Origin of the sequence: Sphaerotilus sulfidivorans (assembly GCF_013426975.1) — a bacterium.
GTDB lineage: Bacteria > Pseudomonadota > Gammaproteobacteria > Burkholderiales > Burkholderiaceae_C > Sphaerotilus > Sphaerotilus sulfidivorans.
In genome coordinates this window covers 1-54,442 of record NZ_JACCPY010000022.1, presented here as the reverse complement: position 1 = coordinate 54,442, position 54,442 = coordinate 1, and the positions used below count along the sequence as shown (strand labels likewise).

Below are 54,442 nucleotides of genomic sequence, written 5' to 3'. Positions count from 1 at the left end.
ACGCTGGCGATGATCTTCGAGAAGGCCAGCACCCGCACCCGCGTCAGCTTCGAGGCCGGCATGTACCAGATGGGCGGCTCGGTGGTGCACCTGACCACCGGTGACAGCCAGCTCGGCCGCTCCGAGCCGATCGAGGACTCGGCGCGCGTCATCAGCCGCATGACCGACCTGGTCATGATCCGTACCTTCGAGCACACCAAGATCGAGGCCTTCGCCGCGCACAGCCGCGTGCCGGTCATCAACGGGCTGACCAACGAGTTCCACCCGTGCCAGATCATGGCCGACCTGTTCACCTACCTGGAGCACCGCGCGCCGGTCGGGGCGAACGGCTACGACCTGGGCTGCCTGAAGGGCAAGGTGGTGGCCTGGGTCGGCGACGGCAACAACATGGCCAACACCTGGCTGCAGGCGGCCGAGACGCTGGGCTTCACGGTGCATGTCAGCACGCCCAGCGGCTACGAGGTCGATCCGAAGGTGGCCGGCGTGCGATCGAGCGACTGCTACAAGGTCTTCACCGATCCGCGCGAGGCCTGCCGCGGCGCCGATCTGGTCACGACCGATGTCTGGACCAGCATGGGCTATGAGGCCGAAAACGAGGCCCGCAAGGCCGCCTTCGCCGACTGGTGCGTCGATGCCGAGATGATGGCGGTGGCCCGGCCGGACGCGCTCTTCATGCACTGCCTGCCCGCGCACCGCGGCGAGGAGGTCACCGCCGAGGTGATCGACGGCCCGCAGTCGGTGGTCTGGGACGAGGCCGAGAACCGCATGCACGTCCAGAAGGCGCTGATGGAGTATCTGCTGCTGGGCCGCATCGGCTGACCTTGGCGCTGGCGCTGGCGCTGACGCAGGCCGCGCCTGTTCGGCCGGCTCAGGCCGACGCCGAGCCGAACAGGCGCTGCAGGTCCAGGCCGTCGGCGCCCGGCGTGAAGCCGTGGCGCACCATGGCGGCCTCGACATCGATCAGCATCTCGCCGGCGGTCACCGGGCCGAACTCGTCGACGCAGCGCTTCTCGAGTTCGCCGCGCAGCAGCAGCAGGCCGCGCAGTTCGGTGCGCGCATCGGCCTCATGGCGTTCGCTGGGGCGGTCATGGCCGTCCGGGCGCGCCACCGGCGCCAGCAGCCGGGCCAGCTGCGCCTCGTCGTCGAGCGACACACCCAGCATCAGGGCCAGCCGGGCGATGCGCAGGTTCAGCTCCTCGCAGAGCTTCTCGATCTGGGCGACCCAGAGCGCGTCGGGTCGATGGTGCAGATGGGGCGACATGGGCGACGGACTGTCCGGGAAGTGCGTGACCCGTCCATCATAGGCCGATCGCCTCAGTCATGCTGCGATGCAGCATGGTCGCGTGGCGGCATTTCAGGTCGTGGGCGTCGCCGCGCCGGGCAGTGCCCGCGCCGCGCCCCGCGCCATGCCCGAGAAGCGGCCGCCGCCGAGATCCTCGGCCTTCATGCCGCGATTGATGTCCAGGCCGGTGAGCTGCCAGTCGCGCACCGGCAGGTGCGGGACCGGCCGGCGCATGCGCTCGTGGAAGCGGGTCGGCCACTCGATGCCGTGAATGTTCTGGAAATCGCGGGTGTCCAGCTCGAGCAGCGTGCCGCGGGCCGAGGCCAGGCCGTCGATCGTGAAGCGCACGCGGCGCATCAGCCGGGTGCGCCGGTCGATGCACAGCACCAGCTGGTCCACCGGCGACAGGCCCAGGCCCGGGCTCAGTCGCACCATCAGCCGCTCGCAGGCATGTTCGCCGACCTGCTCCAGGCCGGCCAGGCGCAGGGTGTGCGCGCCGTCCACCAGCGCCAGCGGGCCGAGCAGGCCCAGCCGGCTGCTGTCGGCCGCCAGCGCGCTGGCCTGCAGCAGCGCGGCATCGCGGGTGTTCAGGCTGTTGTAGGCCACCTCGACGCTGCCGGTGTCGCGTTCGCCGCGGCCCTGGCGGCGCAGCACATGCTTGTGACCGCCGGGCCCGGTGTGGATCTGGGCGATCAGGCCCTCCGCCGGCATCAGCCGCTCTTCGGACGAGACCCGAAAGCGTGCATCCGCCAGCTCCGGCTGCAGTCGGTCCACCAGCGTGCGCCACTCGCCTCGGCAGGAAAAGCTGAGATCGCGCACCCGGCGCCAGGCGCTCAGACCGTGGGCTGCGGCCGATTCGGCCAGCAGCGCCGCGGCGGCCGGCTGGGTGCTCTCGGTCGGGGGAATCGGCGACAGCGGCGGCGTGGTGGTGCAGCCGCCCAGCAGCGGTGCCGCGGCCAGCGGGGACAGCGCCAGCACGCCCAGCAGCAGACGCCGCCGGGCTTCGGGATGCGAAAGATTCGATCGGTCGTGACTCATTCGTTTTTCCTTCGCCCGGTCTGGCGGTCTTTCATGATTTCAATCCGGCCAGTGTGCCCAGGGTTGCGTGGAACCGCCAGTCACCCGGGTGAACGCACCCGATTCGGGGGCCGCGCGCTCAGCACCGCGCATGGCCCTGGGCCTCCATCTCGACCAGCAGGTCGGCGCGGCAGACATCGGCATGCAGCCACAGCGCGTTGCGCAGGCCGGGCGCCGCGGCGCCGAGCGCCTGCGCCAGCACCGCCTCGACCGTCGCGCGATCGCCCGGATCGCGCAGGTAGACCGTCAGGTCCATCTGGCGCAGGTCGAAGCGGGCCGAGGTCTGCCGGTGCGCCGAGGCCAGCACCGCCTCCAGATTGCGCAGCGTCTCGGCGGTCTGTGCGGCCACGTCGCCGACATGGCAGGTCTCGTGGCCGACGATGCTGGCGGTGCCAGAGACCAGCAGCGTCTCCTCGTCGGGGGCCAGCGAGACCAGCGCCGCACGCGAGAAGGTCGGGCTGCGCGGGCCGTAGGCCGATGGATAGTGGTAAGCGCTGACCTGACGCGGATTCTCGACCGGGCGCGGCACCTCGGGGCCGGCCAGCACATGCACCGTCAGCGGCCCGTCATGGTGGCCGAGCGCGCAGGCGGCCGGTGCGCCCTCGAAGGCGCTCAGGCCGGCCTCGAGAAAGGCCTGCTGGCGCCCGATGTTGAAGTGCCGGTAGACCTCCAGCCCGTCGAGATCGGCCGTGATGTGCGGCAGATAGTTCCAGATCTTTAGCGCATGCAGGCGAATGCCGCCTTCGGGGCCGCCCTGCAGCCGCAGCACCTCGAACAGGTCGGCGTAGAGCGCGCGGGTGTGCTCGCGCAGCTGGGCGCCGCTCTGCACCTCGATGCGCGCGCTGGCGTGCAGCCAGCGGCCGTCGCTGCGCCAGCTCACCCGGCCGGTGCAGCCCTGTCGCAGCCGGGCCGGCGACACCGGGCTCAGCCAGCGCTCGGCGCAGGGCGGCTCGCCCGCGAGCAGCCGGGGCAGACCGGCTGCGCGGGCCAGTGCCGCGTCGCTGTCATGGCAGCGCTCGCCGAGCACGATGGCCGCAGGCGGTGCGCCGGTGGCGCAGGGGGCAGGGCAGGCCGCAGCGGGCGGCTGTCGCTCGAATCTCAGGGTCACGGGTCGCGGCGATCTCGGGAACGCGCCGATTCTAGGCGAGCGACATGACGGCCAGACTGCTGCGGATCCGCAGCGGCCGCTGGCCGGCGCGGGTGCGGTCTACACTCGATTCCATGCCGGGGCACGCCAGCGTGTCCGACCGGGGAGACATCGACATGAAGATTGCACTGATCACCGACATTCACGCCAACCGCGAGGCCTTCGAGGCCTGTCTCGAGCAGGCCCATCTGCATGGCGCCGACCGCATCGCGCTGCTGGGCGACTTCGTCGGCTATGGCGCCGATCCGGCCTGGGTGGTGACGATGGTGCAGGACCTGGTCGCGCAGGGCGCGATCGCGGTGCGCGGCAACCATGACGACGCGGTGGCCGGCGAGCCCAATCCGAACCTGGTCGAGGACGCGCGCCGCGCCATCGAGTGGACCCGCGCCCAGCTCTCGGCCGAGCAGCTCGACTTCCTGGGCCGGCTGCCGATGCGCCGCGAGGAGTTCGGCTGCCTGTTCGTGCATGCCAATGCCTGGGCGCCGGCCGGCTGGGAGTACATCCTGGGCCGCAACGAGGCGGTGCGCAGCATGATGGCCACCGACTGCCGCCACACCTTCTGCGGCCATGTGCACCAGCCGGCGCTCTATCACCTGTCGAGCGTCGGCAAGATCGCCAACTTCTCGCCGGTGCCGGGCGTGGCGGTGCCGGTGCCGGGCCATCGCCAGTGGCTGGCGATCGCCGGTTCGGCCGGCCAGCCGCGCGACGGCAATCCGGCCGCGGCCTGGGCGATGTTCGATCTGGGCCGCCAGACGCTGACCTTCCACCGTGTGCCCTACGACCACGAGGCCACCGCCGCGAAGATCATCGCCGCCGGCCTGCCCCGCGCGCTGGGCGAGCGGCTGCTGGTCGGCGCCTGAGCGGGGGAGGGCGGCGATGGACAGCGACGCGTTCGGCATGCACTTCGGCGTGGGCGACCTGGTCGACGGCTTCCTGCTCGAGGAGCGGCTGCACCAGGGCGGCATGGCCAGCCTGTGGCGGGTGACGCATCCCGATCATCGGCTGCCGATGCTGATGAAGGTGCCGCGCATCAAGGGCGGCGAGGATCCGGCCACCATCGTCGGCTTCGAGGTCGAGATGATGATCCTGCCGATGCTGCGCGGCGTGCATGTGCCGCGCTTCATCGCCAAGGGCGACTTCGCGACCCGGCCCTACATCGTCATGGAGCACATCGCCGGCGACTCGCTGCGCCCGAAGCTGGATGCGGCGCCGCTGCCGGTCGACGAGATCGCCTCGATCGGCGCGCGGGTGGCCGCGGCGCTGCACGACCTGCATCGCCAGAACGTCATCCATCTCGACATCAAGCCGAGCAACATCCTGTTCCGTCCGGGCGGCGAGGCGGTGCTGGTCGACTATGGCCTGAGTCGCCATGACCACCTGCCCGACCTGCTCGACGAGGAGTTCAACCTGCCGATGGGCACCGGGCCCTACATGTCGCCCGAGCAGGTGCAGTTCCTGCGCAGCGAGCCGCGCTCGGACCTGTTCGCGCTGGGCGTGATGCTCTACCACCTGACCACCGGCGAGCGGCCCTTCGGCGCGCCCACCAGCGTGCGCGGCCTGCGCGAGCGGCTCTACCAGGCGCCGGTGCCGCCGCGTCGGCTGCGGCCGGACTGCCCGCCGTGGCTGCAGGAGATCATCCTGCGCTGCCTGGAGGTGAAGGCCGAGGACCGCCATCCCAGCGCCGCGCACCTGATGCACGATCTCAGCCATCCCGACCAGATGGCGCTGACCGAGCGCGCCGGCCGCGACACCACGCCAGGGCGGCTGCAGACCTGGCGGCGCTGGCTGGGCTCGCTCGGCGCCGAGCCGACCGCGCGGGCCTCGGTGGGCGAGCAGCTCAAGCGCGCGCCGATCATCCTGGCCGCGGTCGATGTCAGCAACGCCACCGAGCCGCTGCTCGACCTGCAGCGCGAGACGGTGCGGCGCATCGTCGCGGCCGAGCCGGGCGCGCGCCTGGCCTGCGTGGGCGTCATGAAGACCAACCGCATCGGCATGGACGAGCTGACCGACCGCTCCGGCAACAGCCTGCATGTCAAGCAGCTGGTCGGCCTGAAGCACTGGGCCCGGCCGATCGCGCAGTCGCTGGCGCTGGGCACCGGGCGGCTGACCTTCCATGTCCTGGAGGCGCCGGACGTGGCCGAGGCGCTGCTCGAGTTCTCGCGTCGCACCCAGGTCGACCACATCATCATGGGCGCGCGCGCGCGCTCGACGCTCAGGCGCTATCTGGGCACCGTCTCGTCGAAGGTGGTGGCCGATGCCGACTGCACCGTCACCGTGGTGCGCCGGCCGGCCGCCCAGGGCGACGAGGAATCCTGAACCCTCGACGACGCATGCTGAAGATCCTCTTTCACGGCCTGGCCATCCTGCACCTCGGCCCCGGCATCGCCTTTGCGCTGCTGGCCTTCGGCTGCGAGCCCGGCCAGGCCTGGCTCGGCCGCCACTGCGAGATCGACGGGCTGCGCGCCTTCGCCGAGCTGACGCTGGCAGGCTGGCTGGCCTGCCTGCTGCTGTGGGGCGCGGGCTGGGCGCTGCTGCGCCGCCGGCCCGGCTGACAAGTTCAGGCGCGCTCGCGTCCGCCTTCGCCTTCGCCTTCGCGGGCGCGCTGGTGGTCCTGCAGCAGCCGCCACATCACCTTGCCGGTGCCGGACTTGGGCAGCGTCTCGACGAACTCGACCTGGCGCGGCGCCTTGTAGGCGGCCATGTGCTCGTGCGCCCAGGCGATGATGTCCGCCTCGCCCACCTGGCCGCGGGCCTCGGCGCGCAGCACGATCACCGCCTTGACCGTCTCGCCGCGGTAGGCGTCGCGCGCGCCGATCACGCAGGCCTCGGCCACCGCCGGATGGCGGTAGAGCAGCAGCTCCACCTCCGACGGCCAGACCTTGAAGCCGCTGGCGTTGATCATGCGCTTGAGCCGGTCGGTGAGGAAGAAGTAGCCCTCCTCGTCCATGCGGCCGAGATCGCCGGTGCGGAAGAAGCGCCGGCCCGGCATGCCGGGCAGCTCGACGAAGGCCGCTTCGGTCGCGGCCCGGTGCTTCCAGTAGCCGGTGAACAGCATCGGCCCGCAGGTGACGATCTCGCCGACCTCGCCGGCGGGCAGCTCGGCCAGCGTGACCGGATCGACCACCCGCGCGTCGGTGCCGAACAGCGGCAGGCCGAGGCATTGCAGCTTGGCCCGCTCGGGCGGATTGGCGTGGCTGGGCGCGGCGGTCTCGGTCAGGCCGTAGCCCTCGGCGAAGGTCAGGCCGAAGTCGCGCTGCAGCCGCTCGGCCACCGCCTGTGGCATCGCCGCGCCGCCGCCGCTGAGAAAGCGCAGGCTCGAGAGGTCCAGGCTCGCCGCCTCCGGGCTGGCGAGCAGGTCGATGATCATCGTCGGGATGCAGGTCCAGTGGCTGACGCGGTGGCGCGCGATCAGCCGCCCGGCCAGCACGCGGTCCCAGCGCGGCATCACCACCACCGTCGCGCCGCTCCAGGCCGGCGCCAGCACGCCGTAGACCATGCCGGTGATGTGGAAGAAGGGCACCACGCCCAGCGTGACCGACTCGGCGCCGACATGGCTCCACAGCGAGCCGCCGACGATGTTGGGCATCAGCGTGCGGTGGGTGTGCATGCAGCCCTTGGGCAGGCCGGTGGTGCCGGAGGTGTAGGGCAGCAGCACCAGGTCGTCGGGCCGGGCGAGGTGCGGTCCCGGCGCCAGGCCGGCGGCCAGCGCGTCGGCCCAGCGGGTGGCGCCCTCGGGCAGGGGCGGCTCGGCCTGCAGCAGCGCCTGCATCGCCGGCGGCACCGCCAGGTCCGGATCGATCCGGCGCTCCGGGCCGAGCACGTCGTCCCAGCCGGTCACCAGCAGCGCGCGCAGGCGCTGCGCTTCGGGCAGGCGCGCGTCGGCCTGGCGCACCACCTCGGCCAGCTCGGCCCCGCAGATGACCGCCTTCGTGTCCGGATCGGTGATGTAGTGGCCGAACTCGTCGGCGCGGTTCATCGGGTTGACCGGCACCACCACCGCGTCGGCACGCACCACCGCGTACAGCGCGACGACGAACTGCGGGCAGTTCTGCATGAACAGCGCCACCCGGTCGCCGCGGCCCACGCCCTGCGCCTGCAGCCAGCCGGCCAGCGCCTCGGCCTGGCGCCGCACCTCGCGCCAGCGCCAGTCGTGGCCCAGGCAGCTCCAGGCGGGCTTGTCCGGCCAGCGCTGCGCGGCGACCTCGAGGTTGAACCACAGCGTGGTGTCGGGCACCGCCAGCTCGCGCGGCAGGCGGGCGGGCCAGTGCTTCAGGTGCGGACGGTCGGCGGGAATCGGCATCGTGAACCTCGCGCTCGGTCGGGTCGTTCCAGGGGGAGCAGGGCTGCAGCGTAGGCGCGGGCGCGGGCGGCCGGCATCGGGGCGTCCCGGAGGCGCTGTCGCGGTCGGGACAGGCCTGTGCCCGCCTAGAATCGGCGGCTGCAATCCCGCAACGCTTTCCCCTTGCTGTCCGCCCTCCGGCGGCTTTCACGATGAGCATCACCGCACAGCTCGACGGCGTCGCCGTCTCGACCCAGGCCAATGTCTACTTCGACGGCCGCTGCGTCTCCCACACCGTCACTTTCGCCGACGGTACCCGCAAGAGCGTGGGCGTGATCCTGCCGGCGCAGCTGACGTTCGGCACCGGCGCGCCGGAGATCATGGAGACGGTGGCGGGCTCGTGCAGCGTGCTGCTGCCCGGCGCGAGCGAGTGGCAGACCTTCGGCCCTGGCGAGAAGTTCAGCGTGCCGGGCAACGCCCGCTTCGAGATCCGCGTCGAGGGCGAGCCCTACCACTACATCTGCCACTTCGGTTGATCGTCTTGCGGCCGATCGACCCCGTGTCATCGGCACGTGATACCTGAGGGTTCCTCGGGCATCATCCGCGCCGCACGTGCGTGTCGTGCGACTGCCCTGGAGATCGCTCTCATGATGCATCGTCGTCGTCTTCTGGCTGCGGCGGCTGCCGCCACCACACTGCCCCTGCTGCCGGGCGTCGTCCGCGCCGCGCTGCCGGCCCCCAAGGGCCGGGTCGTGCTGACGATCTCCGGCCGCATCGGCATCCGCAATGCCGGCGAGACCGCCCAGTTCGACATGGACATGCTGGCGGCGATGCCCCAGCACAGCTTCTCGACCAAGACGCCCTGGTACCCGACGGCTCGCAAGTTCACCGGCCCGCTGCTGCGCGATGTGCTGGCCGCCGCCGGCGCGCAGGGCCGCACGCTGCGGGCGATCGCGCTCAACGACTACAAGGTCGAGCTGCCGGTCGAGGACGCCTCGCGTTACCCGGTGGTGCTGGCCCGGCTGCTCGACGACAAGCCGATGCCGGTGCGCGACAAGGGCCCGCTGTTCATCATCTATCCCTTCGATGCCGACGAGACGCTGCGCAGCGAGCGCTACTACAGCCGTTCGGCCTGGCAGCTGAAGGTGATCGAGGTCGAGTGAGCGGGACGGCCGCCTCGGTGACTTCCCCGGCCGGATCGCGGCGGGTCGGCCGCCTGCTGGCGGTCATGGCGCTGCTGCTGGCGCTGGTCTTCGGCGGCATCGCCTGGCTGCAGGCGCAGTCGCTGCGCCTGCTCAGCGCCAATGTCGTCTATCAGGGCGACAACATCGTCTGGAGCTTCTTCCAGCTCGAGACCGAATACCTGCGCCTGGGTCAGCAGCTGCGCGACTTCGCGCGCGACGGCGCCGCCCTGCCGCCTGCGCAGCGCGATCTGGCCGAGACGGATCTTCGCGAGCGCTACGACATCTTCGTCAGCCGCATCAGCCTGGTCGATCCGCAGCGCACCCGCGAGGTCATGCCCGACCTGCCCGAGCATCACCGGGTGATGGGCCTGCTGCACGGCATGGTCGAGCGGGTCGATACCGTGCTGGGCCCGGAGGCGCCCCAGCCGCTGGACCCGGCCGCGCTGAAGGCGGTGATCGCCGACTACGAGGCGCTGGCGCCGGCGGTGCGCGATCTGTCGCTGCTGTCGAACCAGGCGGTGGGCGCGGGCATCGTCAGCCGCAACGAGGGCGTGCGCCAGCAGAACCGCATCGGCATCGCGCTGACCCTGTTCCAGTGCCTGCTGATCCTGCTGTTCGCCGGCATCGTCGTGCGGCAGATGCGTGCGCTCGAGCGCCGCCGCGAGGCGCTGCAGCAGCTCGCCACCCGGCTGGAGGAGGCCAAGACCGAGGCCGAGCAGGCCAACCGGGCCAAGAGCGCCTTCCTGGCCAACATGAGCCATGAACTGCGCACGCCCTTCAACGGCCTGCTGGGCATGATGTCGCTGCTCGACCGCTCCGCGCTCGATGCGCAGCAGCGCGAGCATCTGCAGATCGCGCGCCAGTCCGGCGAGCACCTGCTGGCCATCCTCAACGATGTGCTGGACCTGTCCAAGCTGGAGTCGGGCCGGCTCGAGCTGTCGCCCCATCCGGTCGACCTGTCGCGCCTGCTGGCCGAGGTCGAGGCCCTGATGCGACCGCAGGCGCGGGCCAAGGGGCTGCAGTTCGAGACGGTGCTCGATCCGGCGCTGCACCAGCGCGTCGAGGTCGACGGCAAGCGGCTCAAGCAGGTGATCTTCAATCTGGTCGGCAACGCGATCAAGTTCACCGACCGGGGCCAGGTGCGGCTGCTGATCGACGCGCTGCCACCCGCCGCACCGGGCGGCATGGCACTGACGCGGCTGCGCATCATCGACACCGGCATCGGCATGGACGCCGCCACGCTGGGCCGGCTGTTCCAGCGCTTCAGCCAGGGCGACGACAGCATCAGCCGGCGCTTCGGCGGCACCGGTCTTGGCCTGGAGATCTCGCGCGAGCTGGTGCGCATGATGGGCGGTGACATCCGGGTCGACAGCCAGCCCGGGCAGGGCAGCACCTTCAGCGTGCTGCTGCCGCTGCTGCCGCTGGAGTCGCCGGTGGCCGAGGCGGCTGCGCCGGCCGTCGGCGGCGCCCGGATCGATGCGGCTGCGCCCGCTCCGGGGGCAGACACCGGCACGGGCGCGCTGGAGGTGCTGGTGGCCGACGATCATCCGGTCAACCGCAAGTACATGCAGGTGCTGATGGAGCGGCTCGGGCACCGGGTCAGCCTGGCGCTCGATGGTCGGGAGGCGCTCGAGCAGGTGCGCCAGCGTGAAGCTTCGCCCTTCGACCTGGTGCTGATGGATGTGCACATGCCCAACATGGACGGCCTGGCCTCGACCCGGGCGATTCGCCAGCTGCCCCAGCCCGCCGGCGCCACCCGCATCATCGCGCTGACGGCGGACGCCTTCGCGGAGTCGCGGGATCGCGCGCGTTCGGCGGGCATGGACGATTTCCTGGCCAAGCCGGTCCAGGTCCACGATGTCGAGGAAATGCTGCGTCGCCACTTCGGTGCCCGCTCGGTGGGCAGCGCAGCGGTGGCCGCAGTGCGTCCGCCGCCGGTGTCCGCCGCCGTGGTGGAGGCGCGCCCCGCGACGAAGTCGAGGCCCCGGCGTGGCGATGCCGGCCGGGTGCTGGATCTGGAGCTGATCACCGACACCTGCGCGATGCTGGGCGTCGAGCGGCTGCGCTCGCTGCTGCAGTCCTTCTTCGCCGACGAGAGCCGCACGCTGGCCGACCTGCTCGACCGGATCGATCACGAGCAGATCGAGGGCCTCGGCGCCGCGGCGCACCGTGTCAAGGGCACGGCCGCGACGCTGGGGCTGCGCCAGCTGGCCGAATCAGCCCGCCAGATCGAGGAGCGCGGTCTGCCGGACGAGGCCGCGCAGCGTCAGGAGCTAGCGCGACTGCTGCGCCAGCAGATCGACCAGGCGCGAGAGGTGTGCATCAAGCTCGGCTGGGTCGTGCCGAGCTGAATCGCGATCGCCAGGCGGTCAGGCGGCTGCGGCGCTGGGCTGGCGGGGGCTGCCGGTGGCCGTGGCCGCATCCGGCGTGGCCTGCTGCGCATTGCCGCCATCGGTGCGGGTAGCGGCCCAGCGTTCGACGCCGCCGCGGCGGAAGGTCACGACGATCTGGTTGCCGTAGCTGTCACGCCACATCCAGTCGCCATGGGTGCCCTGGACCCGCTGACCCAGGCTGTTGGTGATGGACAGCACGTCGGCCATGCTCATGCCGTGGCCGAGCTTCGACTGCAGCGTGACCACGCTGTCGACCATGCCCTTGGGCCGGTCGGCGACATTGCGCATCTGCCGGGTGGCGCGGTTGAACTGCAGCACCATCCAGAAGCCGATCACCGTGATGGCCAGCACCACACCCTGCCAGCCAAGCATGGTCCAGCCTGCGATCAGGGCAGCCGCCACCAGGGTCGCGTTCAGCAAGCGTTGATTGGAAACTTTCATGTACCAGATCTTATCGCCGGAGGAATGGGCCGCCCCCTTGTCGGGATCCGGTCGATCGACCTGCCCCGTGAATCGGGGGGCGAGGCGCCGGCAGGAGGCGGAACAACCGGAAAGTGTAGTAGCAGCGGTCCTGCTGCGAGCCTTGTGAAACAACTGGTAATGTCAATAAGGATCCGGCAACAGCCCAGCCCGACCCCACCACCGGTCCGCTTCAGTCGAGGCCGCGCAGCACCTCGATCGCCTGCTCGATGCGGTCGACCGGATGCACCGTCAGCCCCTCGATCGCCTTCTTCGGCGCATTGGCGCGCGGCACCAGCGCGACCGAGAAGCCGAGCTTGGCGGCCTCCTTCAGGCGGTCCTGGCCGCGCGGGGCCGGGCGCACCTCGCCGGCCAGGCCGACCTCGCCGAAGGCGATGAAGCCCTTGGGCAGCGCCCGCCCGCGCAAGGAGCTCTGGATCGCCAGCAGCACCGCCAGGTCGGCCGCCGGCTCGCCGATGCGCACGCCACCGACCGCATTGACGAACACGTCCTGGTCGGCGCACGACACCCCGGCGTGGCGGTGCAGCACCGCCAGCAGCATCGCCAGCCGGTCGCGGTCCAGGCCGACGCTGAGCCGGCGCGGGCTCGGGCCGCCCGCATCGACCAGCGCCTGGATCTCCACCAGCATCGGCCGCGTGCCCTCCAGTGTCACCAGCACGCAGGCGCCGGGCACCGGTTCGCCCTGGGTCGACAGGAAGATCGCGCTCGGGTTGGTGACGCCCTTCAGGCCCTTGTCGGTCATCGCGAAGACGCCGATCTCGTTGACCGCGCCGAAGCGGTTCTTGATCGCGCGCACCAGCCGGAAGCTCGAATGGGTGTCGCCCTCGAAATAGAGCACCGTGTCGACGATGTGCTCCAGCACCCGGGGACCGGCCAGCGCGCCTTCCTTGGTGACATGGCCGACCAGCACGATGGTGCAGCCGCTCGACTTGGCCACCCGGGTGAGCTGCGCGGCGCACTCGCGCACCTGCGCGACCGAGCCCGGCGCCGAGCTGAGCTGCTCGGAGAACAGCGTCTGGATCGAGTCGATGACGCAGAAGGCCGGCTGCTCGGCCGCCAGCGTCGCCAGGATGCGCTCCAGGCCGATCTCGGCCAGCAGGCGCAGCTGCAGCCCCTCCAGGCCGAGGCGGCGCGCACGCAGCGCCACCTGCGCGCCGGACTCCTCGCCGGTCACGTAGAGCACGCCCATCTGCCGCGACAGCGCCTCGGCCGCCTGCAGCAGCAGCGTGCTCTTGCCGATGCCGGGGTCGCCGCCGATCAGCACCACGCCGCCCTCGACGATGCCGCCGCCGAGCACCCGGTCGAGTTCCTCCAGCCCGGTCGGCGTGCGCGCGATCTCTGCCGCCTCGATGTCGGCCAGCGTGGCCACCGGCTGGCTCCTGGCCAGCGCCTGGAAGCGGGTGTTGCGCCCGGCCGCACCGGCGGCGGCCGCCGGCTCAGGGACGGTCTCGTCGAGGGTGTTCCACGCATTGCAGTGCGGGCACTTGCCCAGCCACTTCGGGCTGGTGCCGCCGCACTCGCGGCAGGTGTAGAGCGTCTTGTCACGGGCCATGGGGGGATTGTCGCTGCGCGGGTTGCCGCGGGGGCTGTGCTACAACGCCGCGATGGAATTCTCGACCTGGATCACCTTCTTCGCGGCCTGCTGGGCCATCAGCCTGTCTCCCGGACCCGGCGCGGTGGCGTCGATGAGCGCCGGCGTGCGTCATGGCTTCTGGCGTGGCTATGCCATCGTCATCGGACTGGTGCTGGGCATCTGGACCCAGGTGCTTGTCGTCTCGGTCGGCCTGGGCGCGCTGATGGCGACCTCGGCCTGGGCCTTCTCGATGCTGAAATGGCTGGGCGTGGCCTATCTGGTCTGGCTGGGCATCCAGCAGTGGCGCGCCGCCGAGGCACCGCTGGTGTCGGCCGAGGACACCGGCGCCGGCACCTCGCGCCTGGCCCTGGTGCTGCGCGGCTGGATGATCAACACGGTCAATCCGAAGGGCACCGTCTTCCTGCTGGCGGTGATGCCGCAGTTCATCGATCAGGCGCAGCCGCTGGTGCCGCAGTACCTGACGATCGCGCTGACGCTGGCCTTCACCGATCTGGTGGTGATGGCCGGCTATGTGGGTCTGGCCTCGCGGGTGCTGGGCGCACTGCGCACGCCGGGCCAGCTGCGCTGGATGAACCGCAGCTTCGGCGGCCTGTTCGTGGCTGCGGGCCTTTTCCTGGCGATGTTCCGGCGCGCAGCCTGAACGCGGCCGGGCGGCGGGTCTGCCCGGGCTCAAGGCGCGCGCCGCGCTGCCGATGGGCCGGTGCCGGGGCTGTTCTTCTCCGGCATGAAAGGCCGTCCATGAAGCGCTCCCGTCCTGCTCCGTCCTTCTCTCCGGTCGTTTCGGCCCTGGCTGCGGCTCTGCTGCTGTCGGCCTGCGCCGGCATGCCGCCCCGGCCGCGTGCGCCGGAGGCGATCACCGCCGAGGGCCTCTCGCCCCAGGCCCGCGAACACCGCGTCTGGCTCGTCAGCGCCGATCACCAGCTGCAGCTGGTGCGCGCAGGCCGCCCCGACCGCATCGAGCAGCAGGTCGCGCTGCGCGGTCTGGCCGCCGGGGACGAGGTGGTCGGCATCGACTTCCGGGTCGCGCGGGGCGTGCTGTACCTGCTGACCCGCCAGGGCCGGCTCTACACCGTCGACACCGGCAGCGGTCAGCTCACCCCGGTGGGGTCCGGTGCGCCACTGGCGCTGGCGCTGCCGTCCGGGCCGATCGGCTTCGATTTCAATCCGGCCGCCGACCGCATCCGCATCGTCGGCGCCGCGGTGAATCTGCGGGCCCATCCCGACACCGGCGCGCTGGTCGACGGCGACCCGAAGGCCGAGGGCCTGCAGCCCGACGGCGCGCTGCGCTATGCCGAGGGCGATCCGGCCCGCGGCCGCACGCCGCGCATCGATGCCGCCGGCTACACCTACAACAAGACCAGCGACAAGCTGACCACCAACTACGCGATCGACCAGGCGGCCGGCACGCTGGTGATGCAGGGCTCGCTGGAAGGCGCCACGCCGGCGGTCTCGCCCAACACCGGGCTGCTGAGCACCGTCGGGCCGCTCGGGGTGAAGGACGTCTCGGATGCGGCCTTCGACATCGCCGACATCGACAACACCGCGCTGGCGGCGCTGCGCACCGACCGCACCCGGCTCTACCGGGTCGACCTGAAGAGCGGCCAGGCCCGGCGCATCGGCCCGGTCGCAACCGGTGCGCCGATCCGCGGCCTGGCGATCGAGCCCTGAGGCTGCCGCTCAGCCTGCGCTGGCCGGAGCGGGCGGCTGGGTGCGCACCGCACGCAGCCGCTGCTCCATCTCGGTGCGCAGCTCGCGCCGGGCCTGGGCATTGGCCCAGCGGCGCTTCTCCTCGGCGTTGAACGGGCGCAGCGGCGGCACCGGCACCGGCTTGCCGTCGTCGCCGACCGCCACCATCGTGAAGAAGCACGAGTTGGCATGGCGCACGACCTGGGTGCGGATGTTCTCGGCCACCACCTTCACGCCGATCTCCATCGACGAGGTGCCGGTGTAGTTGACGCTGGCCAGGAAGGTGACCAGCTCGCCGACGTGGATCGGCTGGCGGAACATCACCTGGTCGACGCTGAGCGTGACGGTGTAGCGGCCGGCATAGCGGCTGGCGCAGGCGTAGGCGACCTGGTCGAGCAGCTTCAGGATGGTGCCGCCGTGCACATTGCCGGAGAAGTTGGCCATGTCCGGCGTCATCAGCACCGTCATCGTCAGCTGGTGGGAGGGGAGATCCATGGAGGGTGCAGACCGTGAGGTCGGTGGTGGAGTCTCCGCCATCTTGCACCAGTCGTGCCTGGTGCCGTCAGCCTGGTGTCAGCGCGCTGACTGTTGCGGCCGCGGCCCGGCCATGCGACGCAGCGAACTGCGGCCGTGGCGCAACGCACCCGCCACATGCAGCGCCAGCAGCGCCAGCATCAGCTTCGAGCCCAGCTCGTGCAGCCGGCCGCTGTAGTAGTGCAGCGCCGCGTTCGCCTCGATCGGCGAGGGCACCGAGAACCAGCCCAGCACATGGACCGGCTCGCCTTCGCTCCAGTACATCAGCGGGCCGCTGAAGGCCATCACCAGCATGACGGCCAGCAGGCCCGCATGCACGCCGTGCTCGAGCCAGCGCAGCGGGCCCGGGGCCGACAGCGGTGCCGGACGGCGCCCGGCCAGCAGCGCCAGCACGCTCCACTGCGCCCGCAGCAGCAGCGGCAGCAGCGCCAGCATGCCCAGTCCGACATGCCAGGCCCAGAGCTTCCTGCGCAGCGCACCGTCAGGCAGCAGCTCCTCGGCGATCAGGCCGAGTGCCAGCAGCGCGATCGTCAGCAGGGCGCCGCCCCAGTGGGCCAGGCGGGAGATCGGTCCGTAGAGCGTCGGACGGGCGGCGGCGGGCGCCGGAGAGGCAGTGTGGAGGGCGGGCATCGGCGGAGTTCAGTCTTCATCTTCGAGGGGGGAATCAGTCCTGCGGCGCCAGATCGACCACGCGCACCGGCACACGCTGCGCCAGCGCGCACATCAGCTCGTAGCCGATGGTGCCGGCGCCGTGCGCGATCTCGTCGATCGACAGCTGCGTGCCGCGCGGGCCATGGCCCCACAGCGTGACCTCGCTGCCGAAGCCGGCCGCCGGCACCGGCGTCAGGTCGACCGCCAGCATGTCCATCGACACCCGGCCGACGGTGCCGGTGCGCACGCCATCGACCAGCACCGGCGTGCCGCTGTCGGCCAGGCGCGGATAGCCGTCGGCATAGCCGCAGGCAACGATGCCGATGCGCATCGCGCGCTCGGCGACGAAGCGGCTGCCGTAGCCGACGCTGTCGCCGGGCTGCAGCTGCTGCACCGCGATCAGGCGCGAGCGCAGCGTCATCGCCGGCACCAGGCCCCAGTGGTGGATGTCGTGCTCGGGAAAGTCGGGCGCGCTGCCGTAGCTCAGGATGCCGCTGCGCACCCAGTCGGCGCGCACGTCGGCGGCGGCCGCATGGCGCAGGATGGCCGCGCTGTTGCTCAGCGAGCGTTCGCCCGGCAGGTCGCGGGTGGCCTGGACGAAGGCCTCGACCTGATGCTTGACGCCGCGCGGGCCGTCGGCGTCGGAGAAGTGCGTCACCAGCGAGATCTCGTCGACCTGGGGCAGCGCGTCCAGCCGTGCCCAGGCGCTGCGCAGGTGCGCTGCGGTGAAGCCCAGGCGGTTCATGCCGCTGTTCATCTTCAGGAAGACGCGGTGCGGCTGGTGCGTCTTGTGCGCGGCCAGCCAGTCGATCTGCTCGTCGCAGTGCACGACATGCCAGAGGTTCAGCCGCGAGCACAGCTCGAGGTCGCGCGGCTCGAAGCAGCCTTCCAGCAGCAGCACCGGGCCGCGCCAGCCCAGGTCGCGCACCCGCTGCGCCTCGTCGAGGTCGAGCATCGCCAGGCCGTCGGCACCGAGCAGGCCCGGCCAGATGCGCTCGATGCCGTGCCCGTAGGCATTGGCCTTGATGACCGCCCACAGCCGGGCGTCGGGTGCGCGCCGGCGTGCGCTGGCCAGGTTGCGGGCGAGGGCGTCGGGATGGACGAGGGCTTCGATCGGACGGGGCATGATCGCGAGATTGTGCCAGCCCGCTCCGCCCGATTCCGCAGATCCGGCCGTCTCGGGGAATCGCCTCGGCAGGCGGCTTGGGCCTGCATGCTATAACCGCGCCGCGCCGAAGCGGCGCCGTGGCCGCACCGTGGTCGCGCCCTTGCAGAACCCTCAGAACCTCGAGCGCAGCGCCATCTTTCCGGATGAAAAAAGGTTTCCACACCATCATGTCGGCGCAGTTCTTCAGCTCGCTGGCCGACAACGCCCTGTTCGTCGCTGCGGTCGAGCTGCTGAGAACCTCCGGTGCGCCCGAGTGGCAGCGCGCCGCGCTGGTGCCGATGTTCGCGCTGTTCTATGTCATCCTCGCGCCCTTCGTCGGCGCCTTCGCCGACGCGGTGCCCAAGGGCAGGGTGATGTTCGTCTCCAACACCATCAAGGTGTTGGGCTGCCTGATGATGCTGTTCGGCACCCACCCGCTGGCCGCCTATGCGATCGTCGGCCTGGGCGCGGCGGCCTACTCGCCGGCCAAGTACGGCATCCTCACCGAGCTGCTGCCGCCCTCGCAGCTGGTCAAGGCCAATGGCTGGATCGAGGGGCTGACCATCGGCTCGATCATCCTGGGCGTGCTGCTGGGCGGCCAGCTGGTCGGTCCGCACATCGCGCCGCACCTGCTGGCGCTGGAGCTGCCGGGCCTGTCGCTGGGCATCGACACGCCGGCCCAGGCCGCGATCGCCTCGCTGGTGCTGCTCTACATCATCGCGGCGGTGTTCAATCTCTACATCCCGCGCACCGACGCGCCGCTGCAGCCGCTGCCGGCGCAGCCGCTGGCGCTGGTGCGCGACTTCTCCGAGTGCAACTCCCGGCTGTGGGCCGACAAGCTCGGCCAGATCTCGCTGGCGACGACGACGCTGTTCTGGGGCGTGTCGGGCAATCTGCGCTACATCGTGCTGGCCTGGGCGGCCGCGGCGCTGGGCTACGGCACCACGCAGGCCTCCTCGCTGGTCGGCGTGGTGGCCATCGGCACCGCGGTCGGCGCGGTGGTGGCCTCGGTGATGATGAAGCTCGACCAGGCCACCCGGGTCATTCCGCTGGGCGTGGCCATGGGCCTGCTGGTGGTGCTGATGAACCTGATCGACAACGTCTGGCTGGCCGCGCCCTTCCTGATGGTCCTGGGTGGCCTGGGCGGCTTCCTGGTGGTGCCGATGAACGCGCTGCTGCAGCACCGCGGCCACAACCTGATGGGCGCCGGCCGCTCGATCGCGGTGCAGAACTTCAACGAGCAGGCCTGCATCCTGGCGCTGGGCGCCTTCTACACCGGCATGACCCGCGGCGGCCTGTCGGCCTTCGGCGCGATCACCATCTTCGGCCTGCTGGTGGCCGGAACGATGGGGCTGATCGGGCGCTGGCACCAGCGCAACACGGTGCAGCACCGCGACGAGGTGGATCGCCTGCTGACGATCGCCCGCAGCGACGGCCACCACTGACGCGCAGGGCGCGCCGGGTACGCGCCCTGTGAGCCGCCCGTCAGGCGCGCATCTCGAGCGGCACCATCAGCTCGGTCGGCTGGAAGACCCGCTCGAAGGTGCGGTCATGGCGTGCCAGCAGGTGCAGCAGCTCGCGCTCGTCGAGCGGCGTGGTCAGGAAGGCGTCGCAGCCGGCAAAGGTGGCGCGAATGCGCTCGATCGCCGCGCCGCGCGGTGCCAGCGCCACCACCACCGGCGCCGGTCCGCCGTCGGCCATCTCGCGGCGGATGCGCCGGCTGACCTGGAAGCCGGCGCTGCCGCCCTGGCCCACGCCCAGGAACACGAAGCCGTAGCCCAGGCGCTCGGTCATCTGCTGGGCCTCGCCGGCGCTGCGGGTCAGATGCACCCGGTAGCCCAGCGGCGCCAGGGTGTCGCGCAGCAGCCTGCACTCGGCCGGGCTGCTGCTGACGACAAGAATGCGGTCGAGCCGCTGCTCGCCCTCGGCCAGCACGGTGTTGCTGAAGCCGCTGCTGGCCCGGAAGTCATGGATCTGCTGGTCCGCCAGCGCCGCGATCCGCTCCCGGTGCGGTCCGGGCGGCAGCTGCAGCAGGGCGCCCGGCCGTGCCGCCCGGGCCGCGCGACGCTCGCCGAGCAGGTCGAGCTGGCGGCGCAGCTGGTGCGCGTCGATCGGGCGTGGCAGCTGCGCGCCGCTGCACCGCGGCACGGTGCCCGCGCCGACGAACACCGTCTCGCGCATCCGGTCGAGCCGCTCGATGCGCAGCACCGCCTCGGGCCGGTCGGCATCGGCGATCAGCCAGTCGGCCTCGTCGATCGCGTCGGTGCAGGCGTAGCGGCGCCGGCCGGCATCGAGCCGGAAGAAGCTCTCCAGCGTCCGGCGCTCGAAGGCGCCGAGGCCGACAAAGGCGACGCTCTGGCAATCGGACATCCGGTACTCCTCGGGCTATGCGGTTCGGGACGGTCCGATTCTTCGAGCCCGCGGCCTGCAGCGTCAAGGCGCCGAGCCCCCCTCAATACGGCGTGGTACCTCTGCGCTGTCGCGGGGGGTGCGCAGGATTGCACGCTTCGCGCGCCCGGATTTTCCTGATCGGGGCAGCGCCATAATCCGGTTTTCCGACCTCTCTTCCGCGCCGTTCCGGCAGGAGCCAACGTCCATGTTCGAACACGTCGACGCCTACGCGGGCGATCCGATCCTCACGCTCAACGAGAACTTCCAGAAGGACCCGCGCCCGGGGCGCATCAACCTGTCGATCGGCATCTACTTCGACGACGCCGGCCGGCTGCCGGTGATGCAGGCGGTGCGCGAGGCCGAGACGGCGCTGCTGCAGTCGATCGGGCCGCGCGGCTACCTGCCGATGACCGGCCTGGCCGAGTACCGTGCCCAGATCCAGCACCTGCTGTTCGGCGCCGACCATGAGGCGGTGACCAGCGGGCGCACGGTGACGATCCAGTCGCTGGGCGGCTCGGGCGCGCTGAAGGTCGGCGCGGACTTCCTGCGCAAGTACTTCCCGGCCTCGCAGGTCTGGATCAGCGACCCGACCTGGGACAACCACCGCGCGATCTTCGAGGGCGCGGGCTTCCCGGTGAACACCTACCCGTACTACGACGCGGCCACCGGCGGCCTGCGCTTCGACGCGATGCTGGAGGCCATCCGCGCGCTGCCCTCGCGCTCGGTGGTGCTGCTGCACGCCTGCTGCCACAACCCGACCGGCGTGGACCTGAGCGCGGCGCAGTGGGCCGAGCTGATCCCGGTGATGGTCGAGCGCGGCCTGATCCCCTTCGTCGACATCGCCTACCAGGGCTTCGGCGACGGCGTGCGCGAGGATGCCTTCGCGCTGCGCATGCTGGCCGACGCGGGCCTGGCCTTCTTCGTCGCCAACAGCTTCTCGAAGAGCTTCTCGCTCTACGGCGAGCGCGTCGGCGGCCTGAGCGTGGTCTGCCCGACCGTGGCCGAGGCCGCGCTGGTGGCCGGCCAGCTGCAGGTGGCGGTGCGCAAGAACTACTCCAGCCCGCCGACGCACGGCGCGCGCATCGTCGCGCGGGTGCTGGCCGAGCCGGCGCTCCACGCCGCCTGGGTCGCCGAGCTCGACGCGATGCGCGATCGCATCCGCCAGATGCGCCAGCGCCTGCACGAGGTGCTGTCGGCGCGTGTGCCCGGCCGCGACTTCAGCTATTTCCTGACCCAGCGCGGCATGTTCAGCTACACCGGCCTGAGCGCCGAGCAGGTCGACGTGCTGCGCGAGCAGCATGGCGTGTATCTGGTGCGCTCGGGCCGGATGTGCGTGGCCGGCCTGAACTCCGGCAACGTCGAGCCGACCGCCGAGGCGATCGCCGCGGTGCTGGGCGGCTGACCGGCCGGGCCGCTTCCCGGTTCCCGGCTCAGGCCGGGCCGGCCATCGTCAGCATCTGCCGCTCGAACTGGTCGGCCGGCAGCGCCGGGCTGCAGAGGTGGCCCTGGTACTCGTCGCAGTCCTGGGTGCGCAGCCAGTCGAGCTGCGCCTCGGTCTCGACGCCCTCGGCCACCGTCTCGATGCCCAGCATCCGGCACATCGTGATCACCAGCCGCGCCAGCGGACTGACCCCGTCGCTGCCTGCGATGAAGGAGCGGTCGATCTTCAGCGTGCTGATCGGGCAGCGCTGCAGATAGGCGAGGTTGGAGTAGCCGGTGCCGAAGTCGTCGATCGCCAGCCGGAAGCCCATGTCGGCGAGCTGGTGCAGCGCCCGGTTGGTGGACTCGTCCTGGCCGAGCATCACCGACTCGGTGATCTCCAGCTCGATCTGCTGTGGGTCGCAGCCGGTGTCGCGCACGATGCGCGCGATGGTGTCGACCAGGCCCGGATCGCCGAACTGGCGCGGCGACAGGTTCACCGAGATGCGCAGCCGCCGTCCCAGCAACTGCCACAGCACCTGCTGGCGCGCGGCCTTCTCCAGCACCATCGCGCCGATCGAGCGGATCAGGCCGGTCTCCTCGCTCAGGCCGATGAACACATCCGGCGCGACCAGGCCGCGGCGCGGATGGCGCCAGCGCACCAGCGCCTCGGCGCCCACCAGATGGCCGCTGCCGACCTGCACCCGCGGCTGGTAGTGCACCTCGAACTGGTGGCGCTCGACGGCCACCCGCAGATCCTGCTCGAGCTGGATGCGCTCGCGGGCCAGACGCACCAGCTCCGGGGTGAACCAGCCCACGCCGTTGCCGCCGGCCTCCTTGGCGCGGTAGAGCGCCAGGTCGGCATTGCGCAGCAGCGCGTCGATGTCATGGCCGTCGCGCGGGAAGCGGCAGATGCCCATCGAGGGCGTGACCTGCATCTGCAGCCGACCGATCATCACGGTGCGGCCCAGCTCGACCTGCAGCCGGCGCACCAGCTGGCGGGTGCGCCGCTCGATGTCGCCGTCGCGGTTCGACACCAGCACCAGGAACTCGTCGCCGCCCAGCCGTGCGACCAGGTCGTCGGTGTCCAGCGTGGCATACAGGCGCTGCGCGATCTCCACCAGCAGCCGGTCGCCGATGTCATGGCCGAGCGAGTCGTTGACCGCCTTGAAGCGGTCCAGGTCGATGAAGATCAGCGCCGCCTCGCCGCCGCTGGCGTGCAGGCCGTCGAGGCGCTGCTGGAAGTCGCGCGAGACGAAGCTGCGGTTGGGCAGGCCGGTGAGGGTGTCGCGCATCGCCAGCCAGTGCGCACGCGCCTCGGCCTGCTTGAGCTCGGTGATGTCGATCTCGCTGACCAGGAAGACCTGGCGGCCCTCGACCGGATCGCGGCACAGCCGCACCGAGATGTCGTGCCAGCGCGGCCCCAGGCTGGTGCTGACCTGCGTGGTGGCGCGGGCCTGGCCGCTGCGGTGCAGCTGCTCGACGATCTGGCGCAGCTCGCGCCGGTCGAGCACCCGGCTGCGCGCGCCGGCATCCGGATGATCGACAGTGGAGCGCGCGGCCGGATTGCGGTAGAGCGCCCGGCCGCGCACGCTGTAGAGCGTGACCATGACGGGCGTGTGCACCATCGCCTCGGCACTGCGCAGCGTGACCGCGTCGGTCATCGATTCGCCGATGGCCTCGCACAGCATGCCCATGCGGCCGTCGTCCAGCACCCAGCCGGTGCAGACGATGTCGACGGTGCGCGGCATGCCGCGCGGATAGAGCGTCCACAGCTCGGTGCTGCTGCGGTCATGCAGCCGGAAGTCCTGCTGCAGCTGGCGCAGCCGCTGCGCGATGGTCGGCGACATCTCCTGCGCCATGTCGCGCTGGCGCAGCTCCTCGAGGCTGTCGCTGCACCACAGGCCCAGCGCGGCTTCGTTGGCCCAGAGCACGCGGCCCTGGTCGATGTCGTAGAGCCAGACCGGCGTGCGCAGCCGCTGCAGCGGCGTGACATGGGCGCTGGCGTGGTCTGTGGCTGGACTGTCACTCGCGGCATTCCCGTCTTGACGGTGTGCGGCCAGTGCGTGAAGGCTGAAATGCTGTTGAGCGGGAAGGAATGCCGCTTCCATGCCGACGATCTCCCCAAGTGGCGTGACAAATTACCGGGCAAGTTACGCCAACATAATGGGGACAGACTTCAAATGCAAAAAATTGCCACGGTAATTTTGAGTGCCTGTCGCGGGCAGGCCACAAGAAGAACGGCGCGCCCCGAACCGGGGCGCGCCGTCATGTGTCACCGCGTTGCGGCTGGGCCGCGTGTGCTCAGCGCTTCTTCAGCGCGTCGCGGATCTCGCGCAGCAGCACCACGTCTTCGGGCGTCGGTGCCGGCGGGGCGGGCGGCGCCGGCGGCTCGGCCTTCTTCAGGCGGTTCATGCCCTTGACCATCAGGAAGATGATCCAGGCCAGGATGATGAAGTTGATCGCGATGGTGATGAAGTTGCCGTAGGCCAGCACCGCGCCGGCCTTCTTGGCTTCGACCAGCGTCGTGGCGGTCTGGCCGGCCAGCGGGATGAAGGCGTTGCTGAAGTCCAGCCCGCCGAAGATCTTGCCGACGATCGGCATGATCACGTCGCCGACCGCCGAGTCGACGATCTTGCCGAACGCGCCGCCGATGATCACGCCGACGGCGAGGTCCATCACATTGCCCTTGAGGGCGAAATCCTTGAATTCGCTCATCATGCCCATGGTTGTTGCTCCTGTGGTGTCGGGCGCTGGCGCCCGTGGTTTCCCGCGGAAATGAATCTTGGTGAAGCTCGGGGTCTGGAAGTCGGCGTGCCTCTTTGTCACGCCTCGTGAAGTATTGCCGCTGTCAGCGCCACGTCAACCATCATTAGGTCGGGGCTGGAGGCTGGCATGAAGGCGACATGAGCAGGGCCACAGCCGGGACAGGCCGTGCTCCTGAGCGTGTTGTTTTTGCCTCAGCTTGGCGATGCCACAGACAGGGCCGGGTGTTGCCGAATGTGGAGAAGCCCCTTCGGGCTGGGCTAGAATTAGGGGTTGCCCCCCTCTCAGAGACCGGATCTTTTCCCGAGGAATAACATGAGTGACCAGCAAGTCGACCAGGCCAAGCGGACGTGGCTGATCGCGTCGGGCTGCGCAGGCGCCGTAGGCGGCCTGGCAACCGCCGTGCCTTTCGTCAGCACTTTCACGCCGTCGGAGCGGGCCAAGGCGGCCGGCGCCTCCGTCGAGGTCGACATCAGCGCACTCAAGCCGGGTGAGAAGATCACGGTCGAATGGCGTGGCAAGCCGGTCTGGGTGGTGCGTCGCACGCCCGAGCAGCTCGAGGCCCTGAAGGCGCTGAGCGCCGAGATGGCCGATCCGGACTCGGTGCGCACCGCCTATCCGACGCCCGAATACGCGCGCAACACCCCGCGCTCGATCAAGCCCGAATATCTGGTCGTCATCGGCATCTGCACCCACCTGGGCTGCTCGCCGTCCGACAAGTTCCAGGCCGGCCCGCAGCCCTCGCTGCCGGACGACTGGAAGGGCGGCTTCCTCTGCCCCTGCCACGGCTCCACCTTCGACCTGGCGGGCCGGGTGTTCAAGAACAAGCCGGCGCCGGACAACCTCGAGGTGCCGCCGCACATGTACCTGTCGGACACCTCGATCCTGATCGGTGAAGACAAGAAGGCTTGAAGGAACTGAGGTCCAACATGGCTGAATTCAAAGTCGCTCCCCCGGACGCCTCCGCAGGCGAGAAGCTGCTGACCTGGGTGGACAACCGCTTCCCCGCGTCCAAGCTGTACAAGGAACACCTGTCCGAGTACTACGCCCCGAAGAACTTCAACTTCTGGTATTTCTTCGGCTCGCTGGCGCTGCTGGTGCTGGTGATCCAGATCGTGACCGGCATCTTCCTGGTCATGCACTACAAGCCGGACGCGGCCCTCGCGTTCGCCTCGGTCGAGTACATCATGCGCGATGTGCCCTGGGGCTGGCTGATCCGCTACATGCACTCCACCGGCGCCTCGGCGTTCTTCGTGGTGGTCTACCTGCACATGTACCGCGGCCTGATCTACGGCTCCTACCGCTCGCCGCGCGAGCTGGTGTGGGTGTTCGGCTGCGCGATCTTCCTGGCGCTGATGGCCGAGGCCTTCATGGGCTATCTGCTGCCCTGGGGCCAGATGTCCTTCTGGGGCGCGCAGGTGATCGTGAACCTGTTCGCCGCCGTGCCCTTCGTCGGTCCGGACCTGGCCCTGCTGATCCGCGGCGACTTCGTGGTGTCGGACGCGACGCTGAACCGCTTCTTCAGCTTCCACGTCATCGCCGTGCCGCTGATCCTGATCGGTCTGGTGGCCGCTCACATCATCGCGCTGCATGAAGTGGGCTCGAACAACCCGGACGGCGTCGAGATCAAGGCCAAGAAGGACCCGAAGACCGGCATCCCGCTCGACGGCATTCCCTTCCACCCGTACTACTCGGTGCATGACCTGCTGGGCGTGACCGTCTTCCTGATGGCCTTCACCGGCGTGGTGTTCTTCGCGCCCGAGTTCGGCGGCTATTTCCTCGAGTACAACAACTTCATCCCGGCCGACCCGTTCAAGACCCCGCCGCACATCGCGCCGGTCTGGTACTTCACGCCGTTCTACTCGATGCTGCGTGCCACCACCGACGTGATGATCAACGTGCTGGTGGTCATCATCGGCCTGGCTGCGGTGATGGCGGTGCTCAAGGGCAATCTGCCGAGCAAGGCCAAGGTCGGCGTGCTGGTCGGTGCGGTGGTCGTCTGCGGCCTGCTCAAGACCTTCGACGCGAAGTTCTGGGGCGTGGTCGTGATGGGCGGCGCGGTCGTCATCCTGTTCTTCCTGCCCTGGCTGGACCGCAGCCCGGTCAAGTCGATCCGCTACCGTCCGACCTGGAACAAGACGCTCTACGGTGTCTTCGTCGTGTTCTTCCTGGTCCTGGGCTATCTGGGCATCCAGCCGCCGTCCGACATCGGCACGCTGATCGCCCAGGTCGGCACGCTGTTCTACTTCGGCTTCTTCCTGCTGATGCCGTGGTGGAGCCAGATCGGCGAGTTCAAGCCGGTCCCCGACCGCGTGACCTTCCAGCCGCACTGATGCCTGCCCACGACACGGAGCCCAGACAACCATGAAAAAGTTCATCGCTTCCCTGCTCGTGGCGGCGTCGGCCTGCCTGACCGCGCTGACGCCGGCTCATGCCGCCGGTGGCGCCGCGGTGCAGCTGGACAAGTTCCCGACCGAGAAGCTGCACGACACCGCCGCGCTGCAGCGTGGCGCCCAGCTGTTCGTCAACTACTGCCTGAACTGCCATGCCGCCGCGTTCATGCGCTTCAACCGGCTGCAGGACATCGGCCTGACCGAACAGCAGATCAAGGACAACCTGCTGTTCACCACCGACAAGGTCGGTGACCTGATGAACGTCTCGCTGAACGCGCGCCAGGCCAAGGACTGGCTGGGCGCGACGCCGCCGGACCTGACGGTCATCGCCCGCTCGCGCGCCAGCCATGCCGGCAGCGGTGCGGACTACCTCTACACCTACCTGCGCACCTACTACCGCGACGAGACCAAGGCGACCGGCTGGAACAACCTGGCCTTCCCGAGCGTCGGCATGCCGCATGTGCTCTGGGAGCTGCAAGGCGAGCGCCGCGCGATCTTCGAGGAGGTCAAGGATCCGCATGACCCGAGCAAGGTCACGCACGCCTTCAAGAGCTTCGAGCAGATCAAGCCGGGCAAGATGTCGGCGCAGGAGTTCGACTCGGCGGTCGGCGATCTGGTCGCCTATCTGCAGTGGATGGGCGAGCCCAACCAGGGCCTGCGCACCAAGCTGGGTGTCTGGGTGCTGCTGTTCCTGGCCGTGTTCACCGTCATCGCCTGGCGTCTGAATGCAGCCTTCTGGAAGGACGTCAAGTAAGCTGACGTTCCCGGTGTCCGGCGCCGGATCCGGGCGGCCGCCTCGTGCGGCGCCTCGGGCCGGTGTCACCGCGCAGAGTGCCCATCGAGGCTCTCTGCGCGCTTTTGTTTTTCAGAGTTCGGTTCCAGAGCTCTGTCTTCTCTTCGAGGAGCGATCTCCGCCATGATGGTGCTTTACTCCGGCACGACCTGCCCCTACTCGCATCGCTGCCGTTTCGTGCTGTTCGAGAAGGGCATGGATTTCGAGATCCGTGACGTCGATCTCTACGCCAAGCCCGAGGACATCGCGCTGATGAATCCGTACAACGAGGTGCCGATCCTCGTCGAACGCGAACTCATCCTGTACGAATCGCACATCATCAACGAGTACATCGACGAGCGTTTCCCGCATCCGCAGCTGATGCCGGGCGACCCGGTGGCTCGTGCACGCGTGCGCCTGTTCCTGTTCAACTTCGAGAAGGAACTGTTCACGCATGTCAACCTGCTCGAGGGCCGCGGCGGCGTCAAGGCCACCGAGAAGGACCTGGAGCGTGCGCGTTCGCAGATCCGCGACCGGCTGACGCAGCTCGCGCCGATCTTCCAGAAGAACCGCTACATGCTGGGCGAGGACTTCTCGATGCTCGACGTGGCGATCGCGCCGCTGCTGTGGCGCCTGGACTACTACGGCATCGAGCTGTCGAAGAATGCCGCACCGCTGCTGAAGTACGCCGAGCGCATCTTCTCGCGTCCGGCCTACATCGAGGCGCTGACGCCGTCCGAGAAGGTGATGCGCAAGTAAGCCGCGCTGCCGTTCCCGCCGCCGACCCGGATCCACTTCTGCCTGAGCGCACCGCTGCATGTCCGTCGATCACGATTCCCAGGGCACCTCGACCCGTCCCTACCTGATCCGTGCGCTGCACGACTGGTGCATCGACAACGGCTTCACGCCGCTGCTCGCCGTTCATGTCGACTCCTCGGTGCGCGTGCCGATGGAGTTCGTCAAGAACAACGAGATCGTGCTGAACGTCAGCTTCGATGCCACCAGCGGCCTGCGCCTGGGCAACGACGTGATCGACTTCAAGGCCCGCTTTGGCGGCGTCGCGCGCGACATCGTCGTGCCGATCGACCATGTGATCGCGATCTACGCGCGCGAGAACGGCCAGGGCATGGCTTTCCCGATGCCCGAGGGCCCGACCGATCTCGAGCCTCAGGCCCCGGCCGAGACGCCCGAGCCACCGGCGCCCAGCGCCGGGCTGCGACTGGCGCCGGCTCCTGCCTCCGCCGCAGAGATGCCCGCCGACGCGGATGCGGGTGGCGACGAGCCGCCGCCGGCCGCACCGCCTGCGGGCGCACGGCCGTCGCTCAAGCGCATCAAGTGAGGCTGGAAGTGGGGCGAGCGCAGGTGCAGCAGGCTCGGGCCTGACACCTCGGAGCGCTTTTTCACTACAATCCGGCTCCCCGCCGACTTAGCTCAGCTGGTAGAGCAACTGTCTTGTAAACAGTAGGTCATCCGTTCGATTCGGATAGTCGGCACCAGGGTTACGATGAAGCCCGCGTCTCCTCCCGGAGGCGCGGGCTTCTTTCTTGCGGAGAGCGTTCGCGGTGAATCTGAGAACACATGCAAGCGCAGCCGAGCTGCCGCGTCGGCCCGTCTGGTGGCGGGCGCTGTGGCTGTCGGCCGGGCTGGTCGCGCTGCTGCTGGGCGTGGTCGGCATCTTCCTGCCGCTGCTGCCGACCACGCCCTTCGTGCTGCTGGCCGCAGCCTGCTTCTCGCGCGGCAGCACCCGCTGCGAGCGCTGGCTGCTGTCCCACCGCACCTTCGGGCCGATGGTGCGCGACTGGCGTCGCCACCGTGCCATTCCGCGTCGGGCGCGCTGGCTGGCCTTCGCGATGATGGCGATCGGATCGGTCGTGGCGGCCTGGTCGCTGCCGCGGCTGCAGTGGCTGCCGGCGCTCTGCTGCGCGCTGGTGGCGCTGTGGATGGCGCGGCTGCCTGCGCGCGAGGATCTGCCGCTTCAGGACTCGTCCGGAAACAGCGGCAGCGTCTGAGTCAGCGGCGCGTCCGCTGGAGCGGTCTGCGGCATCGGGGGCGGGCGCTTAGGCCGCGGCCGCGGCGGCTGCGCATCGGCGCGCGACAGCGTGCCCACCCGCACCCCGAGCAGGCGCAGGCGCCGGTTCAGGCTGACCCGCTTCAGGCACAGGCCGCCGGCGCGGCGGATCAGCGCGGCGTCGGCCGTCGGCAGCTCGATCGTCAGGTCGCGGGTGACGGTGCGGAAATCGTCGAAGCGCAGCTTGATGCCGATGGTGCGCCCGACCCAGCCCTTGCGCTGCAGGTCGGCCGCCACCTGCTCGCACAGCCGGGTGAAGAGGGCGCCGAGCTGCTCGCGGTCATGGCGCGGGTGCAGGTCGCGATCGAAGGTGGTCTCGCGGCTCATCGACACCGGATCGCTGTGCGTCACCACCGGGCGGTCGTCCAGGCCGTGGGCGCTGCGGTGCATCCACAGCCCCTGCGTGCGGCCGAAGTGCTCGACCAGCCAGTCGGGCGTGCAGGCCGCCAGCTCGCCGATGGTCTGGATGCCGAGCTGCTCGAGCCGCGTGCCGGCCTTCGGGCCGATGCCGTTGATGCGGCGCACCGGCAGCGGCCAGATCCGCAGCGGCAGGTCGGCGGCGGTCAGCACCGTCAGGCCGCCGGGCTTGTCGAGATCGCTGCCGATCTTGGCCAGCAGCTTGTTCGGCGCCAGGCCGATCGAGCAGCTCAGGCCGGTGGCGGTGCGCACGTTGTTGCGGATGTCCTGGGCCAGCGCCCGTGCGCCGCCCAGCGGGTCGTGGCCGAGCGGCTCGTGCGCGCGCGCCACCGCGCTCAGGTCGATGTAGATCTCGTCGATGCCGCGGTCCTCGATCGCCGGGGCCAGCTCGGCCACCGCCTCCTTGAAGGCGCGCGACAGGCGCCGGTACTCGTCGAAGTCGGCCGGCAGCAGCACCGCGTCGGGCGCCAGCGCGGCGGCCTTCATCAGGCCCATGCCGGAATGGATGCCGCGGGCGCGCGCCTCGTAGGTCGCGGTGGTGACCACGCCGCGGCCGGCGTAGTCGCCCAGGCGCGGCCAGTGGCCGTCCTCGAAGCGCGCGGCGCGGGCGCGGCTGCCGCCGACCACCACCGCGCGGCCGCGCAGCTCGGGCCGGCGCAGCAGCTCGACCGAGGCGTAGAAGGCGTCCATGTCGAGGTGCGCGATCAGACGGGCGGGCGCAGGCGAGGGCGCCAGCGCCTGCGCTTCGCGGTCATCGTGAGATTTCCGGGTCGGGTCGCCATCCGCATCATGCATGGGCCGATTGTGGCGGACCTAGAATGCATCGCATGATCTCTCGCGAACCCACCCTGGAGCGGCTGGCCACCGCCCGCCGGCTGCTGCTGGACCCGTTCGGCCTGACCGAGGCCACGCTGACGCGGGCGCTCAACACCCTGTCGGCGCACCGCGTCGACGATGCGGACCTGTACTTCCAGTACACCCGCAGCGAGGGGTGGAGCCTCGAGGAGGGCATCGTCAAGAGCGGCAGCTTCTCGATCGACCAGGGCGTGGGCGTGCGCGCGGTCGCCGGCGAGAAGACCGCCTTCGCCTATTCGGACGACATCTCGGAGGCGGCGCTGCTGGATGCGGCACGCACCGTGCGCACCATCGCCGCGGCCGGCCAGAGCCGGCGCGTCAAGGTCGACACGCCGCAGGTGGTGGCGCCGAGCCGCCGGCTCTACCCGGACCTGGATCCGATCTCCACGCTCGACAGCACACAGAAGGTGGCGCTGCTCGAGCGCATCGAGCGCATGGCGCGTGCCAAGGATCCGCGCGTGGTGCAGGTCATGGCCGGCCTGGCGGGCGAGTACGACGTGGTGCTGGTGGCGCGCGCCGACGGCACGCTGGCAGCCGACGTGCGCCCGCTGGTGCGCCTGTCGGTCACGGTGATCGCCGAGCAGAACGGCCGGCGCGAGGTCGGCTCGGCCGGCGGCGGCGGGCGCTTCGGCTTCGGCTACTTCCAGGACTCGCTGCTGCAGGACTATGTCGACCGTGCGGTGAGCTCGGCGCTGACCAACCTCGAGAGCCGTCCGGCGCCGGCCGGCGAGATGACGGTGGTGCTCGGCCCCGGCTGGCCGGGCGTGCTGCTGCACGAGGCGGTCGGCCACGGCCTGGAGGGCGACTTCAACCGCAAGGGCTCGAGCACCTTCTCGGGCCGCATCGGCGAGCGCGTCGCCGCCAAGGGCGTGACCGTGCTCGACGACGGCACCATCGCCGACCGCCGCGGCTCGCTCAACATCGACGACGAGGGCCATGTCAGCCAGAAGAACGTGCTGATCGAGGACGGCATCCTCAAGGGCTACATCCAGGACGCGATGAACGCGCGGCTGATGAAGGTCAAGCCCACCGGCAACGGCCGCCGCGAGAGCTACGCCCATGTGCCGATGCCGCGCATGACCAATACCTACATGCTGGCCGGCGACCGGTCGCGCGAGGAGATCATCGCCTCGATCGACCGTGGCCTCTACGCCACCAACTTCGGCGGCGGCCAGGTCGACATCACCAGCGGCAAGTTCGTCTTCTCGGCCAGCGAGGCCTACTGGGTCGAGAAGGGCAAGATCCTCTACCCGGTCAAGGGCGCGACGCTGATTGGCAACGGCCCGGAGGCGATGACGCGCGTGTCGATGATCGGCAACGACCTCGAGCTCGATTCGGGCGTGGGCACCTGCGGCAAGGACGGCCAGAGCGTGCCGGTGGGCGTGGGGCAGCCGACGCTGCGCATCGACGGCCTGACCGTCGGCGGCACCGCCTGAGCCGGGCCTGACGGCAGGCTTGCGCCTGCGTCGCCCGGAGCCGACATCGCCCCTGCTCCAGAGATTTCCGGTTGACGCGGCCACGCGGCCTCTCTACATTCGACCCCCATGAAGCGTTTTGCCTTCTTTTTTGGCTACTTTTGGTTCTCGCACCGCACCGGCGGAGGAGAGGCCCACGCGTAGCTGAAAAGCCCGCAAGCGCTCCAAGGAAACCGCCGGATCCCCGGCGGTTTTTTTTTGGCCGCCGCCCGGATCCCCCGGTCTTCCGCATCCCGAATCTGCATCCGACACCCGACACACGACTCTCCCAGGAACACGAAGATGAACGCCAAGACCGCTTCCGGCACCGATGCCTGGTATCCGCCCGTCGACAAGACCTCGCAGACCGACGACGAAAGGATCCAGGACGTGACCCCGCTGCCCCCGCCCGAGCACCTCATCCGCTTCTTCCCGATCCGCGGCACCGCGATCGAGAGCCTGATCGGCGAGACCCGCCAGTCGATCCGCAACATCATGCAGGGCCGTGACGACCGCCTGCTGGTGATCATCGGCCCGTGCTCCATCCACGATCCGGCCGCCGCTCTGGAGTACGCCCGCCGCCTGAAGCCGCTGCGCGAGAAGTACAAGGGCACGCTGGAGGTGGTCATGCGCGTCTACTTCGAGAAGCCGCGCACCACGGTGGGCTGGAAGGGCCTGATCAACGACCCGTACCTGGACGAGAGCTACCGCATCGACGAGGGCCTGCGCATCGCGCGCCAGCTGCTGATCGACATCAACCGCCTCGGCATGCCCGCCGGCAGCGAGTTCCTCGACGTGATCTCGCCGCAGTACATCGGCGACCTGATCGCCTGGGGCGCGATCGGCGCGCGCACCACCGAGAGCCAGGTCCACCGCGAGCTGGCCTCAGGGCTGTCGGCGCCGATCGGCTTCAAGAACGGCACCGACGGCAACATCCGCATCGCCACCGACGCCATCCAGGCGGCAGCCCGCCCGCACCACTTCCTGTCGGTGCACAAGAACGGCCAGGTCGCGATCGTCGAGACCCGCGGCAACACCGACTGCCACGTCATCCTGCGCGGCGGCAAGGCGCCGAACTACGACGCCGCCAGCGTCGCGGCCGCCTGCAAGGACCTGGAGGCCGCCAAGCTGCCGGCCACGCTGATGGTCGACTGCAGCCACGCCAACAGCAGCAAGCAGCACGAGCGTCAGATCGACGTGGCGCGCGACATCGCCGACCAGATCGCCGCGGGCGGCCGCAGCGTCTTCGGCGTGATGGTCGAGAGCCATCTGAAGGCCGGCGCGCAGAAGTTCTCGCCGGGCAAGGACGATGCCTCGAAGCTGGAGTACGGCCGCAGCATCACCGACGCCTGTATCGGATGGGACGATTCCGAGCAAGTGCTGGAAATCCTGCATCAGGCGATCCTGGCCCGCCGCAGCTGAGCCGCTAGGATCAGGGGGATCCTTGCATCATCTCTCGGAGACAGGAGACCCCGACATGACTGGCAGCCTGACCGTTCGCTTCTCTCCCGACCAGGAGTTCGTCGTTGCCGCCGCCGAGCCGCTGCCCGCTGCCGATGCGGCACGACAGTGGCTCGACGAGCAGTTCCTCGAGTTCGACTGCGAGCCGCTGCGCGCCTCAGGCAAGGTGCTGACCGCCGACAAGCTGCTGGCGGTGGCGGATGCGGCGGGAGCCCGGGCCTTCGGGCCGGAGGGCGATCCGGCCTGGGCTGTGCGGCTGGCTGCCGCGGCCTGCGCCGCCACCGGTCGGCCGGTGGTGCGGCTCGACATCGTCGAGGGCCGGGCCAGCTTCTGAGTCTTCCCCGGACCCTCAGGCGGTGTTGTCGTCCTGCTGGCGGGCGAGACGCTCGCTCTTCCAGTAGACGTCGTCGCCGCCCAGCCCGTCGAGGTTGGCGCGGTTGAGCACCCGCGCCAGCACGAACAGCAGGTCCGACAGCCGGTTCAGGTACTGGCGCGGCGCGCTGTTGAGTGCTTCGCCGGAGCGCTGCAGCGTCACCACCGCACGCTCGGCGCGCCGGGCGATGGTGCGCGCCACATGGGCGAGCGCGGCGCTGCGGGTGCCGGCCGGCAGGATGAACTCCTGCAGCCGCGGCAGCTGCGCGTTGTGATGCGCCAGCGCCTCGTCCAGGCGCAGCACCGCCTCGTCCTTCAGCAGCGCATGGCCCGGAATGCACAGCTCGCCGCCGAGGTTGAAGAGTTCATGCTGGATGACGACCAGCAGCTCGCGCACCTCGGCCGGCAGCGGCTCGGCCAGCAGCACGCCGATCTGCGAGTTGAGTTCGTCCACGTCGCCCATCGCCGCGATGCGCAGGTGGTCCTTCGGCACGCGCGTGCCGTCGCCCAGTCCGGTGGTGCCGTCGTCCCCGGTGCGGGTGCTGATCTGTGTGAGTCGGTGTCCCATGCCGTCATCCTAACGGCTCGTCCCTGGCCCCGGCCGCGGCGGGCACAATACGCAGCAAGCACGATCTGTCACGAATTCCGAAAGCTCTTCCCATGTCCCAACCGTCCCAGAACGACCTCACCGATGCCGAGATCGGCGAACTCGATGACCTGCTGGCCCAGATCCCGGCTCCGCTGGAGGCGCTCGATGTGGTGATGCTCGACGGCTATCTCTGCGGCGTGCTGGCGCAGCCGGTGGCCGTCGACATCGCCGAGTGGCTGCCGCCGGCCTGCGACTGGAACCTCGGCGACGAGGAGCAGGGCGGCGGCGCAGTGCTCGCGCCGGACACCGCGGGCTGGCATGGTGCGCGTCACGAGCGCCTGCTCGCGCTGGTGCAGCGCCGCTTCGACGCCCTGAACCGCCAGATGGTCGAGGACGGCTGGTTCGATCCGGTGGTGATGCAGCCGCTCGGCGAGGATGACGAGCCGCTGACCGGCCGCGCCCAGATCGAGGGTGCGCTGGGGCCGTGGATCATCGGCTTCGAGCATGCGCTCAACCATTTCCCGGGCCTGGAGGATCTGCCTCATCCTGACATCCCGGACCTGCTGGCCTGCCTGCGCCGCCATCTGCCCGACCAGAGCGAGGATGAGCAGGCCTACACCAAGGCGCTCGACCAGGAGCATCCGCTGAAGTCGCTCGACGCGGCGATCGAGGATCTGGTCGGCAATGTGGTCGAGCTGGTCGACATCGGCCGCGCCGAGCGGCTGAAGGTCACGCAGGTGCGTCGCAGCGCGCCCAAGGTCGGCCGCAACGACCCCTGCCCGTGCGGCAGTGGTCGCAAGTACAAGCAGTGCCACGGCCGCGACCAGAGTTGATCCGGGTCAAGACCGGACTGACTTCATGCTGACAGACTGGGTCCGTCGGGTCCTCGAGGCCCGTGGACTCACCCCGCAAGGAGACTCGCATGAAGATTCTGGTCGCCGTCGATGGCAGCGAATTCACCCGCCGCATGGTCGCTTACTGGGCGGCCCACGACGAGTGGCTCGGCACCCAGCATGAGTACACCGTGCTGACCGTGGTGCCGCCGGTGCCGCCGCGCGCGGCCGCGGTGCTGGACCGCGAACTGCTGAACGCCTACTACGCCGACGAGGGCGAGAAGGTCTTCCACCCGCTGCGCACTTTCCTGGACAAGCAGGGCCTGAAGGCGACCTTCCTCAGCAAGACCGGCCACATCGCCGACACCATCGCCGCCACCGCGAGCGAGGGCAGCTTCGACCTGCTGATGATGGGCTCGCATGGCCACGGCACGCTCGGCAACCTGGTGATGGGCTCGGTCGCCACCAAGGTGATGGCGCACTGCAAGGTGCCGGTGCTGCTGATCCGCTGAATCAGCCCTTCGACTCCGGTCCGGGATCGGCCAGGCCCTCCGGCGCGGGCCGCTGACGGTCGCGCCGGTCCTGATCGCCCTGGGGCAGGGTGTCTGCAGTCTGCGGGCCGAAGCTCATGTCCAGGCCGAAGGCGGTGCCGTAGTCGGCGCAGTCCTCGGAGCGGCGCCGCTCCGGCGCCGGCCGGGCACGGCCTGATTTCCATGAGGGCCAGCTCAGCCAGCTGGTCAGCGAACGCTTCATCGTCGTCATTGCCGATCTCCCGAGACTGCCTGCCGCGGCCCGTCGACTGCACGGACGGACCGGTCTCCAGGGCGTCGGACCGGTCCGTCGGCCGGCGTCAGCCGACCTGGGGTCCGGGCCGGCCCGCCTCGACATGGAAGCGGGCCAGCGTGCGCATCCGTGAATGCGGCAGCACCGGAAAATCCGTCGCCCTGGCGATGCAGTTTAGCGAGCGCTCCGTCACTTCCAGTTGCATGTAACCCCTGACATCGCTGCGGGCGTGCAGGATGTCCGGGTTGGCGCGGCGGATCAGCGACATCGTCGACTGCGGCATGCCCGCCGAGGTCAGCGAGGTGGCGACGAACTCGCTGGCGACCACCGGCGAGCGCGGATCTCCCGGGCGGGCGCGCAGCTGCGCTGCGACATGCCGGTGCACGTCACCGCCGAGCACGACGACATCGTCGATGCGCTGCTTACCGATGAAGCCCAGCAGCGCGGCACGTTCCCGGGCATAGCCATCCCAGCCGTCGGTGAAGACCAGCCGGCGTCCGTCAGGTGCGGGCAGGCCCCAGGGGCTCATCTGCGTCGACTGGCCGATCAGCTTCCAGCGCCGCCGCGATCCGGCCAGACCCTGCTGCAGCCACTGGCGCTGGGCTGCACCCAGCAGCGAGCGGCCGGGGGCGGACACCGCGTCGCAGTTCCAGCGCAGATGGCCGTTGTAGCGGCCGTCCTCGTTGCAGGCCTGCACGTCGCGGTATTGGCGACCGTCCAGCGTCCACAGCTCGGCCAGCCGGCCCCAGGTGAAGCGGTCATGCATGCGCATGCCGCCGGGTCCGGGCTGCTGGTCGAGCGCCAGCGGCAGATGCTCGAAATAGGCCTGATAGGCATGCGCGCGCACCCGCACGAACTCTGCCGGGGGCAGGTCGAAATCATCGTCGCCGCGCAGGCCGGCGTAGTCGTTGCGGACCTCGTGATCGTCCCAGGCCAGGATCCACGGATGCGCGCGGTGCGCGGCCTGCAGGTCCGGATCGAGCTTGTAGTGCGCGTGGCGGCAGCGGAACTGCGGCAGCGAGAAGGCCTGGCCCGACGGATGCTGGCCGCTCTCGTGGCTGCGCACTCGCAGCCGGCGTGCGCAGGGGTTGTCGTAGATGTAGTCGCCGGTGAACAGCACGAAGTCGATGTCCAGCCCGGCGATCTCGCGCTGCGCGATGAACCAGCCCTGCTCGTAGTGCTGGCAGGACGCCAGCACCAGACGCAGCCGATCGACGGGCGCGTCCTCGGCCGGTGCGGTGCGGGTGCGGCCGGTCGGGCTGACCGCATTGCCGGCGATGAAGCGGTAGAACCAGATCCGCCCTGGTGTCAGCCCGTCGGCGTGTACCCGCACGCTGTGGGCCTGCGCCGGATCGGCCCAGACGGTGCCGCTGCGCCGGAGGCGCGAGAAACCCTCGTCCTCGGCCACCTGCCACTGCAGCGCCACCAGCGCGCGTGGCATGCCGCCTCGCGGCGCCATCGGCTGCGGCGCCAGCCGGGTCCACAGGATCACCGAATCCGGCCGCGGCTGGCCGCTGGCCACGCCGAGCGTGAACGGGTCGGCGCCGAAGTGCGGGCGCTCCTGGCGCGGCAGCGACAGGTCCGGTGCGGCCGCGACCCGCTGTGCGGCCAGGAGCGCGGCCCAGCGCGACAGTTCCCGCAGGGTCGCGCGGCGAGAGAGGGAGGAAGGGTTCATGGTGCGTCGCAATAATAGTCAGGCGCCGCACGATCCAGACCGATCAGCTCATGCGCACCGGGCCGTCCTGCGGAACTCCTGCCGCCAGCGCCGCGCCGATGCGCTCGAGCAGGCCCGGCCGGGCGGTGCCGGCCGAGACCGCATCGGCCAGCTTCCACTGATGCCAGTGCAGGTCCACCGGCACATGCACCTCGGGGCGCAGCAGCTGCAGCTGGCCGGCCTCCACCCGCGAGCGCACCAGCGGCCAGGCCGCCACGCCGATGCCCCAGCCGCGCTCCACCGCCTGGACATAGGCCTCCGACGACGGCACATAGCGCTGCAGCAGCCGCGGCGAGGGCAGATCGAGCGCCCGCTCCACCCACTGCGCCTGGGCGTCGTCCTTGCGGTTGAAGACGACGAAGGGCACCTGCGCCAGATGGCGGTGGCTCAGCCCGCGCGGGCCGATCATGCGCTCGACGAAGGCCGGGCTGGCCACCGCGACATAGCGCATTGTGCACAGCGGCGTGACCCGGCAGCCGCGCAGCGCCTCCGCCAGCGTCGACACGCAGCCCAGCACCCGGCCCTCGCGCAGCCAGTCATGGGTGAAGTCCTGGTCGTCGACGATCAGCTCCAGCGAGATGCCGTCGTCGACCAGCGGCTGCAGCGCCGGCAGCACCCAGGTCGCCAGGCTGTCGGCATTGACCGCGATCGGCACCCGGTCCTCGACATCGATGCGTTCGCCCAGATCGCGCGCGACATCGCTGCGCAGCGCCTGCAGCTGGCGCGCGTAGCGCAGCAGCACCTGGCCCGGGCCGGTGAGCCGCAGCGGGCGCGAGCGCACCACCAGCGGCTGGCCGATCTGCATCTCCAGCGCGCGCAGTCGCTGCGACACCGCGCTCTGGGTGATCGCCAGCCGGTGCGCGGCGCGCTCGAAGCTGCCTTCGTCGACCAGGGCGGCCAGGCAGTCGAGGGCGGCAGGGTCGAGCATTTTCATAAGCACCAATTATCAAACCTGAAACAAATTCATGTCTCTTTTGATCGAGGGCGGCCGCTGTCACCATCGCGTCATCGCCCGGAGCCGGGGGTAGCACCGCTGCCGCACCGCGCCTGACCGGCAAGGAGATCACGATGAAAGTCACCATCCTCGGCGCCGGCATCATCGGCGTCAGCACCGCCTGGCACCTGCTGGAGCTCGGCCATGAAGTCACCGTCATCGAGCGCCAGCCCGATGCCGCGCTGGAGACCAGCTTCGCCAACGGCGCGCAGATCTCGGTCAGCTTCTGCGAGCCCTGGGCCAATGCCGGTGCGCCGCTGAAGGTCATGAAATGGCTGATGAGCGACGAGTCGCCGCTGCTGTTCCGCCCGAAGCTCGATCCGCAGCAGTGGCGCTGGGGCCTGTCCTTCCTGGGTCAGTGCAGCGACGCGGCCTTCGAGCGCAACGTGCGCCAGCTCGTCGCGCTGGGCAGCTACAGCCATGAGACGCTGAAGTCGATGGTCGCGGCCACCGGCATCGAGTACCAGCGCCTGGAGCGCGGCATCCTGCACTTCTTCTCGACCCCGGCCGACTTCGAGTCGGGCGCGGCCGGCGCCGAGCTGATGCGCCGCTACGGCGTCGACCGCCGCGTGCTCAGCCGCGAGGAGGTGCTGCGCGTCGAGCCGGCGCTGGCCTCGTGGGCGCCGAACATCGCCGGCGGCACCTTCACCCCGTCGGACGAGTCGGGTGACGCCTGCGTCTTCACCCAGCAGCTGGCGCGGCGCTGCATCGAGCGCGGCGCCACCTTCCTGTACGAGCACGAGGTGCTGCCGCTCGAGCGCATCGGCGGCGCGGTCAGGCAGGTGCGGGTGCGCCGCGTCGGCCATCCGCAGGTCCGCACGATCGCGGGCGACGCGGTGGTCGCGGCGATGGGTTCCTACACCGCGCCCCTGCTGCGCGGCGTCGGTGTCGATCTGAACATCTATCCGGCCAAGGGCTACTCGGCGACCTTCCGGCTGCGCGATCCGAAGCGCGCCAGCGTGGTCAGCCTGCTCGACGACACCCGCAAGATCGCGATCTCGCGCCTGGGCGACCACATCCGCGTGGCCGGCACCGCCGAGCTGGCCGGCTACGACACCAGCCTGGACGGCCGGGTGGCCCGTGCACGCTGCGAGTCGCTGCGCCGGCGCTTCGAGCAGCTTTTCCCCGGCGTGGCCGACACCAGCGAGCCGAACTACTGGACCGGCCTGCGCCCGAGCACGCCGACGAACATCCCGTACATCGGCCGCACGAAGGTCGAAGGTCTGTGGGTCAACGCCGGCCACGGCACGCTGGGCTGGACGCATGGCGCGGGCTCGGGCCGCGCGCTGGCCGAGCTGATCAGCGGCCGTCAGCCGGCGCTGGCCTTCGGCTTCACTGGGTACCGCGAGGTTCAGGGGCGTTTCAAGGCGGTTGCTGCCTGATTCGCGGTGATGATGACTTGAATCGGCTGGAAAGGTGACTGACTGTTAACACAAAAGCGATGAATTTCGTCCTTTTCCAGTTCATCCTTTGTGGGGATGTGCGCTCTCAGACCCCCCCCATAAAGTCACTTCATCAGCTGTCACGCGGTACCACGAAAATCCGCCCCTGACACACGAGAATCTGCAAAAAAACATACAGGATTCCGTGGTCGGGACTCAGGATTTCCCAACGGCGCTCATTCGGAGCGTCCATCAACCCACCCTCGTTGGTGGGTTTTTTTTTGCCCGAGCGTCTCGCGCAGATAGGTCACCAGGGCATGGACCGCACGCGGCACATGCGGGCTGTAGGGCCGGATCGCCCAGAGCTGCTCGCCGAAGGCACCGACGCATTGCCATGGCGGCAGCACCTCGACCAGCTCGTCGCGGGCGAGCGCGACGTCGGCGCTGAAGTCGGGCAGCAGCGCGATGCCCAGGCCGCCCAGCGCGGCCTCGCGCAGCACCTCGCTGTTGTTGGCGCTGAACGGGCCGCGCACCGCGACGGTCACATGCGGTGCCTGCGCGCCAGCGGGGCCCCTGTCTCGCCGACGGAACTGCCAGGCCGGCGTCTCGCCGGGGCGCAGGTAGTGCAGGCAGTCATGCGCGGCCAGGTCCGAAGGATGCTCGGGCGTGCCGCGCCGGGCCAGATAGCCGGGTGTGGCCAGCAGCAGCGCCCGGGTCGGGCGCAGTGGCCAGGCCACATGCGTCTCCGGCGGGTGGCCGGTGTGGCGGATCGCCAGATCGAAGCCCTCCTGCGCCAGCGAGACCAGCCGGTCCGACAGGTCGAGTTCCAGCTTCACCTCGGGATGCGCCTGCAGGAAGGCCGGCAGGTGCGGCACGATGATCTGCCGCCCGAGCGCCACCGGCATCGTCAGCCGCAGCCGCCCGCGCGGCACCGCCGCCAGATCCTTGACCTGCGCGAAGCCGCGCTCGATCTGCGCGTAGGCATCGCGGGTGCTGTCGACCAGCTGCTGCCCCGCCTCGGTCAGGCGCACGCTGCGGGTGGTGCGCTGCACCAGCGGCACGCCGGCGCTGCGCTCCAGATCGGCGATGCGCTGGCTCATGCCGGCCTTGCTCAGCCCGAGGCGCTGTGCGGCGGCGGTGAAGCTGCCGAGATCGCCCAGCACCGTCAGCGCATGGATCGGCGACCACAGCGTGTCGAGGCGCCGTGCCTCCGGGTCGTCCTGAAGCGTCACGCCAGCTCCTTTGTTCCGGGTTTTCTCGAGTGATTGTTCGTTCTGGCGAACAGTGTATCCGTCGCCAATGGCTGTTCAGCCCCCGGCGGCCTGCCTAGACTGCGCTCCATTCCTCCAGGAGAGCACGCCATGTCCGCACCGACCCCGTTCACCCGCACCGCGCCCGTCGGCCACTACATCCAGGGCGAGATCGTCGCCGGCTGCAGCGGCCGCTCGCAGGCCGTCTACAACCCGTCCACCGGCGCGGTCGCGCGCGAGGTGGTGCTGGCCACGCAGGGCGAGGTCGAGGCCGCGATCGCCGCGGCCAAGGCCGCCTTTCCGGCGTGGGCCGACACGCCGGCGGTGCGCCGTGCGCGCATCCTGAACAACTTCCTGGCCCTGCTCAACGAGCACCGCGACGAGCTGGCCGCGATGATCACCGCCGAGCACGGCAAGGTCTTCACCGACGCCCAGGGCGAGGTCACCCGCGGCATCGAGATCGTCGAGTTCGCCTGCGGCATCCCGCAGCTGATGAAGGGCGACTACACCGAGCAGGTCTCCACCGGCATCGACAACTGGACGATGCGCCAGGCCCTGGGCGTGGTGGCCGGCATCACGCCGTTCAACTTCCCCGTGATGGTGCCGTGCTGGATGTTCCCGGTGGCGATCGCCTGCGGCAACACCTTCGTGCTCAAGCCCAGCGAGCGCGACCCCAGCCCCAGCCTGTTCATGGCCGAGCTGCTCAAGAAGGCCGGCCTGCCCGACGGCGTCTTTAACGTCGTGCAGGGCGACAAGCTGGCGGTCGATACGCTGCTGAACCATGCGGATGTGAAGGCGGTCAGCTTCGTGGGCTCCACCCCGATCGCGCAGTACATCTACGAGACCGGCGCGCACCACGGCAAGCGCGTGCAGGCCCTGGGCGGCGCGAAGAACCACATGGTGGTCATGCCCGACGCCGACGTCGACCAGGTGGTCGACGCGCTGATCGGCGCGGCCTACGGCTCGGCCGGCGAGCGCTGCATGGCGATCTCGGTGGCGGTCTTCGTCGGCGACGAGATCGCCGACAAGGTGGTGCCGAAGGTGGCCGAGCGCGCCCGCGCGCTCAAGATCAAGGACGGCATGCACCTCGACGCCGAGATGGGCCCGATCGTCACCGCGCAGGCGCGCGACCGCATCGAGGGCTACATCGCGCTGGGCGTGGAGGAGGGCGCCGAGCTGGTGGTCGACGGCCGCGGCTTCCGCCCGGCCGGCCTGGAGAACGGCTTCTGGACCGGCGGCACGCTGTTCGACCGCGTGACGCCCGAGATGCGCATCTACAAGGAAGAGATCTTCGGCCCGGTGCTGGGCTGCGTGCGCGTGGCCACCTTCGCCGAGGCGGTCGACCTGATCAACGCACACGAGTTCGGCAACGGCGTGGCCTGCTACACCAGCGACGGCAATACCGCGCGCGAGTTCTCGCGCCGCATCCAGGTCGGCATGGTCGGCATCAACGTGCCGATCCCGGTGCCGATGGCCTGGCATGGCTTCGGCGGCTGGAAGAAGAGCCTGTTCGGCGACATGCATGCCTACGGCGAAGAGGGCGTGCGCTTCTACACCAAGCAGAAATCGATCATGCAGCGCTGGCCGGCGAGCATTGGCAAGGGCGCCGAGTTCGTGATGCCGACGGCGAAGTGAGATGGCGCGGGGCCGGCCTGCCGCGGCCGGCCCGGCCCTATCACATCCGCCAAGACCGCGGTGCCGACGCTGCCGTCACGGAACGGCCTAGACTGGGAACCGATTCATTGACATGACAAGGATTTCCCGATGAGCACGACCGTGACCGCTCCGACCCCGTCCTCCGACGCGCTGATCGAGCGCCTGAACTGGCGCTACGCCGCCAAGAAGATGGACCCGGCGCAGCCGGTGCCCGAGGACAAGGTGGCGCGCATCGTCGAGGCCGCGCGCCTGGCGCCGACCTCCAGCGGCCTGCAGCCCTTCGAGCTGATCGTGGTGACCAACCCCGAGGTGCGCGCGCGCATCCGCGAGATCGCCTGGAACCAGGCGCAGATCACCGACGGCTCGCACCTGCTGGTCTTCGCCGCCTGGGACACCTACACCGCCGAGCGCATCGACACGATGTTCGACCTGACCAACCAGGTGCGCGGCTTCACCAACGAGGGCTGGGAGAACTACCGCCAGATGCTGCTGTCGAGCTACCCGCAGCGTGACGCGGAGGTGAACTTCCAGCACGCCGCGCGCCAGGCCTACATCGCGATGTCGGCCGCGCTGCTGGCGGCCGCCTTCGAGGGCGTGGACGCCACGCCGATGGAGGGCTTCGATCCGGCGAAGCTCGACGAGATCCTGGGCCTGCGCGCGCGCGGCCTGCGCAGCGCGGTCATCGTGCCGCTGGGCCACCGTCAGGTCGACGGCGACTGGCTGGTGAACCTGCCGAAGGTGCGCCGTCCGCTCGAGCAGTTCGTCTCCGAGCTGCGCTGAGCATGAGCGCGCGCACCGGCGCCGCCCCTGGCATCGACACGCTTCAGTGGTCCGACGCGACCGATGCGGTCGACTGGGACGAACTCTCGGCGCTCTATCGCGCCGCTCCCCTGGGCGACAAGCCGCCGCAGGCGCTGCGCACGGTGTTCTCGAACAGCCTGCACCGCTGCCTGGTGCGCGATGCCGCCGGTCGGCTGGTCGGCGCCGGCCGGGTGCTGGGCGACGGAGTCGACTGTGCCTGTGTCTGCGACATCGCCGTGCTGCCGTCGCACCAGGGCATCGGTCTCGGACGGGAGATCGTGGCGCGGCTGGTCGAGCGCTCGCGCGGACACCGCAAGATCCTGCTCTACGCGGTGCCGGGGCGCGAGGGCTTCTACCGCCAGTTCGGCTTCCGGCCGATGCGCACCGCGATGGCGATCTTCGCCGACGAGGCTGGCGCCATCGAGCGCGGCTATCTGGCCGAGGACTGAAGCCGGGCTCAGGCCGGCAGCGCGGTGCCGTCGAGGCGCCGCTGGCGCTCAGAAATCCCGCTTGGCCCGGGTCAGCAGCGAGACCACGTCGTTCGAGACCTGAGAGAAGGCCGAGCCCGGACCGATCAGCGGTTCCGGGTCGACGGCGCGGCCGGGCTGGGCGCGGCGGGCCACGTTGCCGGCAACCTGATGGAACTGCGCATGCCGCTCGATCAGCTCGGTGAACAGCGGACGCGATCCCCAGCGCTGCCCGCCCGCGCCATGCAGCCAGCGGCCCAGGGTGCAGGCGTCATCGCGGCAGGCCGTGTCGGCATCGATGGCTTCCTGGCCGGCCAGTGCCTTGCGCAGCTTCACCTTCCAGCCCCGATGCGCCTCGATCGCCTGGTCGAAATCGAAGCTGTCGCCCGGCCGGTCGTGGCCGGCGGGCCTTTCATCGAGCGCGACGCCGTCGGGCAGCCGGAAGCGCGCCACCTCCTGCGCCAGCGCGTCGGCCTGCGAGCGCATCGCCGACGAGGCGGCGGCGGTCTGCTCGACCAGGGCCGAGTTCTGCTGGGTCGCGCTGTCGAGCGCATGCACCGACTCGCCGATCTGCTCGATGCCCAGGCTCTGCTCGCGCGCACCGGTGGCGATGTCCTCCAGCAGCTCGTTGACCCGCCGCGAGGCGTCGACGATGTGGCGGATCGAGTCGCCGGCCTGACGCACGACCGCGGTGCCGGTCTCGACCTGCGAGACGCTGGTGCCGATGATGCGCTTGATCTCCTGCGCCGCCTGCGCGCTGCGCTGCGCCAGCGTGCGCACCTCGCCGGCCACCACCGCGAAGCCGCGGCCCTGCTCGCCGGCACGGGCAGCTTCCACCGCTGCGTTCAGCGCCAGGATGTTGGTCTGGAAGGCGATGCCGTCGATGGTGCCGATGATGTCGCTGATGCGCGCCGACGAGCTGCGGATGCCCTCCATCGTCTCCACCACCGTGCCCATCACCCGGCCGCCCTCGTTGGCCGCGGCTGCATTGTCCCGGGCCAGCTTCGACACCTCCTCGGTGTGGGCCGAGGTGTTCTTCACCGTCACCGAGATCTGCTCCATCGCCGCGGCCGACTGCTGCAGGCTGTTGGCCGACTGCTCGCTGCGGCTGGACAGGTCATGCATGCCGTCGGCGATCTCGGCGCTGGAGTGCACGATGTCCTGGCTGGCCGCGCGCACGCTGCTGACCATGTGACGCAGCGCATGCTGCATGTCGCGCAGGTCCAGCATCAGCGCGGCCGCCTCGTCCCGGCCCCAGGGCGAAGGCTCGGTGGTCAGGTCGCCTTCGGTCATCGCCTTCAGGTGCCGGCGCGTCTCGCGCAGACCGCCGTTCATGACCAGGAAGAAGCAGTGGAACAGGTAGAGCGCGGCGCTCAGGCTGATCAGCATCGCCAGGCCGATGGCGACCTCGGTGCGCAGCTTGTCGTCGGCGCGCTGGTCGAGCATGCGCTCGAGCGCGGCCAGCATCGTCGCCTGCGACTGCTGCATTCGCGTGATCGCCTCGCGGGAGGCGGCCAGTGCGACCGCCTCCTGACCCGGCCGGGCTGCGGCGGCATGGCTGCGTTCCAGCGCGGCCAGCATCTCGTCGACGCGGGCATCCACCTTGAGCTGCGGCAGCAGCGGCATGACCTTGTCGAGGGTCGATCGCAGTTCCTCCAGATGGTGCCTGGCCAGCAGCGCCGCGTCCCGGGTGGCCAGCGCCTCGATGCCGTCATGGCGGGCGTGCAGGCCCAGCCGCTGGATCTGGTCGCTCAGATCGGGCAGGCGCACCAGGGTCGCGTCCATCAGGTAGTAGCTCGCGGCTTCCGGGTCCAGCGCGAGGTTCGAGGTGTCGAGCACCTGGCTGATCATCACGTCGATCTTCTCGACCAGCGCATCGTGCGCGGCCATGTCGGCGCGCCCGCGCAGCGCGTCGAGCTGCTGGCGCAGCGCGTCCAGCGTGGGCGCATCGACAAAGGGCCGGTCCGCCGGCTGTGCGCTGCGGAGCGTCTCGATCGATGCGCCCAGGCGCTCCAGCAGCGGGGCGTCCGGCTGGCCGCCAGCGGCCAGGGCACGCAGCTCCAGCGCCTGGGCCTGTGCGGCGATTGCCGTCTTCAGGAAGCGTGTGCCGTCGGCCTCGCGCCGGGTGAACTCGATGTCGGCCATCTCGTTGCTGAACCAGGACGCCGAGACCACGGCCAGCGGCACCACGAAGCAGGTGCTGACGATCAGCGCCTTGCTGCGAAAGCCCAGCCGGCGGAACAGGCGAACGCCGGGTGCCCAGGGTCCGTGGTGAGAGAAGAAACCGGATGAGGGGAAGGACGAGGCCGATACTGCCGAGCCTCCGCGTGGAGTGGCTGACATCTGGGAGAGCTCCTTGCGGGACGGGGGGGCGCCGGCCTGACTGCATGTCTCCGGCGCGACTGCATCATCGGCAGAACTGCCGGATCCGGTCCGTCGATAAGCTGGGGCTTGAGCGGGTTCACCCTCAGCGTGCAACACACGTTATCCGCCGAATTGCCGCCTTTGTTCGGGGTATGCCTGAAACGATCAGGAACCGACACTGCAGTCGTCAAAGCGCGCCTCAGGTGCATGTGGAGTGTGGTACATGATATTTCTGGAGAACTGGCGCATTGGTGCCCGGCTGGCGCTGGGCTATGCGGTGATGATCGTGCTGATGGTGCTCGCCTCCGCCGTCACCTGGATCAATCTGCGCGGCGTCGAGCAGGCCAATGCGCTGCTGCAGGGCGAGCAGAGCGAGCGCCTGGCGCTGGCGCGCGAGTGGCGCGAGAACATCGTCGCGAACTCTTCGCGCGCGATGGCGATGGCGCTCGACACCAGCGGGGTGATTTCCGGCTACTTCGCCGAGACCGCCAAGGCGGTCACCGCCCGCACCACGGTCATCCAGAAGCGCTACGAGGAGATCGAGACCACCGAGCCGGGGCGGCAGATCGGTGCGCGTCTGGCCGAGGTCCGCAAGCGCTACCTGGCGGGCCGTGACGGCCTGCTGGCGGCGCGCAGCGACGACACCATGGTGCGTGAACGTGCCGATGCCTTCCAGAAGACAGTGGCCGAGTACATCGTCGCGGCCGACGCGATGGTGGCCTGGCAGCTCCAGCGCCAGAAGGCGCTGGGTGCCGAGGTGGAGCGCCGCATCGAGCAGGCTCACCTGATCTTCGTCGGCATCACCGTGTTCAACATCGTGGTGGCGGTGCTGCTGGGCTGGGCGCTGCACCGCAGCATCGTGCAGCCGCTGCGCTCGCTGCGCGAGGTGGCCGGCCGCATCGCCGAGGGCGATCTGGCCTCGCCGGTGCCGGTGAGCGGGCGCTCGGAGGTGGCGGATCTGGCCACCGCGGTCCGTGCGATGCAGGACGAGCTGCGCGAGCTGGTCGGACAGGTGCGCCAGGCCAGCGACACGATCCGGATGTCCAGCCAGGAGGTCGCCGCCGGCAACACCGACCTGAGCCACCGCACCGAGCAGGCCGCCAGCAGCCTGCAGTCCACCGCCTCGTCGATGGAGCAGATCGCCGGCACGGTGCGCCAGAGCGCCGAGGTCGCCACCCAGGCCGATGCGCTGGCCGGCAGCGCCCGCACGGTGGCCGAGCGCGGCGGCGCGCTGATGCAGGAGGTCGAGCACACCATGGGCGAGATCCGCCAGGCCTCGGCCAAGATCGCCGACATCATCGGCGTGATCGACGGCATCGCCTTCCAGACCAACATCCTGGCGCTGAATGCCGCGGTGGAGGCCGCGCGGGCGGGAGAGCAGGGCCGCGGCTTCGCGGTGGTGGCCGGCGAGGTGCGCAATCTCGCGCAGCGTTCGGCCGCTGCCGCACGCGAGGTCAAGTCGCTGATCGGCGCCTCGGTCGACAAGGTCGGCCAGGGCAGCGCCTCGGTGGGCAGTGCCGGTCAGACGATGCGCGAGATCGTCGCCAGCGTCGAGAGCGTCTCGACGCTGATCGGCAGCATCAAGGTCGCCTCCGGCGAGCAGAGCAGCGGCATCGACCAGATCAATCTGTCGGTGTCGCAGCTCGACCAGATGACGCAGCAGAACGCCGCGCTGGTCGAGCAGAGCGCGGCGGCCGCCGAGAGCCTGCAGGACGAGGCGGTGCGGCTGCACGCGCGGGTCGAGCGCTTCCGGGTCTGATCGGCGCCGGCCGAGGCTGCGGCTGCGGCTTCAGCGCAGCGCCTCGCGCAGCCACTCGACGAAGGCGGCGCACTCCCAGCGCTTGAGCGTGCCGGGCTTCCAGCAGATGAAGTGGCTGTGCGGCGAGCGCACCGCCTGCCGCGACAGCCGCACCACCCGGCCGCTCTCCAGCCAGGCCGCGCCCAGCTTGAGCCGCTGCAGCGACACGCCGAAGCCGCTGGCCGCGGCGTCGAACACCAGGCCGACATCGTTGAACTGTGCGCCCGCATCCGGCTCCGGCAGATCGATGCCGCAGTGGCGGAACCAGGTGCCCCAGGGCTCGAGCGGGCTGCGGATCAGCCGCGCCGCCCGCACCTGATCCAGCGTGTCGAATCCGTCGAAGGGGCCGGCCTCGCGCAGGTAGTCCGGACTGCAGACCGGGGTCACCTCGTCATCGAGAATGCGCAGCTCCTCGACATCGGCATAGCCGCCGGCACCGAAGCGGATCTCCAGGTCGGCCTCCTCGGCCTTGACGTCGAGCAGCGGGATCGACACCTGCATCGACAGCTCGATGTCCGGACAGAGCGTGCGGAACAGCGCCAGCCGCGGCAGCAGCATCTGGCGCGAGAAGGTCGGTGGCACCGCCAGCCGCAGCCGGGTCATGCGCTTGTCGTGCGCGGCGTGGCCGGGCAGCTGGCGCAGCGCCTGCAGGCCGATGCGCACCTGCGCGAGGTAGTGCGCGCCCTCGGTGGTCAGGCCGAAGTCCTGGCGGCTGAACAGCTTCAGCCCGACCAGCGCCTCGAGCTGGCGCAGCCGGTGGCTGACCGCGCTGGGCGTGACGCTGAGCTCGTCGGCCGCCAGCGTGGCGCTGCGCAGGCGTGCCACCGCCTCGAAGGTCAGCAGGCACTGGATCGGCGGAATGCGGGCGGGCGAGGACGACATGGCGCCGATTGTGGCGTGGGGCGTGGCGGCGCGGCATGGGCGTGTTCCCGCCATGTCGGCCACCGATGGCCTGGTCTGCCGGGACAATCGCGGCCATCCCGCTGAACTCGCGCCGCACTCATGCCGAACCTGCCCCGCCATGCCCTGCTCGACGACGCCGGCCTGAACCGCCAGCATGTCTTCAATCTGGTCGACCTGCCGTCCGACCTGCTCGCGCCCCTGGACCTGAGGCCCGGCGAGACGCAGCTGCTGCTGTTCGGCCATGCCGGGCGGCGCCTGTGGGACTGCGTGCAGGCACAGCAGGCCGACGGCCGGCTCGGCGCCGAGCATCCCATCGACGAGCACAGCCAGCGCACCGTCGAGCGCTGGCTGCGCGAGGCGCTGCCGGGCACCCGCGCGCGCTTCGTCTATCCGGTCGGGCTGCCGCCCGGGCAGCATGTGGGGCTGCAGCGCCTGGGCAGCCTGGCCGGCTGGCACCATGCGTCGCCGTTCATGGTCGGCATCGATGCGCGGTGGGGCTCGTGGTTCGCCTATCGCGCGGCCGTTGTCACCGATTCAGGCCTGCCGCCGTCGCCCGCCGTCGACCTCGGCCACCCCTGTCCGAGCTGCACGCACCGGCGCTGCATCGAGGCCTGCCCCGGCCGGGCGCTCGACAGCGGCCGCATGGAGATCGAGGCCTGCCAGCGTCAGCGGCTGACCGAGGGCTCGCCGTGCGCATCGGGCTGCGTGGCGCGCCTGGCCTGCCCGGTCGGCGCCGAGCACCGCTACGACATCAGCCAGATCCTGCACAGCGGGCGTGGCTCGCTGGAGGCGATCCGGCGGCATCGGGAGAAACCGGGCCGTGTGTGAGCACGGTCCGCCCGCCCGCAAGAACCCTTGCGCCCCGCAGGCGCAGGCGGCCTTGGCTACGCTCGGGGCCTGTCCGTCATGCGCTCACGCGAAGGAATCCCGCCGATGAACACCCCCGCCTCCACCGAAACCGCCATCCTCGCCGGCGGCTGCTTCTGGGGCATGCAGGAGCTGATCCGCCATCTGCCCGGCGTCGTCTCGACCCGCGTGGGCTACAGCGGCGGCGACGTGCCCCACGCGACCTACCGCCACCACGGCACGCATGCCGAGGCGATCGAGATCGTCTTCGACCCGTCGCGGCTGAGCTACCGCGCGCTGCTGGAGTTCTTCTTCCAGATCCACGATCCGACGACGCCGGACCGCCAGGGCAATGACCGCGGCCCGTCCTACCGCTCGGGCATCTACTGGCTGAGCGAGGCGCAGCGCCAGACCGCCGAGCGCACGATCGCCGAGGTGAACGCCTCCGGCCGCTGGCCCGGCCCGGTGGTGACCGAGCTGAAGGCCGCCGGCCCCTTCTGGCAGGCCGAGCCGGAGCATCAGGACTATCTGCAGCACTATCCGGACGGCTACACCTGCCACTGGGTGCGGCCGAACTGGCGCCTGCCGCAGCCGGGCCAGCCCGAGCCGGCGCCGCTGATCGACTGGCGCGAGGTGCTGCGCCGCGCCCGCGAGGGCAATGTCGCGCCGCCGCGCCGCGTCGAGCGCGAGCCGGCCTTCTGGCAGGCGCGGCTGACGCCCGAGCAGTATGTCGTCACCCGCCGCAAGGGCACCGAGCGGCCGTTCAGCTCGTCGATGTGCGGCCTGTTCACGCCGGGGCGCTACCACTGCGCCTGCTGCGGCACGCCGCTGTTCGACGCCGGCGAGAAGTTCGACAGCGGCACCGGCTGGCCGTCCTTCACCCAGCCGGTCGACGGCCGCGTGGTGGCTTCCCATGTCGACGAGTCGCACGGCATGGTGCGGGTCGAGGTCACCTGCGCGGTCTGCGACGCGCATCTCGGCCATGTCTTCCCGGACGGCCCGCCGCCTTCGGGGCTGCGCTACTGCATCAACGCGCTGTCGCTGGAGAAGGACGGGCAGGGCGTGGCCGGTGCCTGAGGCCGGCGCCGGGGTCGAAGTCGAGGCCGAGGTCTCGGCCGCCTGCCGGGCGCTGGCGCAGCGCCTCGGGCTGGGCGAGGTGCGGCCGCGGGTGATCGGGCGCTTCTCGAACATCGTGCTGGCGCTGGAGCCGACGCCCTGGGTCGCGCGGGTGGCCACCGGCACCGCCGGGCCGCGCGCCGAGCCGGCCTGGGCCCGGCGCGAGATCGCGCTGGCGCAGGCCTTGCAGGCGGGCGGGGCGCCGGTCGGTGCACCCGCGCCGGGCACGCTGGCCGGACCGCACAGGGAAGCCGGCTGGCGCATCACGCTGTGGCGCGGGCTGCACCTGCGGCCGCAGCCGCCCGAGGCCCGTCAGGCCGGGCGCGCGCTGGCGGCCTGCCATGCGGTGCTGGCGACCCTGCCGGCCGCGCTGGTACCGGGGCTGGCGGTGCCCGAGCCCTGGGCGCTGCTTGACGAGGCCCGGCGCCTGCTGGCCACCGCGCCGTCCGGCCCGGCCACGGCCGCCCTGCCGGGCGATGTGCGTGCCGATCTGCTGGCGCGGCTGGACACGCTGGCGTGCGCGCTGCGAGCCCACCCGGCGCCGCTGCAGTGGCTGCACGGCGACGCGCAGGTCAACAATGTGCGCGCGCTGCAGGCCGATCCGGCCGCCAGCGTCTGGCTCGACTGGGAGGATGCCTGTCGCGGGCCGCTCGAGTGGGATCTGGCCGGGCTGGTCGGCGCCGGCCGCATCTTCGGCGGCCCGGAGCAGGCCTGGGCCGAAGCGGCGCTGGCGGGCTGGCGCGAGCAGGGCCCGCCGATCGACGCGGCGCTGCTGGACGCCTGCATCGAGGCGCGTGCGCTGTTCGTCGTCGCCTGGACCGCGTGGCTGGGGCCGGACCTGCCCGGCCGGCGCGAGCGGCTGGCGGTCCGGCTGGCCTGGCTGCGGCGGCGCGGCCAGCCCGGTGCCGCCGCAGCAGCGTTCATTCCTGCGGCATCGCCTCGCCGTCCTTGAGGCGCAGCCAGCCGCGCGCGATGCGGTAGATCGCCCAGACGCCGAGCAGGAACATGCCCAGCGGCAGCGTCGCGAAGCCGATCAGCAGCGGTATCAGCAGCGCCGACCCCACCACCACCACCAGCGTCCAGGCCAGCGCGATCCAGAAGGTGCGGATCACCCAGTCGACATGCGAGGCCATCCAGGTGCCGCGCACCTTGTCGCGGTGGATGTAGCTCAGCACCACCGCGATGATCGACGGCCAGCCGAACAGGAAGGAGCCGACCACGCTGGCCGCGCCGAAGGCACCCAGCCCCAGCCCGAAGGCATGCAGCGCGTAGATGATGTGCAGCGTGCGGCGCTGGCCGTCCGGGTTGTCGTCGACGATGATGACGCTCATGGCGAGGCTCCTGAAGCGAATGGGCTGTTACTTCCTGCCCATTCTGCGCTGATCAGGCCGGGCGTGGCAGCAGCGGCTCGATGTGGGCCTCCAGCGACTGCGGCGTGTCGGTCGGCGCGAAGCGGCGCACGACCCGGTGCTCGGCGTCGAGCAGGAACTTGGTGAAGTTCCACTTGATCGCCTCGGTGCCGAGCAGGCCGGGTGCGGCCTGCTTCAGATGGCGGTAGAGCGGATGCGCTCCCGGCCCGTTGACCTCGATCTTGGCGAACATCGGAAAACTCACGTCATGCGAGAGCCGGCAGAACGAGGCGATCTCGGCCGCGTCGCCCGGCTCCTGCTGGCCGAACTGGTTGCACGGGAAGCCCAGCACCGCGAAGCCGCGCGCCTGCCAGCGCCGGTGCAGCGCCTCCAGCCCGTCGTACTGCGGCGTGAAGCCGCAGCGGCTGGCGACGTTGACGATCAGCAGCGCCTGGCCGGCGAAGTCGGCCAGCGTGGCGGCTCGGCCGTCGAGCCGCTGCAGCGGCACGGCGTCGAGTTCGGCGGGATCGAGGGAGGTGCGGGAGGCGGACATGGTCGGACAGGGCAGGTGGACGGGGCAGGGATCATCGCCCGGTCCGCACCTCCCTGTCGGCAGCGGGGCGGCTGGCCGCGGGGCTGCGGGGCGACGGTCAGCCGGCCGACGGCGCCAGGCTGTCCGGCAGCGGCGGGGGCGTGTCGACCGCGCTGTCGGGCTCGGCCTGCGGCGCGCCGGCCTGCAGCGACAGCGGCAGCACGCCGGCCCAGGTCGGCCAGGCGAGGTCCTCGTCGTCGTCCTTCGGGCCGCCGGTGCGCACCTTGGCCGAGGCCTCGGCCAGCGACAGCCGCAGCACCGTGGTGGCGCCCATCTCCTTGTCGGTCATCGGCCGCAGCGTGGCCCAGCGGCCGGGTGCGACGCGGTCGGTGAAGGCCTGCAGCGCGGCGGCCTTGTGCGCGGCGTCGTCGACGATCTCGAAGCGGCCGTAGACCACCACCGAGCGAAAGTTCATCGAGTGGTGGAAGGCCGAGCGCGCCAGCACCAGGCCGTCGAGGATGGCCAGGCTGACGCAGCACTCCGCCTCGGTCAGCGCCTTGAGCATGCGCGAGGCCTTGGCGCCGTGGATGTAGAGATGATCGCCCTCGCGCCAGACGGCGGTCGGGATGCTGTGCACGCCGCCGTCGAGCGGGAAGGCGACATGCGCGATCCACGCGGCATCGACGATCGCCGCCAGGTTCTCGGCGTCGTAGCGGGCGCGGTCGGGCAGGCGGCGCACGCGGGTGCGCTCGGACGGGGCGGCGTTCGGGGTGGCCATGCGGGGGCAGCTCCAGGGGGAAGGGTTCTTCGGAAGATCGTTTCGCGGTGGCACGATAGGCGCCCGGTGGCTCCATGACGAGATCCACCGCGATGTGCCTGCATGGAGCCACCGATGTCCGTCGATCTGTCCGAGCTGTCCCCGCTGTGCGATCTGCGCTGGCCGCCGGGCCTGCCGCGCCAGCGGGCGCTGCATGAGCACCTGCGCGGCCTGATCCTGCGCGGCGTGCTGCGGGCCGGCGCGCGGCTGCCGGCCAGCCGGGTGCTGGCGCCGACGCTGGGCGTGGCGCGCAACACCGTGCTGCATGCCTACGCGCAGCTGCAGGCCGAGGGCTATCTGCAGGCCGACGAGGCACAGGCTGGTTTCTCGACGGTGGAGCCCTGGCTGCCGGTCAGCGCGGCGCAGCAGGCGCGTGCGGTCGACCGCCAGCAGGCCGCGCCGGACTCGGTGCTGAAGACCGCGCAG

The 54,442-nt window shown here is 70.5% G+C and carries 54 protein-coding genes, 1 tRNA gene and 1 pseudogene (1 of these 56 cut by a window edge); 33 read left to right on the top strand and 23 right to left on the bottom strand.

From position 1 onward, the window contains the following. Window positions 1–819: the 3' portion of an ornithine carbamoyltransferase gene (gene argF, locus HZU84_RS13445; RefSeq protein ID WP_149504284.1), read on the top strand. 144 nt of this gene lie to the left of the window's left edge; 819 of the gene's 963 nt are visible here — the last part of the coding sequence; its start codon lies beyond the left edge, outside the window; it ends in the stop codon at window positions 817–819. A gap of 49 nt (window positions 820–868) precedes the next feature. Here argF and HZU84_RS13440 read toward each other — a convergent pair whose 3' ends face one another. The 3 genes from HZU84_RS13440 to HZU84_RS13430 all read right to left on the bottom strand — a co-directional run bounded on the left by HZU84_RS13440 (window position 869) and on the right by HZU84_RS13430 (window position 3,467). After that, on the bottom strand, window positions 869–1,261 hold the full coding sequence (locus HZU84_RS13440; protein WP_149504283.1) for a hypothetical protein: 393 nt from the start codon (window positions 1,259–1,261) through the stop codon (window positions 869–871). Between the two features lie 93 nt (window positions 1,262–1,354). Further along, window positions 1,355–2,320, bottom strand: a complete 966-nt coding sequence (locus HZU84_RS13435; RefSeq protein ID WP_149504282.1) for a hypothetical protein — start codon at window positions 2,318–2,320, stop codon at window positions 1,355–1,357. Between the two features lie 118 nt (window positions 2,321–2,438). Next, window positions 2,439–3,467: a chorismate transformation FkbO/Hyg5 family protein gene (locus tag HZU84_RS13430; protein WP_149504281.1), complete on the bottom strand. Its 1,029-nt coding sequence runs from the start codon at window positions 3,465–3,467 to the stop codon at window positions 2,439–2,441. A 155-nt stretch (window positions 3,468–3,622) separates the two neighbouring features. Between HZU84_RS13430 and HZU84_RS13425 the strand changes: the two genes are divergently transcribed. Genes HZU84_RS13425 through HZU84_RS13415 form a run of 3 tightly spaced genes read left to right on the top strand, consistent with a single transcriptional unit; the run spans window position 3,623 to window position 6,058 of the window. Then, entirely contained in the window at window positions 3,623–4,366 is a 744-nt protein-coding gene (locus tag HZU84_RS13425) for a metallophosphoesterase family protein (RefSeq protein ID WP_149504280.1), read from the top strand. Between the two features lie 16 nt (window positions 4,367–4,382). Then, window positions 4,383–5,822: a serine/threonine protein kinase gene (locus HZU84_RS13420; protein ID WP_219340945.1), complete on the top strand. Its 1,440-nt coding sequence runs from the start codon at window positions 4,383–4,385 to the stop codon at window positions 5,820–5,822. A 14-nt stretch (window positions 5,823–5,836) separates the two neighbouring features. Then, window positions 5,837–6,058, top strand: a complete 222-nt coding sequence (locus HZU84_RS13415; protein ID WP_149504279.1) for a hypothetical protein — start codon at window positions 5,837–5,839, stop codon at window positions 6,056–6,058. Window positions 6,059–6,063: 5 nt separating this feature from the next. Here the strand turns inward: HZU84_RS13415 and HZU84_RS13410 are convergent, their stop codons facing one another. Beyond that, window positions 6,064–7,806: a long-chain-fatty-acid--CoA ligase gene (locus tag HZU84_RS13410; protein ID WP_149504278.1), complete on the bottom strand. Its 1,743-nt coding sequence runs from the start codon at window positions 7,804–7,806 to the stop codon at window positions 6,064–6,066. Between the two features lie 191 nt (window positions 7,807–7,997). Here HZU84_RS13410 and ppnP point away from each other — a divergent pair, with 191 nt between their 5' ends. From ppnP to HZU84_RS13395, 3 genes are all read left to right on the top strand, one after another. Beyond that, window positions 7,998–8,321, top strand: a complete 324-nt coding sequence (gene ppnP, locus HZU84_RS13405) for a pyrimidine/purine nucleoside phosphorylase (protein WP_149504277.1) — start codon at window positions 7,998–8,000, stop codon at window positions 8,319–8,321. 111 nt (window positions 8,322–8,432) lie between these two features. Then, a complete protein-coding gene (locus HZU84_RS13400) occupies window positions 8,433–8,948 on the top strand; it encodes a putative pterin-binding protein (RefSeq protein ID WP_149504276.1) in 516 nt (171 codons plus the stop codon). Window positions 8,949–8,965: 17 nt separating this feature from the next. Further along, window positions 8,966–11,320 carry an ATP-binding protein gene (locus tag HZU84_RS13395; protein WP_149504275.1) on the top strand — a complete coding sequence of 785 codons (2,355 nt, stop codon included), beginning with the start codon at window positions 8,966–8,968 and terminating at the stop codon, window positions 11,318–11,320. Window positions 11,321–11,338: 18 nt separating this feature from the next. On the opposite strand, the gene HZU84_RS13390 is transcribed toward HZU84_RS13395, so the two are convergent. Beyond that, window positions 11,339–11,782, bottom strand: coding sequence for a hypothetical protein (locus HZU84_RS13390; protein ID WP_149504274.1), 444 nt, complete (start codon window positions 11,780–11,782; stop codon window positions 11,339–11,341). A gap of 232 nt (window positions 11,783–12,014) precedes the next feature. Beyond that, window positions 12,015–13,394, bottom strand: coding sequence for a DNA repair protein RadA (radA, locus tag HZU84_RS13385; protein ID WP_149504273.1), 1,380 nt, complete (start codon window positions 13,392–13,394; stop codon window positions 12,015–12,017). Between the two features lie 52 nt (window positions 13,395–13,446). Here radA and HZU84_RS13380 point away from each other — a divergent pair, with 52 nt between their 5' ends. After that, window positions 13,447–14,076 (top strand): LysE family transporter, encoded by a 630-nt coding sequence (locus HZU84_RS13380; protein WP_149504272.1) that lies wholly within the window; start codon window positions 13,447–13,449, stop codon window positions 14,074–14,076. 98 nt (window positions 14,077–14,174) lie between these two features. Beyond that, window positions 14,175–15,104 carry a DUF4394 domain-containing protein gene (locus HZU84_RS13375; protein WP_244954301.1) on the top strand — a complete coding sequence of 310 codons (930 nt, stop codon included), beginning with the start codon at window positions 14,175–14,177 and terminating at the stop codon, window positions 15,102–15,104. Window positions 15,105–15,113: 9 nt separating this feature from the next. Here the strand turns inward: HZU84_RS13375 and HZU84_RS13370 are convergent, their stop codons facing one another. The 3 genes from HZU84_RS13370 to alr form a co-directional block, all read right to left on the bottom strand. Beyond that, complete coding sequence (locus tag HZU84_RS13370) at window positions 15,114–15,617, bottom strand: acyl-CoA thioesterase (RefSeq protein ID WP_149504271.1); 504 nt, start codon at window positions 15,615–15,617, stop codon at window positions 15,114–15,116. Window positions 15,618–15,695: 78 nt separating this feature from the next. Continuing rightward, window positions 15,696–16,286 carry a cytochrome b gene (locus HZU84_RS13365; RefSeq protein ID WP_149504270.1) on the bottom strand — a complete coding sequence of 197 codons (591 nt, stop codon included), beginning with the start codon at window positions 16,284–16,286 and terminating at the stop codon, window positions 15,696–15,698. Window positions 16,287–16,320: 34 nt separating this feature from the next. Further along, the gene (gene alr / locus HZU84_RS13360; protein ID WP_149504269.1) at window positions 16,321–17,433 is read right to left on the bottom strand and encodes an alanine racemase; all 1,113 of its coding nucleotides are present in this window, start codon (window positions 17,431–17,433) and stop codon (window positions 16,321–16,323) included. Between the two features lie 185 nt (window positions 17,434–17,618). Between alr and lplT the strand changes: the two genes are divergently transcribed. Further along, the gene (lplT, locus tag HZU84_RS13355) at window positions 17,619–18,899 is read left to right on the top strand and encodes a lysophospholipid transporter LplT (RefSeq protein ID WP_149504268.1); all 1,281 of its coding nucleotides are present in this window, start codon (window positions 17,619–17,621) and stop codon (window positions 18,897–18,899) included. Window positions 18,900–18,939: 40 nt separating this feature from the next. On the opposite strand, the gene HZU84_RS13350 is transcribed toward lplT, so the two are convergent. Continuing rightward, window positions 18,940–19,824 carry a response regulator transcription factor gene (locus tag HZU84_RS13350; RefSeq protein ID WP_149504267.1) on the bottom strand — a complete coding sequence of 295 codons (885 nt, stop codon included), beginning with the start codon at window positions 19,822–19,824 and terminating at the stop codon, window positions 18,940–18,942. 226 nt (window positions 19,825–20,050) lie between these two features. Here HZU84_RS13350 and HZU84_RS13345 point away from each other — a divergent pair, with 226 nt between their 5' ends. Then, window positions 20,051–21,247, top strand: a complete 1,197-nt coding sequence (locus tag HZU84_RS13345) for an amino acid aminotransferase (protein WP_149504266.1) — start codon at window positions 20,051–20,053, stop codon at window positions 21,245–21,247. A 28-nt stretch (window positions 21,248–21,275) separates the two neighbouring features. Here HZU84_RS13345 and HZU84_RS13340 read toward each other — a convergent pair whose 3' ends face one another. Continuing rightward, window positions 21,276–23,375, bottom strand: a complete 2,100-nt coding sequence (locus HZU84_RS13340) for a putative bifunctional diguanylate cyclase/phosphodiesterase (RefSeq protein ID WP_149504265.1) — start codon at window positions 23,373–23,375, stop codon at window positions 21,276–21,278. Between the two features lie 193 nt (window positions 23,376–23,568). Beyond that, on the bottom strand, window positions 23,569–23,991 hold the full coding sequence (gene mscL / locus HZU84_RS13335) for a large conductance mechanosensitive channel protein MscL (RefSeq protein WP_149504264.1): 423 nt from the start codon (window positions 23,989–23,991) through the stop codon (window positions 23,569–23,571). Between the two features lie 354 nt (window positions 23,992–24,345). Here mscL and petA point away from each other — a divergent pair, with 354 nt between their 5' ends. The 7 genes from petA (at window position 24,346) to HZU84_RS13300 (ending at window position 29,204) form a co-directional block, all read left to right on the top strand. Next, complete coding sequence (gene petA / locus HZU84_RS13330) at window positions 24,346–24,942, top strand: ubiquinol-cytochrome c reductase iron-sulfur subunit (protein ID WP_149504263.1); 597 nt, start codon at window positions 24,346–24,348, stop codon at window positions 24,940–24,942. A 17-nt stretch (window positions 24,943–24,959) separates the two neighbouring features. Further along, complete coding sequence (locus HZU84_RS13325) at window positions 24,960–26,363, top strand: cytochrome b (protein WP_149504262.1); 1,404 nt, start codon at window positions 24,960–24,962, stop codon at window positions 26,361–26,363. Between the two features lie 31 nt (window positions 26,364–26,394). Beyond that, on the top strand, window positions 26,395–27,177 hold the full coding sequence (locus HZU84_RS13320) for a cytochrome c1 (RefSeq protein WP_149504261.1): 783 nt from the start codon (window positions 26,395–26,397) through the stop codon (window positions 27,175–27,177). 162 nt (window positions 27,178–27,339) lie between these two features. Further along, window positions 27,340–27,954, top strand: a complete 615-nt coding sequence (locus tag HZU84_RS13315) for a glutathione S-transferase N-terminal domain-containing protein (RefSeq protein WP_037478668.1) — start codon at window positions 27,340–27,342, stop codon at window positions 27,952–27,954. 58 nt (window positions 27,955–28,012) lie between these two features. After that, the gene (locus HZU84_RS13310) at window positions 28,013–28,534 is read left to right on the top strand and encodes a ClpXP protease specificity-enhancing factor (RefSeq protein ID WP_149504260.1); all 522 of its coding nucleotides are present in this window, start codon (window positions 28,013–28,015) and stop codon (window positions 28,532–28,534) included. 81 nt (window positions 28,535–28,615) lie between these two features. Next, window positions 28,616–28,691: transfer RNA gene (locus HZU84_RS13305), tRNA-Thr, on the top strand. A gap of 66 nt (window positions 28,692–28,757) precedes the next feature. Further along, on the top strand, window positions 28,758–29,204 hold the full coding sequence (locus tag HZU84_RS13300) for a YbaN family protein (RefSeq protein ID WP_180692956.1): 447 nt from the start codon (window positions 28,758–28,760) through the stop codon (window positions 29,202–29,204). Here HZU84_RS13300 and HZU84_RS13295 read toward each other — a convergent pair. After that, entirely contained in the window at window positions 29,171–30,370 is a 1,200-nt protein-coding gene (locus tag HZU84_RS13295; protein WP_244954535.1) for a DNA polymerase Y family protein, read from the bottom strand. The genes HZU84_RS13300 and HZU84_RS13295 overlap by 34 nt on opposite strands. A gap of 137 nt (window positions 30,371–30,507) precedes the next feature. Here HZU84_RS13295 and tldD point away from each other — a divergent pair, with 137 nt between their 5' ends. From tldD to HZU84_RS13280, 3 genes are all read left to right on the top strand, one after another. After that, entirely contained in the window at window positions 30,508–31,971 is a 1,464-nt protein-coding gene (gene tldD, locus HZU84_RS13290; protein ID WP_149504258.1) for a metalloprotease TldD, read from the top strand. A gap of 321 nt (window positions 31,972–32,292) precedes the next feature. Next, window positions 32,293–33,411 carry a 3-deoxy-7-phosphoheptulonate synthase gene (locus HZU84_RS13285; RefSeq protein ID WP_149504257.1) on the top strand — a complete coding sequence of 373 codons (1,119 nt, stop codon included), beginning with the start codon at window positions 32,293–32,295 and terminating at the stop codon, window positions 33,409–33,411. Window positions 33,412–33,466: 55 nt separating this feature from the next. Next, window positions 33,467–33,784 carry a hypothetical protein gene (locus HZU84_RS13280; RefSeq protein ID WP_149504256.1) on the top strand — a complete coding sequence of 106 codons (318 nt, stop codon included), beginning with the start codon at window positions 33,467–33,469 and terminating at the stop codon, window positions 33,782–33,784. 15 nt (window positions 33,785–33,799) lie between these two features. Here the strand turns inward: HZU84_RS13280 and HZU84_RS13275 are convergent, their stop codons facing one another. Further along, window positions 33,800–34,390 carry a cob(I)yrinic acid a,c-diamide adenosyltransferase gene (locus HZU84_RS13275; RefSeq protein ID WP_149504255.1) on the bottom strand — a complete coding sequence of 197 codons (591 nt, stop codon included), beginning with the start codon at window positions 34,388–34,390 and terminating at the stop codon, window positions 33,800–33,802. Window positions 34,391–34,482: 92 nt separating this feature from the next. Between HZU84_RS13275 and HZU84_RS13270 the strand changes: the two genes are divergently transcribed. Both HZU84_RS13270 and HZU84_RS13265 read left to right on the top strand, forming a co-directional pair. Beyond that, the gene (locus tag HZU84_RS13270) at window positions 34,483–35,244 is read left to right on the top strand and encodes a UPF0149 family protein (RefSeq protein ID WP_149504254.1); all 762 of its coding nucleotides are present in this window, start codon (window positions 34,483–34,485) and stop codon (window positions 35,242–35,244) included. Between the two features lie 89 nt (window positions 35,245–35,333). Beyond that, window positions 35,334–35,756 (top strand): universal stress protein, encoded by a 423-nt coding sequence (locus tag HZU84_RS13265; RefSeq protein ID WP_149504253.1) that lies wholly within the window; start codon window positions 35,334–35,336, stop codon window positions 35,754–35,756. 1 nt (window position 35,757) lies between these two features. On the opposite strand, the gene HZU84_RS13260 is transcribed toward HZU84_RS13265, so the two are convergent. The 3 genes from HZU84_RS13260 to HZU84_RS13250 form a co-directional block, all read right to left on the bottom strand. Next, on the bottom strand, window positions 35,758–35,997 hold the full coding sequence (locus tag HZU84_RS13260; protein ID WP_180692955.1) for a hypothetical protein: 240 nt from the start codon (window positions 35,995–35,997) through the stop codon (window positions 35,758–35,760). Between the two features lie 97 nt (window positions 35,998–36,094). Continuing rightward, window positions 36,095–37,702 carry an alkaline phosphatase D family protein gene (locus tag HZU84_RS13255; RefSeq protein ID WP_149504251.1) on the bottom strand — a complete coding sequence of 536 codons (1,608 nt, stop codon included), beginning with the start codon at window positions 37,700–37,702 and terminating at the stop codon, window positions 36,095–36,097. Between the two features lie 43 nt (window positions 37,703–37,745). Then, window positions 37,746–38,675 (bottom strand): LysR family transcriptional regulator ArgP, encoded by a 930-nt coding sequence (locus HZU84_RS13250; protein WP_149504250.1) that lies wholly within the window; start codon window positions 38,673–38,675, stop codon window positions 37,746–37,748. A 134-nt stretch (window positions 38,676–38,809) separates the two neighbouring features. On the opposite strand from HZU84_RS13250, the gene HZU84_RS13245 reads away from it, so the two are divergent. Continuing rightward, window positions 38,810–40,117: a D-amino acid dehydrogenase gene (locus HZU84_RS13245; protein WP_149504249.1), complete on the top strand. Its 1,308-nt coding sequence runs from the start codon at window positions 38,810–38,812 to the stop codon at window positions 40,115–40,117. Between the two features lie 236 nt (window positions 40,118–40,353). On the opposite strand, the gene HZU84_RS13240 is transcribed toward HZU84_RS13245, so the two are convergent. Continuing rightward, window positions 40,354–41,349, bottom strand: a complete 996-nt coding sequence (locus tag HZU84_RS13240; RefSeq protein WP_149504248.1) for a LysR family transcriptional regulator — start codon at window positions 41,347–41,349, stop codon at window positions 40,354–40,356. Between the two features lie 129 nt (window positions 41,350–41,478). On the opposite strand from HZU84_RS13240, the gene HZU84_RS13235 reads away from it, so the two are divergent. The 3 genes from HZU84_RS13235 to HZU84_RS13225 all read left to right on the top strand — a co-directional run bounded on the left by HZU84_RS13235 (window position 41,479) and on the right by HZU84_RS13225 (window position 44,273). Further along, window positions 41,479–43,002 (top strand): CoA-acylating methylmalonate-semialdehyde dehydrogenase, encoded by a 1,524-nt coding sequence (locus HZU84_RS13235; RefSeq protein ID WP_149504247.1) that lies wholly within the window; start codon window positions 41,479–41,481, stop codon window positions 43,000–43,002. Between the two features lie 129 nt (window positions 43,003–43,131). Beyond that, window positions 43,132–43,803, top strand: coding sequence for an NAD(P)H-dependent oxidoreductase (locus tag HZU84_RS13230; protein ID WP_149504246.1), 672 nt, complete (start codon window positions 43,132–43,134; stop codon window positions 43,801–43,803). Between the two features lie 2 nt (window positions 43,804–43,805). Then, complete coding sequence (locus tag HZU84_RS13225) at window positions 43,806–44,273, top strand: GNAT family N-acetyltransferase (protein WP_149504245.1); 468 nt, start codon at window positions 43,806–43,808, stop codon at window positions 44,271–44,273. Between the two features lie 48 nt (window positions 44,274–44,321). Here the strand turns inward: HZU84_RS13225 and HZU84_RS13220 are convergent, their stop codons facing one another. Continuing rightward, window positions 44,322–46,634: a methyl-accepting chemotaxis protein gene (locus tag HZU84_RS13220; RefSeq protein ID WP_244954300.1), complete on the bottom strand. Its 2,313-nt coding sequence runs from the start codon at window positions 46,632–46,634 to the stop codon at window positions 44,322–44,324. Window positions 46,635–46,878: 244 nt separating this feature from the next. Here HZU84_RS13220 and HZU84_RS13215 point away from each other — a divergent pair, with 244 nt between their 5' ends. Continuing rightward, a complete protein-coding gene (locus tag HZU84_RS13215; RefSeq protein ID WP_149504244.1) occupies window positions 46,879–48,414 on the top strand; it encodes a methyl-accepting chemotaxis protein in 1,536 nt (511 codons plus the stop codon). Window positions 48,415–48,444: 30 nt separating this feature from the next. On the opposite strand, the gene HZU84_RS13210 is transcribed toward HZU84_RS13215, so the two are convergent. Then, window positions 48,445–49,335: a LysR substrate-binding domain-containing protein gene (locus HZU84_RS13210; RefSeq protein ID WP_149504243.1), complete on the bottom strand. Its 891-nt coding sequence runs from the start codon at window positions 49,333–49,335 to the stop codon at window positions 48,445–48,447. A gap of 120 nt (window positions 49,336–49,455) precedes the next feature. On the opposite strand from HZU84_RS13210, the gene HZU84_RS13205 reads away from it, so the two are divergent. The 4 genes and pseudogenes from HZU84_RS13205 to HZU84_RS13195 all read left to right on the top strand — a co-directional run bounded on the left by HZU84_RS13205 (window position 49,456) and on the right by HZU84_RS13195 (window position 52,270). Next, window positions 49,456–50,184: a hypothetical protein gene (locus HZU84_RS13205; protein ID WP_149504242.1), complete on the top strand. Its 729-nt coding sequence runs from the start codon at window positions 49,456–49,458 to the stop codon at window positions 50,182–50,184. 105 nt (window positions 50,185–50,289) lie between these two features. Further along, a pseudogene (msrA, locus tag HZU84_RS20295) lies at window positions 50,290–50,799 on the top strand (peptide-methionine (S)-S-oxide reductase MsrA); the annotation flags it as partial. 36 nt (window positions 50,800–50,835) lie between these two features. Next, window positions 50,836–51,279, top strand: coding sequence for a peptide-methionine (R)-S-oxide reductase MsrB (gene msrB / locus HZU84_RS20290; protein ID WP_244954534.1), 444 nt, complete (start codon window positions 50,836–50,838; stop codon window positions 51,277–51,279). Next, on the top strand, window positions 51,272–52,270 hold the full coding sequence (locus HZU84_RS13195; protein WP_180692954.1) for a phosphotransferase enzyme family protein: 999 nt from the start codon (window positions 51,272–51,274) through the stop codon (window positions 52,268–52,270). Before msrB ends, HZU84_RS13195 begins: the two co-directional genes overlap by 8 nt. Here HZU84_RS13195 and HZU84_RS13190 read toward each other — a convergent pair. The 3 genes from HZU84_RS13190 to HZU84_RS13180 all read right to left on the bottom strand — a co-directional run bounded on the left by HZU84_RS13190 (window position 52,239) and on the right by HZU84_RS13180 (window position 53,977). Next, entirely contained in the window at window positions 52,239–52,649 is a 411-nt protein-coding gene (locus HZU84_RS13190; RefSeq protein ID WP_149504239.1) for a DUF4870 family protein, read from the bottom strand. The two genes, HZU84_RS13195 and HZU84_RS13190, sit on opposite strands and share 32 nt — an antisense overlap. Before the next feature lie 52 nt (window positions 52,650–52,701). Next, on the bottom strand, window positions 52,702–53,220 hold the full coding sequence (locus tag HZU84_RS13185; protein WP_149504238.1) for a glutathione peroxidase: 519 nt from the start codon (window positions 53,218–53,220) through the stop codon (window positions 52,702–52,704). 97 nt (window positions 53,221–53,317) lie between these two features. Then, window positions 53,318–53,977, bottom strand: coding sequence for a pyridoxamine 5'-phosphate oxidase family protein (locus HZU84_RS13180; protein ID WP_149504237.1), 660 nt, complete (start codon window positions 53,975–53,977; stop codon window positions 53,318–53,320). Between the two features lie 114 nt (window positions 53,978–54,091). Here HZU84_RS13180 and HZU84_RS13175 point away from each other — a divergent pair. Then, a partial coding sequence (locus HZU84_RS13175; protein WP_180692953.1) for a GntR family transcriptional regulator occupies window positions 54,092–54,442 on the top strand: 351 nt, incomplete at its 3' end.

What these genes read in the sequence shown, in the direction of transcription:
- HZU84_RS13440 (WP_149504283.1), bottom strand. Translation starts at nt 1,261, where the DNA reads ATGTCGCCCCATCTGCACCATCGACCCGACGCGCTCTGGGTCGCCCAG.
- HZU84_RS13435 (WP_149504282.1), bottom strand. Translation starts at nt 2,320, where the DNA reads ATGAGTCACGACCGATCGAATCTTTCGCATCCCGAAGCCCGGCGGCGT.
- HZU84_RS13425 (WP_149504280.1), top strand. Translation starts at nt 3,623, where the DNA reads ATGAAGATTGCACTGATCACCGACATTCACGCCAACCGCGAGGCCTTC.
- HZU84_RS13420 (WP_219340945.1), top strand. Translation starts at nt 4,383, where the DNA reads ATGGACAGCGACGCGTTCGGCATGCACTTCGGCGTGGGCGACCTGGTC.
- HZU84_RS13415 (WP_149504279.1), top strand. Translation starts at nt 5,837, where the DNA reads ATGCTGAAGATCCTCTTTCACGGCCTGGCCATCCTGCACCTCGGCCCC.
- HZU84_RS13410 (WP_149504278.1), bottom strand. Translation starts at nt 7,806, where the DNA reads ATGCCGATTCCCGCCGACCGTCCGCACCTGAAGCACTGGCCCGCCCGC.
- ppnP (WP_149504277.1), top strand. Translation starts at nt 7,998, where the DNA reads ATGAGCATCACCGCACAGCTCGACGGCGTCGCCGTCTCGACCCAGGCC.
- HZU84_RS13400 (WP_149504276.1), top strand. Translation starts at nt 8,433, where the DNA reads ATGATGCATCGTCGTCGTCTTCTGGCTGCGGCGGCTGCCGCCACCACA.
- radA (WP_149504273.1), bottom strand. Translation starts at nt 13,394, where the DNA reads ATGGCCCGTGACAAGACGCTCTACACCTGCCGCGAGTGCGGCGGCACC.
- HZU84_RS13380 (WP_149504272.1), top strand. Translation starts at nt 13,447, where the DNA reads ATGGAATTCTCGACCTGGATCACCTTCTTCGCGGCCTGCTGGGCCATC.
- HZU84_RS13375 (WP_244954301.1), top strand. Translation starts at nt 14,175, where the DNA reads ATGAAGCGCTCCCGTCCTGCTCCGTCCTTCTCTCCGGTCGTTTCGGCC.
- HZU84_RS13370 (WP_149504271.1), bottom strand. Translation starts at nt 15,617, where the DNA reads ATGGATCTCCCCTCCCACCAGCTGACGATGACGGTGCTGATGACGCCG.
- HZU84_RS13365 (WP_149504270.1), bottom strand. Translation starts at nt 16,286, where the DNA reads ATGCCCGCCCTCCACACTGCCTCTCCGGCGCCCGCCGCCGCCCGTCCG.
- alr (WP_149504269.1), bottom strand. Translation starts at nt 17,433, where the DNA reads ATGCCCCGTCCGATCGAAGCCCTCGTCCATCCCGACGCCCTCGCCCGC.
- lplT (WP_149504268.1), top strand. Translation starts at nt 17,619, where the DNA reads ATGAAAAAAGGTTTCCACACCATCATGTCGGCGCAGTTCTTCAGCTCG.
- HZU84_RS13350 (WP_149504267.1), bottom strand. Translation starts at nt 19,824, where the DNA reads ATGTCCGATTGCCAGAGCGTCGCCTTTGTCGGCCTCGGCGCCTTCGAG.
- HZU84_RS13345 (WP_149504266.1), top strand. Translation starts at nt 20,051, where the DNA reads ATGTTCGAACACGTCGACGCCTACGCGGGCGATCCGATCCTCACGCTC.
- HZU84_RS13340 (WP_149504265.1), bottom strand. Translation starts at nt 23,375, where the DNA reads ATGGAAGCGGCATTCCTTCCCGCTCAACAGCATTTCAGCCTTCACGCA.
- mscL (WP_149504264.1), bottom strand. Translation starts at nt 23,991, where the DNA reads ATGGGCATGATGAGCGAATTCAAGGATTTCGCCCTCAAGGGCAATGTG.
- petA (WP_149504263.1), top strand. Translation starts at nt 24,346, where the DNA reads ATGAGTGACCAGCAAGTCGACCAGGCCAAGCGGACGTGGCTGATCGCG.
- HZU84_RS13325 (WP_149504262.1), top strand. Translation starts at nt 24,960, where the DNA reads ATGGCTGAATTCAAAGTCGCTCCCCCGGACGCCTCCGCAGGCGAGAAG.
- HZU84_RS13320 (WP_149504261.1), top strand. Translation starts at nt 26,395, where the DNA reads ATGAAAAAGTTCATCGCTTCCCTGCTCGTGGCGGCGTCGGCCTGCCTG.
- HZU84_RS13315 (WP_037478668.1), top strand. Translation starts at nt 27,340, where the DNA reads ATGATGGTGCTTTACTCCGGCACGACCTGCCCCTACTCGCATCGCTGC.
- HZU84_RS13310 (WP_149504260.1), top strand. Translation starts at nt 28,013, where the DNA reads ATGTCCGTCGATCACGATTCCCAGGGCACCTCGACCCGTCCCTACCTG.
- HZU84_RS13295 (WP_244954535.1), bottom strand. Translation starts at nt 30,370, where the DNA reads ATGGACGCCTTCTACGCCTCGGTCGAGCTGCTGCGCCGGCCCGAGCTG.
- tldD (WP_149504258.1), top strand. Translation starts at nt 30,508, where the DNA reads ATGATCTCTCGCGAACCCACCCTGGAGCGGCTGGCCACCGCCCGCCGG.
- HZU84_RS13285 (WP_149504257.1), top strand. Translation starts at nt 32,293, where the DNA reads ATGAACGCCAAGACCGCTTCCGGCACCGATGCCTGGTATCCGCCCGTC.
- HZU84_RS13280 (WP_149504256.1), top strand. Translation starts at nt 33,467, where the DNA reads ATGACTGGCAGCCTGACCGTTCGCTTCTCTCCCGACCAGGAGTTCGTC.
- HZU84_RS13275 (WP_149504255.1), bottom strand. Translation starts at nt 34,390, where the DNA reads ATGGGACACCGACTCACACAGATCAGCACCCGCACCGGGGACGACGGC.
- HZU84_RS13270 (WP_149504254.1), top strand. Translation starts at nt 34,483, where the DNA reads ATGTCCCAACCGTCCCAGAACGACCTCACCGATGCCGAGATCGGCGAA.
- HZU84_RS13265 (WP_149504253.1), top strand. Translation starts at nt 35,334, where the DNA reads ATGAAGATTCTGGTCGCCGTCGATGGCAGCGAATTCACCCGCCGCATG.
- HZU84_RS13260 (WP_180692955.1), bottom strand. Translation starts at nt 35,997, where the DNA reads ATGAAGCGTTCGCTGACCAGCTGGCTGAGCTGGCCCTCATGGAAATCA.
- HZU84_RS13255 (WP_149504251.1), bottom strand. Translation starts at nt 37,702, where the DNA reads ATGAACCCTTCCTCCCTCTCTCGCCGCGCGACCCTGCGGGAACTGTCG.
- HZU84_RS13250 (WP_149504250.1), bottom strand. Translation starts at nt 38,675, where the DNA reads ATGAAAATGCTCGACCCTGCCGCCCTCGACTGCCTGGCCGCCCTGGTC.
- HZU84_RS13245 (WP_149504249.1), top strand. Translation starts at nt 38,810, where the DNA reads ATGAAAGTCACCATCCTCGGCGCCGGCATCATCGGCGTCAGCACCGCC.
- HZU84_RS13235 (WP_149504247.1), top strand. Translation starts at nt 41,479, where the DNA reads ATGTCCGCACCGACCCCGTTCACCCGCACCGCGCCCGTCGGCCACTAC.
- HZU84_RS13230 (WP_149504246.1), top strand. Translation starts at nt 43,132, where the DNA reads ATGAGCACGACCGTGACCGCTCCGACCCCGTCCTCCGACGCGCTGATC.
- HZU84_RS13225 (WP_149504245.1), top strand. Translation starts at nt 43,806, where the DNA reads ATGAGCGCGCGCACCGGCGCCGCCCCTGGCATCGACACGCTTCAGTGG.
- HZU84_RS13220 (WP_244954300.1), bottom strand. Translation starts at nt 46,634, where the DNA reads ATGTCAGCCACTCCACGCGGAGGCTCGGCAGTATCGGCCTCGTCCTTC.
- HZU84_RS13215 (WP_149504244.1), top strand. Translation starts at nt 46,879, where the DNA reads ATGATATTTCTGGAGAACTGGCGCATTGGTGCCCGGCTGGCGCTGGGC.
- HZU84_RS13210 (WP_149504243.1), bottom strand. Translation starts at nt 49,335, where the DNA reads ATGTCGTCCTCGCCCGCCCGCATTCCGCCGATCCAGTGCCTGCTGACC.
- HZU84_RS13205 (WP_149504242.1), top strand. Translation starts at nt 49,456, where the DNA reads ATGCCGAACCTGCCCCGCCATGCCCTGCTCGACGACGCCGGCCTGAAC.
- HZU84_RS13190 (WP_149504239.1), bottom strand. Translation starts at nt 52,649, where the DNA reads ATGAGCGTCATCATCGTCGACGACAACCCGGACGGCCAGCGCCGCACG.
- HZU84_RS13185 (WP_149504238.1), bottom strand. Translation starts at nt 53,220, where the DNA reads ATGTCCGCCTCCCGCACCTCCCTCGATCCCGCCGAACTCGACGCCGTG.
- HZU84_RS13180 (WP_149504237.1), bottom strand. Translation starts at nt 53,977, where the DNA reads ATGGCCACCCCGAACGCCGCCCCGTCCGAGCGCACCCGCGTGCGCCGC.